This is a genomic window from Microbacterium sp. LWO14-1.2 (assembly GCF_038397715.1).
Taxonomy (GTDB): Bacteria; Actinomycetota; Actinomycetes; order Actinomycetales; family Microbacteriaceae; genus Microbacterium.
Genome location: NZ_CP151633.1, coordinates 2,577,565 through 2,633,832, shown reverse-complemented (window position 1 = coordinate 2,633,832; position 56,268 = coordinate 2,577,565). Strand labels below are relative to the sequence as shown.

Below are 56,268 nucleotides of genomic sequence, written 5' to 3'. Positions count from 1 at the left end.
GCGAGACACGAACTGTCCGACGGGCCCGAGACCCATCACCGCGAGCGTGCCGCCGTCCGGGACGTTCGCATACTCCACGCCCTGCCACGCCGTCGGCAGGATGTCGCTGAGGAACAGGTAGCGGTCGTCCGGCAGATCGGACGCGACCTTGATGTGGTTGTAGTCCGCGAGCGGCACGCGGAGATACTCGGCCTGACCACCGGGCACCTGCCCGTAGAGCTTCGTGTACCCGAACAGCGTCGCGCCGCTGCCGTACTCGCGCACCTGGGTCGTCTCGCACTGCGACTGCAGTCCCTGCCGGCAGAAGAAGCAGTGCCCGCACGAGATCGTGAACGGGATGACCACGCGGTCACCGACCGACAGGTTCGTGACCTCGCTGCCGACCTCGACGACGACTCCCATCGGCTCGTGCCCGAGGATGTCTCCGCGGTCGAGGAACGGTCCCAGGAGCTCGTACAGATGCAGGTCGGACCCGCAGATCGCCGAAGACGTGATGCGCACGATCGCGTCGGTCGGCCGCTCGATGACCGGGTCCGGGACCTCCTCGACCGCCACTCTGCGGGTGCCCTGCCAGGTGAGTGCCTTCATGATGCGTCCTCCTCGTTCGTGGGTTGCGTTGGCGTCGCGTTGTCGTGTCGCGTCGTGTCCTGGTTGCGTCGTCGCGTTTCGGTCGGGACGAACGGCCACCCTCCCTGCGGAAGCATCCGACGGATAGAGGGTTGACAGGGAGTCGGATGCCGGACACGCACTGCGTGGCACGCTGCGTCGGCTCGAGGCGCTCGAATGTCGCGGAGGGCTGGCGGGTGTCGAGCGTGCCCTGTGGGTCTCGCGGTATTCCGGATCGCGGATCTCGAGTATCGGAATACGGCTCTGACCGGGCGTAAATCCGCGGCATCGAGCGGTGCGAATGTCGGAAGCCCGGTGTTGACTGAGGGCATGTCATCCCGGTCCCGCACCCTCCTCGATCAGGTCGTCTCCGACCTCGATCAGGTGCTGGCCGACGACGCACTGGCCGGCTTGACTGAGCCTGAGCGCGTAGAGGTGCTGGCCGTGGCGGGCGCAGCGTTCCGGCGCGTCGAGGCGGTGATCGTCGAGACCGTCGCGACGGGTGATGTCGAGCTTCCGCATTCCGCGGGGTGCCGCAGCGAGAACGAGTTGCTGCGGCGAGCGCTCCTCGTCGACACGACCGCGGCCACGCGTCTCGGCAAGGTCGTCGACCTGGTGCGCCGACAGACGAACCTCCTGTCCGGCGAGCGTCTGCCTGCCCGCTGGCCCGCGATGCGGACCGCGCTGCTCGACGGCGTGGTCGGCATCGCGGGCGTGCTCGCCGCGACGGCGCCGATGGAGCAGGTGCGCGATCGGATCGGTCTCGACGAGCGCCTCGGCGCCGACGAGCTTCTCGCCGATGCGGCCAGAGGCGCACGTGACGATGCGCACGCCGGGAGCACAGATCCGGATGGTTCGGATGGTTCGCAAGCAGCGAGCGGCGCCGACCGGACATCCGGGCGCGGGCCGGCTCCGATGCCGGAAGACCTGCGACTGCTCGCCGAGGCTCTGGCCGCCATCTTCGACCCAGACGGCGAGGAACCCGCAGACGAAGCCGCGAGGCGGCGGGGCATCACGGTCGGACGGCTGCGCAACGGACTCCGGGCCATCTCGGGCGCACTGACGCCCGACGTCGCCGCGCAGTTGGAGCTGATCTTCGACGCTCAGAACAACCCCAAGGGCGACGGGCCGCCTCGACTCGGTGTGCGGTTCTCTCCCGCCGAGGCCGGCGGCTCGGGCGTGGACGGCTCGGACGTCGGCGGTCCGGATGCCGGCGGCTCGGGTGCCAGCGGCGCGGACGTCGGCGGCTCGGGTGTCGGCGGCAGCGATGTCGGTGAGCTCGATCCCCTCAACTCCGACCCTCGGGCGGTGATCGATGACCGCACGGCGATGCAGAAGCGTCACGACGCTCTCGCCGCAGCGCTGGGGATCGCCGCTCGCCACCGTGACATGCCCAGCCTGGGCGGCGCGGCTCCCACCCTCGTCGTCACCGTCGACGCGACGGATCTCGCAACAGGGCGCGGCAGGGCGAGCGCACCGGGCGCAGAGAGTCAGCTGCCCGTCGGGGTCGCCGCACACGTCGGGTGCTCGGGCACGATCCAGCGCGTCACCATGGACGCGGGCCGGATCGTCGGGATCGACAGCACCGATCGCGTGTTCACCGTGCACCAACGAAGAGCGATCATCGCACGCGACAAGGAATGCCTGATCCCCGGATGCCACGTCCCGGCCTCTTGGTGCGAGATACACCACGTCACCGAACACGCCAGAGGCGGACCCACCCACACCGACAACGGCGTCCCCCTCTGCTGGTGGCACCACCGATCACTCGACTACTCCGGGTGGGAGATCCGCATGAACGCGGGCATACCGGAAGTGCGGGGGCCCGCCTGGTGGGACCCCGCGCGTCTCTGGCGCGCTCCGCGGCTCAGCCTTCCCGCGCGCGGGTCGACGCGACGGGACAGCAGTCCGACGCGACCTGACAGACGCCCCGCAGCACTCGCCCGCGCGGGATGACGGGCTCCCCGGATGAAGAACGCAGGTGCCACGTGCACAGCTGTTGTTCCGGTTCCTCGCCTATCCTGGATCCGTGTTGTGAGCGTCGGTGCACCTGCACCGCGCGGCGATCGGGACGACCCGGCCGTCATCTCGATCGGGGACGGCCCCACTCGAAGGAGCGCGACCATGTCGCTCACCCCGCACACATCCCTCCGCAGCCTCATCGGGCGCAGCGACGTCGCACGCATCGTGCTCGGCTGGGGCTCGTTCGCCGCGGTGCTCATCGCGCACCCGCTGTTCACCGCACCCGCACCGGCCGCCGTGCTCGTCGTCGGACTCGTCGCGATCGTCGCCGTCATCCTCGTCTGCGCGTTCGGCGTCGTGAAGCAGGCCGAAGCACTCGCCCACCGCCTCGGCGACCCCTACGGGTCTCTCGTCCTGACGCTGTCGATCGTGCTGATCGAGGTCATCCTCATCTCGGCCGTCATGCTCGGGCCCGGCGAGCATCAGACGATCGCCCGCGACTCCGTCATGGCGGTCGCGATGATCATCATGAACCTCGTCATCGGCCTCGCGCTGCTGGTCGGCGGCATCCGCCACCGCGGGCTGCAGCACAACCGTACGGGAACCTCCGGCTATCTCGCGATGCTCGTGCTGCTCGTCACACTCGCGTTCGGCCTGCCCGCGCTCATCGGCGTCGACGGCTCGTACACGGTTGCGCAGGAGATCCCCGTCGTCGTGCTGACCCTCGGCGTGTACGCGTTCTTCCTCGTGCGCCAGATGGGCGCCCAGGCCGCCGACTTCACCGAGGTGGGTACTGTCGCGGCCGGCGCCCGCTCAGGCACGAGCATCCTCGCGACTCTGCGCGCGCATCGTCTCGAGGTCGCCGTGCGTCTCGCCCTGCTCGTCGTCACCGTGCTCCCGATCGTGCTCCTGTCGCACGACATGGCCGCGCTGCTCGACGACGGCCTCGCTCGTCTGGGAGCCCCGCCGGCCCTCGCCGGGGTGCTCATCGCCGCGATCGTGTTCCTGCCCGAGTCGATCACCGCGATCCGCGCCGCGCTCGCCGGCGAGGCCCAGCGCGTCACCAACCTCTGTCACGGCGCACTCGTCTCGACGGTCGGACTCACGATCCCGGCGGTGCTCGTCATCGGGATGCTGACGGGCCAGACCGTCGTGCTCGCCGAGTCTCCCGCGAACCTGCTCATGCTCGGCGCGACGCTGCTGCTGTCGGTCACCACGTTCTCCGCGAAGCGCGTCACAGCGACTCACGGCGCCACCCACCTCGTGCTGTTCGCCGCCTACCTGATCGTGCTGTTCCGCTGACCGTGCCGCGAGACCCGCGATGCGAGACCCGCGAGACCTGCGCCCCTCGTCAGCCGCCCCGGACGATCAGGCGCCGGCGCGCACGGCCTCCAGCGACGGGTAGTCGGTGTACCCCTCGGCGGTGCGTCCGTAGAAGAGCGCCGGTCGCGGTTCGTTGAGCTCGGCATCCTGCTTCCACCGCTCGACGAGGTCGGGGTTCGCGATCACCGGACGTCCAGCGGCGACAGCATCCGCCCACCCGCCGGCGATGAGACCCTCGGCCTCCTCGCGGGTCGTGGGCACGGCGAAGCCGGAGTTGACGATCAGCGGAGCGCCGAGCGCCCGGCGGATCCGCTGCACGAGCTCGCTCGTCGGCGCGGCGCTGAGCACGTCGACGAAGGCGATCCCCTGCGGCGCGAGGCCCTCGGCGAGTGCGAGGTACGTGGCGAGGACGTCGTCGTCGTCCTCCTCCAGCACGCCCTGGATGTTGTGCTGCGGCGACAGGCGGATGCCGGTGCGGTCGGCGCCGACCGCCTCGGCGACGGCCCGCGTGACCTCGATCGCGAAGCGCGCCCTGTTCTCCGGCGACCCTCCGTACCGGTCCTCGCGGACGTTCGACACCGGCGACAGGAACTCGTGCACGAGGTAGCCGTTGGCCCCGTGCACCTCGACGCCGTCGAGCCCCGCCTCGATCGCGTTGCGCGCCGCCTGCGCGAACTGCTCGACCACCTCGGGGATCTCATCGAGCGTGAGCGCGTGCGCGACGGGCATCGCCGCCTTGCCGACGGGCGTGTGCGTCTCACCGGGCGCGGCGATCGCGCTCGGGCCGACGACCCTCGGCTCACCGGAGATCTCGGGATGACCGACGCGTCCGCCGTGCATGAGCTGCATCACGATGGTGCCGCCGTCGGCGTGCACGGCGTCGGCGATGCGGCGCCATCCGTCGATCTGCGCGGGCGTGACGATGCCCGGCTGGCCCTGATACGACTTGCCCTCCGCGACCGGCCAGGTGCCCTCGGTGATGATGAGGCCCTGCCCGGCGCGCTGACGGTAGTACTCCGCCATCGTCTCGGTCGGAACGCCCTCGTCGTCGGCGCGCGTGCGCGTGAGGGGCGCCATGACGACGCGGTTGGACAGCGGGAGGGCGCCGAAGACGGCAGGCTCGAAAAGGCTCACGGTGAGGGACAAGCCCGCCGTCGCACGACGTATTCCCGTCAGGAGCCCTCGGGCGAGCCGCCGAGATCGCCGAGCAGGGCGACGAAGCGGTCCAGGTCCTCCGACGACCAGCCGCGCAGACGCTCGCTCAGACGGGCCTCGTAGCGGGAGCGGGCGAGGGCGACGCGCTCCTGCGCGAGCGGCGTCGCGACGAGCACACGCGCGCGTCGATCGTCGGGGTCCGCGATGCTCTCGACGAGTCCCAGCTGCTCGAGCTGCCGCACGTGCCTGCTGACGGCGGACTTGTCGGTCTGCAGACGCTCGATGATCGCACCGGCCGACGTCGCCTTGCCCGAGGCGATCGACGTCAGCACCTGGTAGCCGAGGGGCTGGAGGTCGGGATGCACCGTGATCGCCGCTTCGCGCCAGCTCACCCGGATGCGGGCGAACAGCCGACCCAGCTCGTGCTCGACGCGGTGCACCGCATCCTCGAGGGCGGCGGTCTCGCCGGCGGAGGCGGGGGTCTCGTCGGCGGGTTCGTCGGCGGCGCTCATGCCCGCCAGCTTACGGCGGATACCCGCGCACTCACGGCCGACGACGGCGCACGCCGCGCCGTCGTCATCCCGCGTCAGACCTCGGACAGCAGCCGGAAGACCTTGGATGCCGCGCGGATCTCGTCCGCCGTCAGCTCGGCCATGACCGCGTCGAGGCGTCGACTGTGGTCGCGGCGCAGCTCGGCGAGCGCAGCGCTGGCCGTGGGCGTGGCCGTGAGCACGCGCAGCCGGCCGTCGTGCTCGTCGGGGCGGGACTCGATGAGGCCCCGCTCCTCCAGCATCCGCACCTGCCGGCTGATGACGGACTTGTCCATCTCGAACCGTTCGGCGAGCTCGTGCGCACTGGCCGAGCCCGCCCGGTCGATGAAGGTGAGCAGCTTGTACCCGCCGACCTGCAGGTCGGGGGCGATGCGCGCCGCCGACTCCCTCCACAGCGTCCGAGTCCTCGCGAAGATGAGGTTCAGATGCGCCTGGAGGTCGCCGACGGCGCTCTCGACGTCCGGAGAGGTCGTCGCATCGGTGGCGGTCATGTCAGCGCCCGCGCTCCCGGCCTTCGCGCTCGCCCTCGCGTTCGAGCACGGTGACCGTGCCGGTCTTCGGCGAACCCGCCTCGACGTCGGCGATGCGGATGGTGCCGGTGGAGGCCGACGAGCCGACCTCGGCCTGCGAGACCTCGATCGCGGAGTCCTCGGCCTGCTCGCGCAGCTGCTCGGCGGCGTTCTTCGTCGACAGCGGCTTGTTCCTGATGAACGCGATCGCGATCACGGCGATGACGGCGAGCGGGATGGCGATGATGAACGAGTCCGCGATGCCGTGGCCGTAGGCGCTCTCGACGATCGAGCGGACCGTCTCGGGCAGCTGACCGACCTTCGGCACGTCACCGGAGCCGAGGTGCTGCAGGGCGTCGACCTCTTCCTGCGAGGAGGGCACGAAGCCCTCGAGCCCGTCCTTGACGTAGGTGGCGACGCTCGACGACAGCAGCGACCCCATGATGGTCACGCCGATGGTGCCGGCGATCGTGCGGAAGAAGTTCACGTTCGACGACGCCGCGCCCAGCTGCTGCGGGGCCGTGTCGTTCTGCACGATGAGGGTCAGGTTCTGCATGACCATGCCGAGGCCGGCGCCGAGCACGACCATGTAGGTCGCGACCAGGCCGAAGGGCGTGTCGTAGCGGAGCGTCGCCATGAGGCTGACGCCGATCGTGACGAGCACGGAGCCGGTGATCATCCAGCCCTTCCACTTGCCGAAGCGGCTCACGAGCTGACCGATGACGATCGACGCTCCCATCTGTCCGACGATCATCGGGATGGTCATGAGGCCGGACTCGGTGGGCGTGGCGCCGCGGGCGAGCTGGAAGTACTGGGCGAGGAACACCGAGGTGGCGAACATCGAGACGCCGATCGCGATCGACGCGATGACCGACAGCGTGAACGTGCGGTTGCGGAACAGCGACATCGGGACGATCGGTTCCTTGACGAAGAACTCGACGACGATGAAGGCGGCGATCGCGACGCCCGCGGTCACGGCGAGCATGATGCTCGTCGAGGAGTCCCACTCGAACTGGCTGCCGCCCATGGAGACCCAGATCAGCAGCGTCGAGACGCCGACGGCGAGCAGCACGATGCCGAAGTAGTCGATCGACACCTTCGTGTCGCGCTGCGGCTTCGGCAGGTGCAGCGTGAACTGCAGCAGCACGAGCGCGAGGAGCGCGAAGGGCACGCCGACGAAGAAGTTGGAGCGCCAGCCCCACACGTCGGTGAGGAGTCCGCCGAGCAGCGGGCCGCCGATGGTGCCGAGGGCCATGATGCCGCCGACGACGCCCATGTACTTGCCGCGCTCGCGCGGGGAGATGATCAGCGCGACGGCGATCATGACGAGCGACATCAGCCCGCCGACGCCGATGCCCTGGATCACGCGCACCGCGATGAGCATGTTCGTGTCGGTCGAGAATCCGGCGATGACCGTGCCGACCGTGAAGATGACGAGTGCGAGCTGCACGAGCACCTTGCGGTCGACGAGGTCGGCCAGCTTGCCCCAGATCGGGGTGCTGACGGCGGTCGCGAGAAGGCTCGCGGTGATGACCCAGGTGTACTGGGACTGGGTGCCGCCGAGGTCGGCGATGATGACGGGCATCGAGGTCGAGACGACGGTGCCGGACAGCACGGCGACGAACATGCCGACGACGAGTCCGGAGATCGCGGTGAAGACCTCGCGTGCCGAGCGCGTGGTCTCGGATGAGGGTGAGATGGGGGTTGTCACAGTAGAAGAGCTCCTGCGTAGAAAGTTGATAAGAATCAACCATACGCCGTTAGTTGCAAAACTGCAACTATGGACTCAGATCAACCATCTCGGCGAGCTCGGCACGCTCACGGCGTGGTGATGCGGGCCACCGCGACGGCGACCTCCTGCGGGTCCCGCTCCTCCTCGTCGAGCGCACGATGGATCGACAGACCGCCGATGAGCGCATCGAGCACCCGCGCGGTGTCGGGGTCGAAATGCCGTTCGAGCGCCGCGCGACTGCTCAGCATCCACGCGGTGGTGAGCGCGCGATAGCGGGGCGTGCGTGCTGCGAGCGTGAAGAGCTCGTGCGACAGCACGAGCTCGCGACGGTCGCCGTACACGTCTTCGAGGATGATGTCGACGACCGCGGCGCGCGCGGATTCCAGATCGGATGCCGCGGCCATCCGCTCCTCGAACCGGGTGCTGATGGTGTGCGAGAAGCGCGTGAACGCCTCGTGCAGCAGCTCGTCGATCCCGTCGAAGTGGTAGGTCATGGAGCCGAGCGGCACACCGGCGGCCTCGGCGATGCGGCGGTGGGAGGCGCCGGCGACGCCCGACTCGGCGATCACGTCGAGGCAGGCGGCGATGATGCGGTCCCGCCGCTCCGGGTCGTTCTTGCGACCGCTGCGGCTCCCGCCCGTGGGCTCAGGCATCGCCCTCGCCGATCGTCCGCACCACACGTGCCGGGCTGCCGACGGCGACGACGTTCGCCGGGATGTCGCGCGTCACGACGGACCCCGCGCCGATCACGCTGTTGTCGCCGATCGTGACGCCGGGGCACACGATCACTCCCCCACCCAGCCAGACGTTGTCGCCGATCGTGATCGGCTCCGCGGCCTCGAGCTTGTCGCGCCGCAGCTGCGGGTCGATCGGGTGCGTGGGGGTGAGCAGCTGCACGTTCGGACCGATCTGGCAGTCGGCGCCGATCGTGATGCGGGCGACGTCGAGCGCCGTGAGGTTGAAGTTGACGAACGTGCGGGCGCCGATCGAGATGTTCTCGCCGTAGTCGACGTGCAGCGGCGGGCGGATCGCGACGTCCTCGCCGAGATCCCCGATGAGATCGCGGAGCCAGTCGCGGGCGCCCGGGTCTCCCGCGAGCGTCTGCCGCTGATACAGATCGGCGAGGCGAGCGGCGCGGGCGGCGCGCGCGACGAGCTCGGGGTCGTCGCCGAGGTAGAGGTCGCCGGCCAGCATCCGCTCACGGTGGGTGCGCGGGTCGCCCGCGAAGTAGTCCGTCATGGTCCGAGCGTAGCAGTGTGCGTACGTTCGTACTCAAACGGCGGGCTACCTCCGCTCCGTCCTGCCGAGCGGCACGAGCCGACCGAGCACGACCAGGGCGACGGCCCCGAGAGCGGCGATCGCCGCCGGGATCCAGAACAGGTGCGGCATGCCCAGCCACGCAGCCCCCACGCTGCCGACGAACCCGCCGAGCGCGGCGTTGATCGCGTACGCGCTGAGGAAGACGCTGGATGCCGTGCCGACGCGATCCGGCAGCAGCCGCTGCGCGACCGTGATGCCCAGCACCCCGAAGGTCGCGATCACGCCGGCCATGAGCAGCTGTCCGACGATGAGCGGCGCGATGTGCGGCTCGATCCCGGCGGCCGAGGCGTAGGACACATGAGCGCCGACCGCCATCACGGCCCCGACCATGAGCACCCTGGTCACCCCGAAGCGGTCGGCGAGCCGCGCGGCGAGCAGCATGAGCGGCAGCTCGACGAGGGGCTGCAGGCCGATGATCGCTCCGCGCACCGCCGCGTCGACGTGCAGACCGCGGTCCATGTAGAGCGGCAGGTAGGCGAGCTTCACGGTCTCACCGCACATGATCAGCACGTAGATCGCCGTGAAGAAGAGGAGCGGCACCATCGAGCGTCGGCGTGCAGTGCGCACAGCAGGCGCAGAGGCGGGCGCGGACGCCGCGGGCGCGTCGCCCTCCGCCTCGAACGCGTCCTCGCCGAGGGCCTCGTCGGTCTGCGGCATCCGGATCTCCGACTCGCGGCCGCGCGGCGGGGGCACGGCTCGCGCGCCGATGAGCGGGACGATCGAGAGCAGGATGCTGAGACCGGTGAGGAACAGCAGCGGTCGCAGCCCGAGCATCGCGCCGAGCACGGCGCCGAGCACAGGACCCACGACCCACCCGAACGCCATCGCGGTGCGCATGACGGCGACCACGCCGTTGTCGGCCGGGGTGGGCGCGCGGTTGAGCTCGTCGCGCACGGCGGCCTGCAGCTGCGCAGCCCCCGCGCCGGCACCGCTGAGCAGCACCATGTTGATCGCGAACGGCATCCACGCCTGCATCGCGACGGCCATGAGCGCCCAGCCGACGAAGCCCGCCACGGCGGAGATGCGGAACACGAGCAGACGCGAGCCCATGCGGTCGGACAGCGAGCCGACGATGTAGCCCGTGATCGGCGCGATGAGGTTGGTGAGGAAGTAGAGCCCGGCCTGCGAGTCGGTGAGGTGGAGCTCCTCGACGAGGAACAGCGTGATCTGCGGCGCGGTGATCGACATGCCGATGCCGGAGATGACGAGGCTCAGGAAGGCCCCGCGCAGCAGCCGCGAGCGCAGGATGTACCGGGTCGCCGAGGCGGGCGCCGCTGCGCCGCCGCCGGGAGCGTGTTCACACGCCACGCGCACCGTCTCTCGATAAGGAAGGAGAAGTTACAAATAGTACCCACCCACTCACCCACACCGCGGACGGGGACACAACCCCCTTGGCCGGATGCCGTCGGGGCTCCGACCCTGGGGGCATGAGCCATCCAGACGACATCAAGCAGCCGCTCGACCACCTGCCGCCGCTCGACGAGCGCGACAAGGCCGTGGAGACCGAGGAACCCCACTACCCGACGTCCGAGGCGCCCGACGGCCCCTCGCACGCGTCGCCCGACACCGCCGCCGAGCCGGGCAAGCCCAACCGGCACGGCGTCGACAAGCTGCCGCCCACGTCGCGCTGACCCGCTGCGGCACGTGCACTGCGGCACGCGCACTGCGGCATCCGCGCGAGAGCACGGGCGCCGCGACACCGAGGGTCGACGGGGTTCAGCCCTGTCGACCCTTGAAGCGCGGGGTGAGCTTGTTGATCACGAACACGCGGCCGCGGCGGCGCACGACCTGGGCTCCCGGCTGGTTCTTGAGGGACTTGAGCGAAGCGCGGACCTTCATGGTGGACTCCTTATTGAGAATGGTTATCATCTAACCTAGGACAGATCCTCCATCGAACGGAAACGAGCCCCCGTGAGCAGCACCCAGATCACCGTCGTCGCCGGACTCCGGGCGAGCAGTCGTACAGCCGTCGCGCGACGGGTCGCCCGACGGCAGCGCTGCTCACGGCTCCCCGCGGCAGCCCTGTCCGAGTCCCGCGACGCGGCCGCCGTCGAGACCCTCCGTCGCGCGGCGGGCGCCGCCCCGGAGCGCATGGTCGTCGAGCTGCCGGCCGACGCGTCGATCGAGGCCGCGATCGGGATGCTCGACGACGCCGATGAGGTCACCCTCGCCGAACTCGTGTGCGTCGTCGACGCGGCATCCTTCTTCGACGACCTGCTCGCCGACGACTATGTCACGGTCGCGCACAGCATCCCGCCGCTGTACGTCGCATCGTCCTTGCGGATGGTGCAGCACATCGAGCACGCGAGCACCGTGCTCGTCGCCGACTGGGAAGGCCTCGAGACGCGCGACCTGTCGATCCTGCTCGCGACGTTGAGCCATCTCGCACCCGCCGCACGTCTGCGCCTCGACCGGACGGCGGATGCCGCACCGCCCTCGCCCTTCTCGCAGACGCGGAACCAACCCGGCTGGGTGCAGCTGCTCAACTCCGAGCACGAGCCGCACATGAACGACATCCGCGTCAGCGCGTTCCGGTACGAGCAGCTCAGGCCGTTCCACCCCGCGCGCCTCTGGCGGCTGCTGGAGCAGCAGTTCCCGGGCGGCGACTTCGGCGCGGTGCTGCGGTCGGCGGGGTTCTGCCGCCTCGCGACCCGACCCGGCGTCGTGGGCAGCTGGGATCAGGTCGGCCAGATGATCTCGCTCGACCCCCTCTCCCGCGACAGCGACGACGGGGAGCTGCTCGCGCTCGGTCAGGATCTCGCCTTCATCGGCATCGACCTGGATGCCGCGGCGCTCACGGCTGCCCTCGACGCGGCTGTGCTCTCCGACGCCGAGTTCGCCGGCGGGACGCGGGAGTGGGCCCTCCTCCCCGACCCGTTCCCTCGGTGGGTCACGAGCGTGCCCGCCGAGGACTGAGCGATGAGGCGCGCTGCATCCTCGCCTCGACCACGAGCACCGCGGCCACGCCGACCGCGCAGAGCACGAAGCCGCAGATCGTGACGAGCGTCAGGGTCTCACCCAGCAGCACCGCGCCACCCACGGCGGTCGCGGGCGCCATGAGGAACAGCAACGCCTGCAGGGCGGTGATGCCGACGCGACGCAGCAGCCACCAGTACAGCCCGTAGGCGGCGAGCGTCGGGAACAGCGCGGTGAGCACGACCGCCAGCCAGAACGAGCCGGATGCCGGGGGCACGAGCTGCCCGGCCGCGCCGGCGATCACCAGGAAGAGGGCGGCCGTCACCGTCACATGGATGGTGAGCGTGACGAGCACGCCGGTCTGCACGGTCGATCGCCGCTGCAGGAAGGTGCCGACGATCAGGCACACCATCGCCGCGACCGGCAGCAGGTAGGCGGCGGGCGGAGCGTCGGACGAGCCGAACTGCGACTGCACGACGAGCAGCACGCCCACCGCGCCGACGCCGAGCCCCGCCCATTGCGCTGCGCGGACCCGCATGCCGAGCAGCGGGCCGACCAGCACCGCCACGATGAGCGGCTGCACGGCGTCGATGAGCGCGACCGTGCCGGTGGCGATCCTGATCGCGACGGCGGCGTACACGGCCGCGCAATACCCGAACTGCGCGAAGAGGCCGATGAGCGCCTGCACGCGGAGGTCGTGCGCCGTGACGCCCCTCCCCGCGCCCGACACGGCGACGATGACGAGCAGCACGAGAGCGAGCGGTACGAACCGCCAGACCAGCAGGGTCAGCGGCGCGACCTCGACCGTGGCGAAGGCCGGTATCAGGAAGCCCGAGCTCCAGGTGACGACGAACACGATCGCCGCTGCCGCCGTCACCGCTCCGCGAAGTAAACCGATCTGTATACCCATGACCGCGAGTATACAGATCCGTATACTCGTGTCATGGCCTCGCCCGTCCCCGACCTCGCTCCCCTGACACCCGGCGCGCGCCGCGTGCTCGACGCCGCATCGCAGCTGTTCTACGAGCGCGGCATCCACGCCGTGGGCGTCGACACGATCGCCGAGGCCGCCGGCGTGACCAAGAAGACCCTCTACGACCGGTTCGGGTCGAAGGAGGCGCTCGTCGTCTCCTACCTCCAGCACCGCGACGCCCGCTGGCGCGACGATCTCGCCGCCCACCTCGAAGCGGTGCCAGGCCCCGGCATCCCCCGCATCCTCGCCGTGTTCGACCATGCGCTCGCCTGGTCGACCGCCAACAGCCCGAAGGGCTGCAGCGCCGTCAACGCGCGCGCCGAGGTCGGCGGCGACGAGGGGGCTCCGGTGCTCGCCGAGGCCTCGCGCGAGAAGGTCTGGCTGCTGGACCGGTTCGTCGACCTCTGCATCGAGGCGGGGATCGACGACCCGCACCGCACGGCCGAGACGCTGATGCTGCTCTACGAGGGCGCGATCGTCACGCTCGGCATGGGCACGTTCCCCGAGCCGTTCGCGGTCGCTCGGCGCTGCGCGGAGGGGATCCTGGCGGGCAGCTGAGGCGGCCTGCCGACAGGCTCGCGATGCACCTCAGCCCTCGTCGCCGAGTTCCGCGACCTCGTCGTCGCGCTTCGATCCGCCCCTGCCGAGTGCGATCGTCGAGAGCAGGCCGACCGCGAGGAATCCGGCCGCGGTCCACGCGGCGAAGCGGGTGCCGTCCGAGAACGCGGCCTTGGCGTCGTCCGCGATGTCGGCCGTGTCGGGTCGCGCGTCGAGTCCGCTGATGGCAGCCCCGGCGCTGTCGACCACGGTCGAGACGATCTCGTCGCGCTGCCCGGCAGGGAGCCCCCGGTCGTCGAGCGACGCGCCCAGGATGCCGGCCGTGCTCGTGAACAGCACGGTGCCGAGGATCGCGACGCCCAGGGCCGCGCCGAGCTGACGCGACGTGGACTGCGTGCCGGAGGCTGCCCCGCTGTCGGCGACGGGCACCTCGGCCAGCACGACTCCGGTGAGCTGTGCGGTCGCGAGACCGACGCCGAGGCCGTATACGAACAGGAACGGGATGAGGGGCACCCACGACGCGTCGGGCGCGATCACGAGGCCGACACCGGCCACGCCCACGATCTCGGCGAGGAGTCCTGCCCGCACGATCCAGACCGGGGCGATCCGTCCGCTCGTGGCGCCGGCGACGCCGCTCGCGAGGAACGAGCCGAGCGCCAGGGCGAGCAGCAGCAGCCCGGTCTGCAGGGCGTCGAAGCCCAGCACGAACTGCAGCCACAGCGGCAGGGCGAGGATGATGCCGAACTCTCCGAGCGCGACGACGGCAGCGGCGATGTTGCCGTTGCGGAACGACGGGATCGAGAACAGCCGCAGCGCCAGCAGCGTCGACCGACCGGCGCGCTCCCTGTGCACGCCCCACAGGATGAAGGCCACGAGGCCGATCAGCGCGAGCGCGAATGCGAAGGGGATCGGGGAGAGATCGAGCGGCCACGTCCCGTCGCCGATCCGCGGGCGCTCGTCGACGAGCCACCACCCGTACGTGCGCCCCTCGATGAGCCCGAAGACGAGCGACCCCATCGTCACGACCGAGAGCACCGCGCCGACCACGTCGATGCGGTCGGTGCGGTCGCTGCGGGTCTCGGCGACCGTGAGCAGCACGCCCGTCACGATGAGCACCCCGAGCGGGATGTTGATGCCGAAAGCCCAGCGCCAGGAGAACTCGGTGGTCAGCCAGCCGCCGAGCAGCGGGCCGACCGCCGCCATGCCGCCGATGGTCGAGCCCCACACCGCGAACGCGATGCCGCGCTCGCGTCCGCGGAAGGTCGCGTTGATGATCGAGAGCGTCGTGGGCAGGATCATCGCTCCCCCGACGCCCTGCGCGAGTCGGGCGAGGATGAGGATGCCGCCGTCCGGTGCGCTCGCGGCGAGCACCGAGGACGCGGCGAACACGATCACGCCGACCACCATGACCCTCCGTCGGCCGAAGCGGTCGGCGAGGCTGCCGAAGACGAGCAGCAGAGCGGCGAACACGAGCGTGTACGACTCCTGCACCCACTGCACCTCGGTCGACGTGATGCCGAGATCGTCGACGACGGCCGGGATCGCGACGTTCACGATCGTGGAGTCGACGATGATCAGCGAGACGGCGATGCTGATGAAGACCAGCCCGATCCAGCGGAGACGTTCGTATCGATTCACGACTACTAGCTTAGCTAGATAAGTTACGGGCTAGGGGATTTTTGAGAGACTTCTAGCCCGCGGCGGCGCGCAGCGCGGCATCCACCCTCTCGATCACCTCCGGCGGAGCGGACACCGCGATGAGCTCTGGGCGCAGGGCGCGACCGGCAACCCAGCGGATGTAGGCATCGAACTCCGCCGCGATCTCGGGCGAGTACTCCGCGAGGATGCGCGACACGAGACCGCAGGCGCCCGGGGCATCGGCGAGCACGGCGAGGTCGGCGTCGACGCCGCGCTCGGCATCCGGAGGGTCCGTGCGCGCCGGCGCGGGGTCCTGCACCAGCCACTCGTGCACGCCGGGACCCGCCCCGAACCATGGCCGGTCGGGCAGCCGGACCTCGGCCCGCGTACCCACGGGGACCTCCGCCGACAGGCGGATGCCGTCGCCGCGCCGCTCCCAGCGCACGCGCGCGCGGCCGAACGGGGTCTCCTGCACCACCTCCGCATGGTCGAGCGCCGACGGGAACCAGGGGCTGATGCGCATCGTCCGATAGCCGGGCGCAGTGGGTGCGAGCCCACCGATCCGTCGATGCAGCACATCGGCCACCGCCCCGAACGCGCAGTGGTTGAGCGACACCATGCCCGAGGGGTGCAGTGTCCCGTCGGGGCGCACGGCATCCGGTCGCTCCCACACCGTGGTGGCGCCCATCGTCACGGGATACAGCCACGACGGGCACGCGGTCTGGAACAGCAGCCTCTCGGCGGCGAGCTCCTGACCGGCGTCGAGCAGCGCATCGAGCACGAGCGGCGTGCCGAGGAACCCCGTCGCGAGCCGGTAGCCTCCGGCCCGCAGCAGCCGGCCGAGACGGATGCCGAGGGCGGGCCGCAGCGCGGGCGGCGCGAGGTCGAACGCGAGCACCAGCGCGTAGGCGGTCGGCGCATCCGACAGGAGACGGCCGGCCGGCGTGAGGTACGCCGCGCGGAACGCCGTCGCCGCGTGCTCGGCGACACGCTCGGCCTCCGCCGCCCCGGCGGCGTCGCCGACATCGCGCAGGGCCTCCGCGGCGAGCCGTGCCGACCGCACCCGATACGCGCCGGCGACGAGTCCGGCATCCGTCTTCGCCTTGTCCGGTCGGGCCGCGGTCGGGTCGAGCCAGTCCCCGTACTGGAAGCCGCGCTCCCACAGGCCGTCGTCCGTCGCCAGCCGCTCGCACGCCTCGACCCAGTCGCGCATCGCGGGGGCGAGCCGGCGCCGCACATCCGCATCCGCGTATCGCTCGGCGAGCAGTGCGGGCACGGTCGTCACGGCATCCCCCCATCCGGCTGCCGCGACGGCGCTGAACGCGCCGAGGGGGTCGGGCACGACGGTCGGCACGACCCCGTCGTTGCGGCGCTGCTCGAGAGCCAGGTCATCGAGCCAGGCCCCGAAGAACGCGTCGACGTCGAAGAGCGAGGCCGCGGCGGGCGCGAAGACTTGCGCATCCCCCGTCCAGCCCAGTCGCTCGTCGCGCTGCGGGCAGTCGGTGGGCACCGACAGCAGGTTGCCCCGCAGGCTCCACACGACGTTCTCGTGCAGACGGTTCAGCAGCGGATCCGAGGACGTGAACCACCCGGTACGGCGAACGTCGCTGCCGACGACGACCGCCCGGACGTCGCCCGCAGCGAGCGGGCCCGAGAGACCGGAGATCTCGGCGTAGCGGAACCCGTGCACCGCGAACGCCGGCTCGACCTCCCGCGTCCCCGACCCGTCGCCGACGAACCGGTCGGTGGCCGTCGCCGCGCGCAGCGGTCTGGTCGCGAGTGCCCCGTCCTGCAGGATCTCGGCGTGCCGCAGCGTGATGACCGCGCCCTCAGCCGCATCGATCCGCAGCCGCAGCCGGCCGACGAGGTTCTGGCCGAAGTCGACGATCGCGGTGTCGCCGTGCAGGTCCTGCTGCACCGACACCGGCGTGAGGTGCGCGGTCCGCCGCACGGGCTCCGCATCGAGCACCTCCACCGCGACATCCGCCGGAAAGTCCTCGGCGAGGGCGGGCGGCCACGCGGAGTCGTCGAACCCGCTCCGCATCCACCCCGCCTTCTCGCGCCGGGCATCCCAGTCCTCGCCGGCATAGAGCCCGCTCGCGACGAGGGGCGGGTCGGGGTCGACCCGCCAGCCCTCGGCGTCGATCTCGGTCGACCGCCCGTCGGCGTGACGCAGCAGGAGCCGCACCGACACTCCCGGCTGCTCGCCGTAGAAGCGTGCCGCGTTCGGGCCGAATCCGTAGCGCTCGGTGAACCACCCACCCGCGGCCTCCACGGTGATCACGGCCACCTGCTGCTCCCGCCGCAGGAGCGCCGTGACGTCGGTGACGGTCGCGGCGAGGCGGTCACGATACGAGGTCCACCCGGGCTTCAGCACGTGGTCGTCGACCTCGACGCCGTTCACGAACACCCGGTGCACGCCCTGCGCGGTCGTGAGCAGAGCGGCACCCACGACGTCCGTCGGCAGGCGCAGTTCGCGACGCAGGAAGAGCGGCGCCGCAGGTCCGCCGGGGCTCGGATGCCGCAGCAGCGGCGCCGACCAGTCCTCCGTGAGGAAGGCCTCGACGAACGGCAGCGGGTCGCTCCACTCCGACCACTCGCCGTCGTCGCCCTGCACCCTGACCTCGAGCCGATGCGCCGCGCCGTGCCCCGCGGTGAGCGGTGCGAGCGGCCAGGCGCGGAGCACCGGGTCCGGCCCGATCCGGTGCTCCGCGCCGCCGTCGAGGCGCAGCGCCGCCGCCCGCGCCCGCCAGTCCGGAGGCGCGTCGACCGTCCAGGAGACGGGCGGCGTCGGCGAGGAGGCGACCGCCGCGTCCCGGCGGCGGCCGACCCGCACGCCGGTGACGCGGACGGACCTCATGCGATCGGGTCGACCGCGGCTGCGGTCTGCCGACGACGGCGCACGACGAGCAGGCAGCCGCCTGCCGCGAGCGCGAGGCCGAGCACGACGAGCACGATCGGCAGCGCAGCGCCGGTGCTGGCGAGCGGGTCGCCCGTCGCCGCGCCGGTCGCGGCGCCGCTCACGGCTCCACCCGTGCCGGTTCCGTTGCCCGTGCCGGTTCCGCTGCCGTTGCCGGGACCGGCTGTGCCGGGGTCGACGTCGGCGGCGAGCAGGCGCACCGGCAGGAACTCGGCCGAGTCCTTCTCCCCCGCGATGCCGCCACCCCACGACAGGTAGCCGTCGCGACCAGCGCCGTCCGCCTCGTTGACGATGAGCGCGCTGCTGAGCAGAGCAGACGACGGGGCGACACCGGTGAGCCGCACCCACGGCACCGCGGCCTCGTAGACCGTGGTCTGCGCGGCGTCGTCGCGCACCACCGCGACCTGGGAGCCGGCGACGGTGCCGGCGGCATCGCCCGCGGCGAGCCAGCGGTACAGCTGCGGCCCGGCGGGGGTCAGCGCCATTCCCAGCTCGTGCCAGGTCGTCGCCGCGCCGGGCGCCCCCGCCGCGACCGTGAACTGCACGGAGTCGCCCTGCCAGATGTTGGATCCGGCTGCCGGCTGGTCGTGCACGTCGTCGAGCACCTCGACGCTCACGTAGAGGTTGTCCTCGTCCCACGTGTACCAGAACCGGGCGGACTGGTCGGTCGACGCCGCGAACGCGGCGAGCAGCCCCCCGGTCTGCCCCTCCAGCACCACGGGGGTGAGATCGTCGAGGTCGTCCAGCACTCCGTCGACCGTGATCGTGCGGTGCGCGGCGCCGAGCGCCTCGTCCACGGCGAGCGGGGCGACAGCGCCGGATGCCGCGAGCTCGCGGCCCCCGACGAGGGCGGATGCCGACCACGTCGTGCGCGCGGTGATGCCGTCGAGCGCGATGTCGACGACGAGCGCGGCGTGCGCGGCGACCTCCTCCTGCTCGGCCTGCGTCGCGGTGGATCCACCAAGGACCGATGTCAGCCTGTCGACGGTCACGGACTCGTCGGAGGCGTTCCCGAGGGTGAGGCGCAGCACGGATCCCCCGTCGGCGGCGATGGTCTGCGCGCCGGTCAGGGTGACCGGCTCGCTGACCGTGGTGGTGGCCGTGAGCGAGCCGAGCAGCGTGCTGCCGCGGTACAGCTCGCCGACGACGACGTGCTGTCCGAGCGCCGTGGCGGCGGGCAGGGCGAAGTCCACCGCGCCGACCTGGCCGGCGGCCACGGTCTGCGCGACCTGCTGCCCGTCGGGGAACACGAGACGATACGCGCCCTCGGTGCTCGACGCGGCGTTGTCGATGCTCCAGTGCGCGGCGATCGGCTGCCCGAGGTACGCGGGATCCAGCGTGAGGGCGGTGGCCGACGCGGTCACGCCCGTCACCGCGCCCTGCAGGTACACGGGCCCCTGACGCAGGTCGATCACGAGCTCCGAGCCCGCGCCCGCCTGCACGACCCGCGATGAGCCGTACATGTCGGTCACGGTCACGTCACCCTGGAGCGTCACGGTGACAGCCCGCGGCGACGTCGACCACAGCGCCCGCACCGGACCGCCGGGGGTCTCGAATCCGATGTTCCACAGGTCGGCGATCGAGGTGTCGCGGGTCGCCGAGTGCGCACCGGCCAGCACGTCGGCCGCCGTCGAGTAGCTCACGAAGGCGGGCTTCGGCGTGTACGCGCCCAGCGGGTCGTTCGCGGCGTGCAGCAGACCGAAGTTCTCCTCGGTCTCCGCCGCGTCGACGCCGTCGTTCACGAGGTCGTAGACGTAGTAGCGCTCGACGTCGTGCAGCGCGGTGATGACCGCCGACTTCGCGATGTTCGCCGCCTGCGTCTGCTCGTTGACAGCGCGGGCGTTGGTGCCGGTCGGCCATCCGTGCTCGGTGACCCAGAGCGGGATCGACTGGCCGTCGTTGTACTCGCGCACGAGCGCGTCGATGCGGGTCAGCGTCTCGTCGAGGGCCTCGGCTCCCACCGGGTAGCTGTAGGGGTGCAGCACGATGCCGTCGAGGTAGTCCAGCGCGCCGAGGCGGAAGGTGTCCTCGAGCCAGTCGGTGTTGAGGATCGCGACGGCCGGTCCGATGACGGGCAGGTCGGGGTCGACCGCCTTGACCGCCGGCGACGCCGACTTGAGCAGGTTCACGTAGTGCTCGGGGGCGACGTTCGTGTTGCCGCCGAGACCGAGGTCCCACTCGTTCCAGATCTCGATGCCCGAGGCCATGTCGCCGAACTCCGTCGCCATCTCGGCGGCGTAGGCGGAGTACGCCGCGACGGCTTCCGCGCTCACGGGTCCGTTGCCCCCGTCGTAGAGGGGGTTCCCGTAACCGGCGAGCAGCAGGGGACGGACGCCGCTGCTGCGGGCCTGGTCGAGGAACTCCGCGCGGGCGACCGACCAGTCGTAGACGCCGGGGGTCTTCTCGACATCGCTCCAGTAGGGCTCGTCGCGGAACTGCGCCACTCCTCCGACGGCCAGCGCCGGCATCGAGGCGAAGTCGCGGTGCTGTCCGTAGTGGGTCACCGCTCCGAATCGACCGTCGGCGGTCTCGGCGACGTCGGTGTCGGCGAGCACCGCGATCGTCGTCTGCGCGCCGCCGATGCGGGTGCCGTCGGCGAGGGCGTCGACCGTGAGGCCGTACCAGCCGCGGCCGAGCGCTCCGAGGTCGAGCGCGCCGTCGGCGGGCTCCTGCCCAGAGGCCACCACGCGCCCGTCGGCCGCCGTGGTGCGCCAGGCGACCGTGTCGGCCGTCGTCTCGTAGGGCAGCGTCACGGCATCCCCGACCGTGAAGAGGTTGCCGAAGGCGCCCGCCGACAGCGCGAACCCGGGGGTCACGTCGGCGGCGCTGATCGTGATGTCGTCGATGAGAGCGCGGGCGGTGGTCGAGGTGGTGTCGGGGCGCGCCCAGGAGTTCACGACGAACCCGATCTGCTGCGCCGGCCCGTGCCATTCGCCGTCGGCCGCGCCGCCCCAGGCGCCATGGCTGGGGTCGTCGGTGGGCGAGGCGAGCGTGATCTCCTGCCAGCCGTCCACGTCGGGCACCGGCAGGAAGGTCTGGTGCGTCTGCCCGGTGGCGTCGACGAGCTGCACGCCGATCGTGTGCAGGTTCTCGGCGTCGATCCAGAACGAGGCCGAGTCGAGGTCGACGCCGCCGAGCGACCGGGCGGCCATCTCCCAGCTGTCGGTGCCACGCACCGCGGTGTCGAGCAGAACCTCGACCGACGACGAGCCGGTGTGCCCGCGGTCCGCCGCGCGAGGCGTGCTCGGCGACACGGTCGTGCCGTCGAAGGCGGTGGCCGACCAGCCGGCCAGGTCCTCCACGCCGATCGTCGTGTCGGCGGCGACGGCCGCCGCGGGAAGCGCGAGGGCGCCCACCGCGATGAGCGCTCCGCCCAGGGTCAGCGATCGGCGGCGCGTGGTGCGCGACGACCGGGGTGTGCGTGATCTCACTCTGTCTCCTCTTCGAGCCAAGGTCGATGAAATGGGGAAATCGGTTGCCCCACGGCATCCTTGCGACAGTTGCGGAGTCTTGTCAAGCATCGAGACGCCCGTCATCGCGGCTTCCGTCGGTCGTTAAGATTGGCTTTGACGAACCGGCGCCTCACCTGGTAGACATCGGTAGAGCAATCGCTTTTCCCGCACAGCAGCACCACCCGAACGAAGGAGTTCCCATGACGAAGCGCATCCGCGCTGCCGCGGCTCTCGTCGCCATCGGCGGCCTGGCCGCCGGTCTCGCCGCCTGCTCGTCCGACCCGTCGCCCGACTCGGGCTCGGACGGTCAGATCACGATCCAGGTCGGCGACCGCCCCTCGGCGGACCGCCCGGAGGACCGCGAGTACTTCGACGAGCGCGTCGCCGCCTTCGAGGAGGCCAACCCCGACATCGATGTCGAGGCCGTCGAGACCGCGTACGACGCCAGCACGTTCCAGGCCCTCGCGGCCGGCGGCTCGCTCCCCGACGTCCTCAGCGTCCCCCTCACCGAGCCGCAGGGCCTCATCAAGCGCGGGCAGGCCGCCGACATCACCGACGCCCTCCGCTCGGAGGATCTGCTCGACTCGCTGAACCCGACGATCCTCGATCTCGCGTCGGACGACGACGGCAAGGTCTACGCCGTCCCCACCAACGCGTACTCGTTCGGACTCGTGTACAACCGCTCGCTCTTCACGGCGGCCGGACTCGACCCCGACGCACCGCCCACGACGTGGGACGAAGTGCGCGAGGCCGCGAAGCAGATCACCGAGAAGACCGGGGCTGCCGGATTCTCCGCCCTCACCACCGCGAACACCGGCGGATGGCAGTTCAGCGGCATCACGTACTCGTTCGGCGGCACGATCGAGAACGAGGACGGCAGCGAGGCCACGTTCGACGACACCCCGTCGACCGACGCCCTCGAACTGCTGCACGCCATGCGCTTCGAGGACGGCACCCTGCCCGCGAACACCCTGTACGACATGGACACCCAGGGGCAGGACTTCGCCGCGGGCAAGATCGGCATGATGATCGCCGCGACCGACCGCTACTACGGCGTCGTGCAGAACCTGAAGCTGCCGGCCGAGGACTTCGGCATCGGCGGGATGCCGCAGGACGGCGGCGTCAACGGCACCCTGTCCGGCGGCAGCGTGCAGATCGTGAAGCCGGACGCCTCGGAGGAGGAGAAGGCCGCCGCGGTGAAGTGGATCAAGTTCTTCTACCTCGAGCGCTACTTCGACCAGGACGTCGCCGTCGCCGATGCGAAGGCGTCGAACGAGGCCGGCTCCGTGACCGGTCTGCCCGGACTCGCGGTCGTCAACACCGACGCGTACGACACGTACTTCGAGTGGATCGCCGACTACATCAACGTGCCGTCGAGCAACTTCACGCCGTACCTCGAAGCGTCGACCGAGATCCCGATCGTCCCTGAGCCGGTGAACAACGCGCAGGAGGTCTACGGCGCCCTCGACGGCGTGATCCAGGCCGTGCTCACCGACGAGAACGCCGACATCTCGGCGCTGCTCGAGAAGGCGCAGACCGACGTCCAGGGTCGCCTCGGCCGCTGACCGTCAGGTCGCCACACCCCACCGCGATCGGGGCGGGACACCGCTCCCGCCCCGATCCCTCCCGTCCGGAGAACAGATGTTCCAGAACCGCTCCCACGGTCGCACCGGCTCCGCGCCGACCGCGACCACCCGTCGCTGGCGCCGCCTGCGCCCCGGACTCGTCGCCCTCGGCATCGCGGCCCCCGCGATCCTCGTCTACCTGTACTTCTCGTGGGGCCCCATCGTCTCGTCTCTCGTGATGAGCGTGCAGACCGTCACGCCCGGTCAGGACGCGCAGTGGGTCGGCATCGAGAACTTCGCGTACGTGCTCTCCGACCCGCAGCTCCCCCAGGCCGCGCTGAACACCGTGTACTACACGCTCCTCGCGATCGTGTTCGGCTTCCCCGTGCCCCTCGCCCTCGCCGTTCTCATCGCCGAGCTCCGCGGGCACCGCTGGTACTTCAGCGCCCTCGCCTACCTGCCCGTCATGGTGCCGCCGGTCGTCGCCATCCTGCTGTGGAAGTTCTTCTACGACCCGTCGTCCGACGGCGTCTTCAACACGATCCTCGGCGCGATCGGCATCGGCCCCGTGCCGTGGCTCACCTCCCCGGCGTTCGCGATGCCGTCGATCGTGCTCGAGACCACCTGGGCGGGTGCCGGCACGGCCGTCATCATCTACATCGCCGCGCTCACCAGCATCCCCACCGAGCTCTACGAGGCGGCCGAGCTCGACGGCGCCGGCATCTGGAGCCGCGTCTGGCACGTCGCCCTGCCGCAGATGCGCGGCATCATCGGCACGATGCTGCTGCTGCAGGTCATCGGCACCATGCAGATCTTCACCGAGCCGTTCCTCTTCACCGGCGGCGGCCCGCTCGGCGCGACCAAGACGCTGCTCATGACGATCTACGACTACGCCTTCGTGCGGGTCGACTACGGCGCGGCGACCGCCCTGAGCGTCCTGCTCGCCGCCGTGCTGTGCGTCTTCGCCTTCCTCTACACCCGCCTGACCCGTCGCTGGAGCGCCTGATGAGCATCCTCGCCCGCCCTCGTCGCGCCGTGGACACCGCACCGGCGCCCCGCACCAACATCTCCGACTCCGACCGCCGCCGCCCCGTCGTGCGCGTGACCCTCGCGATCGTGCAGACGCTCGTGCTCGTCGCCCTCCTCGTCGCCGGTCTCGGCCCCCTGGTCTGGCTGGCGCTGGCCGCGGTCTCCCCCACCCAGGACCTCATCCGCGAGCCGTTCGCGTTCTTCACGAGCGGCGTCGTGCAGTGGGAGAACATCGGCATCGCGTGGGAGCGCGGCCGCATCGGGCACTACCTGCTCAACACCGCCGTGCTCGCCCTCGGTGCGACCGTGGCCACGCTGGTGGTGTCGACCACCGCCGCCTTCGTCATCACGGTGCTGCGCCCGAAGTGGGGCAAGCTGCTCTCGGCCGCGATCCTCGCGACGCTGTTCGTGCCGGGCATCGTCGCCCTCGTTCCGCTGTACCTCACGGTGCGCGAGCTCCCCGTGCTGGGGATCTCGCTCCTGAACACCCCGTGGGCGATCTGGCTGCCCGCCGCCGCCACGGCGTTCAACGTGCTGATCATCGCGAGGTTCCTCGAGTCGATCCCCGCCGACCTGTACGACGCGGCGCGCATCGACGGCGCCGGCGCCCTCCGCATCCTGTGGAGCATCGTGCTCCCGCTGTCGAAGCCGATCCTCGGCGTGGTCGCGCTGCTGTCGGTCGTGGCCTCGTGGAAGGACTACCTCTGGCCGCTGCTCGTGCTGCCCGACCCCGACCTGCAGCCGGTGTCGGTGGCGCTGCCCCGCCTCGCGGCGCAGACCGAGTTGAGCGTGCAGATGGCCGCGCTCTTCCTGTCGCTCATCATCCCCGTGGTGCTGTTCCTCGTGTTCCAGCGGCAGTTCCTGCGCGGCGCGAGCATGGCCGGAGGGGTGAAGGGATGACCCGCGTCCTCGTCACCGGCGCCGACGGCGAGATCGGTCGGGCCGCGAGCGCGGAGCTCCTCCGCGCCGGCTACGACATCACCGCCCTCTCCCTCTCGTACGGTTCCGACCACCCGGCCGACCGCGTGCTCGTCGGCGACACGACCTCGGTCGACGACGTCGCCGCCGCGCTCGACGGAGCGGATGCCGTGGCGCACTTCGCCGCGATCCCGCACCCGTCCCTCGGCACCCCGTACGAGGTGTTCCGGGTGAACACCGACTCCACCTTCAACGTGCTCGAGCAGGCGGGCAGCCGCGGCATCCGTCGCGCGGTGATCGCGAGCAGCATCAACGCGCTCGGCTACCCGAACAACCCGCACCGCGCGTTCCCGCCGTCCTTCCCGCTGCGGGAGGACACCCCGACCGACGTCGGCGACGCCTACTCGCTGTCGAAGGGGGTCGACGAGCAGACCGCCCGCTACGCGCACCGCCGCCACGGCATCGACGTGGTCGCGCTGCGGTTCCCGCTCGTCAAGTGGCCCGAGGTGCTGCGACGGGCGGCGGCCGAGGTCGCCGAGGACCCCGCGTCGATGGCTCGCGAGGGCTGGGCGTACCTGACGATGGCGGATGCCGCGAGGGCCGTGCGCGTCGCGATCGAGGCGACGAGCAGCGGCGTCCTCGTCGCGGGGCTCAGCGCCGACGACACGCTGCTCGGCGAGCCGACGAGCGCGCTGCTCGCCCGGTACGCCCCCGGCATCCCCGCCGATTCCCCCGTGGACGGGTCCTCGCCCCTCGTGGATGCGAGCGTCGCGGCGACCGTGCTCGGCTTCCGGCCGGCGGAGTCGATCCACGACGGCACGGCGACGGCCCCGCTGTCCGCTCCGTCTCTCACCCCGACGAGGAACATCCCGTGACCGACGCCCCTCCCCCTCCCCCGACGTTCGCCCAGCCCTGGGCGGCACGCGACGACGTGCGCATCACCGACGTTCAGGCCGTCGTCACGGCACCCGAGGGCATCCCGCTCGTGGTCGTGAAGGTGCTCACCAGCGACGACGGGCTCTACGGGCTCGGCTGCGCCACGTTCACGCAGCGTTGGCAGGCCGTGGTCGCGTATCTCGACCACATCCGTCCGCTGCTGGTGGGCCGGTACCCGGGCGACATCGAGGATCTGACGCGGCTCATCCGCTTCTCCGCGTACTGGCGCGAGGGCCCGGTGGGCAACAACGCGCTCTCCGGTGTCGACATGGCGCTGTGGGACATCGCCGGCAAACGAGCGGGCATGCCCGTCTACGAGCTGTTGGGCGGCCGGGTCCGTGCGGCGGCCGAGGTGTACCTGCACGCGGAGGGACCGGATGCCGAGGCCACGGCCGCGCACGCGGAGCAGCTGCGTGCCGCGGGGCTGCGTCACATCCGCGTGCAGACCGGGCAGCAGGGCATCGGCCACTACGGGGCGCCGCCCGCGCCCGGGCTCTACGACTGGGCCCGCAATCCGCAGGGCTGGCGGGTGTCCGAGTATCTGCGCCGCACCCCCGAGCTCTTCGCCCGCATGCGCGAGCTGCTCGGCGACGATGTCGAGCTGCTGCACGACGTGCACTCGCGCCTCTCGCCGCGCCAGGCCATCGCGCTGCTGCGCGACCTCGAGCCGTACCGCCCGTTCTTCATCGAGGACGTGATCGCCCCCGAGCACTGGGATCGCCTCCCCGAGGTCGCGGCCGTCTCGTCGGTGCCCCTGGCCGTCGGCGAACTGGCCACGTCGTTCACCGAGGCCGCCCGTCTCGTCCGGACCCACGCCGTCGACTACCTGCGCGCGCACATCTCCGACGTGGGCGGACTCAGCGCCGCCCGCCGGCTGGCCGTGCTCGCCGACATCGAGGGGGTGCGCACCGCGTGGCACTCGCCGGGCGACGCATCGCCCTTCGCCGTCGCGGCGGCGGTCGCGCTCGATGTCTCCTCCCCCGCCTTCGGCGTGCAGGAGGGCCACGTGTACAACGAGGCAAGCCACGAGGTCTTCCCCGGCATGCTCGACATCGAGAACGGCTGGCTCACCCCGAGCGACGCGCCGGGCTGGGGCGTCGACCTCGACGAGCGCGCCGCGGCGCGCTTCCCTGCCGGCATCTCCGGCCACGACGGCTGGGCGGCGGGCGTCCGCTCCACCGACGGCGCCCTGATCGCCCCCTGACCCCGTCCCTGTCCACTCCTCCCGAAAGCACTCGCATGCCCACGTGGTCCCTCGCGCCCTCCCGGCGCTCCCTGCTCCGCGACGGAGCGCCCGCCTTCCTGCTCGCCGACACGACCTGGGCCGCGTTCAGCGGGCCGACCGACGAGGAGTGGACCGACTACCTCGTGCGGCGGCGGCGGCAGGGCTTCACGGGTCTGCTCATCAGCGTGCTGCCGATCGAGCACGACCGCTCCGAGGGCGGGCTGTCGCCGTACGTCGTCCGCGACGGGCGCCTCGACCTCGACGGTGGCGACGCCGAGTACTGGCCGAGGGCGGAGCGGATGCTGCAGGAGGCCGTCGAGCACGGCTTCACGCCGATGCTCGTGCTGCTGTGGAACAACTTCGTGCCGGCGACCTGGGGCGCGGGACTCACTCCCGAGCTGGTGCTCGACGAGCAGCAGACCCTCGACCACGTGCGCGGGGCCGTCGAGCGCTTCGCTCGGTTCGCGCCGATCTGGATCGTCTCGGGCGACGACGACCTCGACTCCGAGGTCGCGCTCGCCCGGTATTCGCTGGCCGCCGCGGAGGTGCGCCGGCTCGCCCCCGACGCACTCGTCACCTGGCACAGCACGCCGACGGCACGGATGCCGGAGGCCGTCGCCGACGGGGAGCTGCTCGATCTGCACGGGCTCCAGCCGGGGCACAACCAGGAGTGGGACACCCTGCCCCGCGATCTCGTGCGCCACTACGCGGCGTTCTCGGTGCCGCGGCCGATCATCAACCTCGAGCCCTGCTACGAGGGACTGGGCCGCTTCGCCGGTCGCGCGCGGCATTCGCGGGAGGACGTGCGGCGGGCCAGCTGGACCGGTGTCGTGGCCGGGGCGGCCGCGGGGCTCGGGTACGGCGCGCACGGCGTGTGGAGCTGGCACCGCCGCGGCAGCGCGTTCACGGCCGAGAACGTGCACGGCATGCCGTTCCCGTTCTCGGTGGCCATGGAGTTCCCCGGCGCCGACGACGTCGGCTTCCTGCGTCGGGTCGTCGAGGGCGAGGTCCTGTTCGACCTCGACGAGGCCGCCGACCTGCTCGTGGACGAGCCGTCGGGAGCCGTGGTCGGGCGCGCAGGCGACCGGGTCGCGGTCTACGCGCCCGAGTCGTTCGCTCTCACGCTGCGGCTCGACCCCGCCGCTGTCGTCGCGGTGCGCGTGTACGACCTCGACGCCCGGCGGATCGACGCGGCACAGTGCACGCCGGTCGAGCACGACGGCGCCCCCGGCATCCGTCTCGAGCAGACCGAGTTCGCCGGCGATGCGCTGTTCGTGATCGACCTCGGCCGGTCGACCCCGTGACGACGGACGACGTGGTCGTCGCCTCGCACGGCATCCGCGTCGCCGTGACGAGGGCCGGCGGGGCGATCTCGTCGATCCGGGCGCACGGCGTCGAGCTGCTCGCGCGCACCCCCTGGGCGGACGAAGGGCTCGGCGGAGAGGGCGATGCGTGGCGGATGCCGTCGAGCAGCGCCGAATGGCATCGACGCTATCCCGGCGGCTGGCACCTGCTGACCCCGGCCGCGGGCGACCCGTCACCCGAGGCCGCCGTGGAGCAGCCGTTCCACGGCGAGGCGGCCTGGCGCTCCTGGCACGTGCGCGCGGAGGGCGACGCGGCGATCGTCGCGGAGGTGCTGCTGCGCACCGCGCCGCTGCGGGTGACCCGCACGGTGACCGTCTCGGAGGGACGCGTGACCGTCGACACGGTGCTGCGCAACGAGAGCGACGGCGATCAGCACGTCGTCTGGGTCGAGCACCCGGCGCTCGCGGGGGCGCTGTTCGACGACGCCGAGGTCACGCTCGGGGCCGACGGCGGCGACGGCGCCGAGCGTGTCGCGGTGCGGATCGTCGCTGCGCCCGGGTCGCGGTTCGACGACCTCGACGCCGCCTCCGGACGCGTCCTGATCGCGTCGGCGTCGGCCGGGCTCGACCTGACGCTGACATGGGATGCCGCGCTGCTCCCCCGCCTGTTCGTCTGGCAGGAACGGCACGGCTCCGCGGGGTTCCCGTGGTGGGGCGCGGTCGACGCGGTGGGCCTGGAGCCGGCATCCGACGCCTACGGAACGGCTACCCTCGGGTCGGGGTCGGTGACGGTGGCCGCCCGCGGCGAGCGCCGCAGCCGCTTGGCGTGGGAGATCCGGCCGCGCGAGTGAGCGTCGCGGCACCGGATCGCTACAATCGTTCTGCGATGTCAAGCAAAGCGATTTCCCTCAAGGACGTGGCCGCCATCGCGGGGGTCTCCGTCTCGACCGCGTCGAAGGTGCTGCGCGGCGGGGGCAAGGCATCGGACGCCACTCGCGAGCGCATCCTCGAAGCCGCTGCGCGCCTGGACTACGAGCCGAACGCGCTGGGTCAGTTCCTCGCTCAGGGGCGCAGCGCCACGATCGGCGTGCTCACCCTCAACGCACCGGGCGCGTTCACGATGCCGGTGCTCACCGCCGCGACGACGGCGCTGGGCGCACGCGACCTGTCGGTGCTCGTGTCGGACTCCCGGCTCGACCGTGCGGTCGTCGCGGCAACGGTGCGCAAGTTCCGCGCGCGCAAGGTCGACGGCCTGCTGGTCGTCGGCGACGGCAGCGGCACCGCGATGCGCTCGGTCACGGCCGGGTTCACCGTGCCGGTCGTGTACGCGTACGGGTTCTCGGACGAGCCGGACGACGTGTCGTTCGTGCACAACGGCCAGGTCGCCGGAGAGCTCGCGGGTCGGCACCTGCTCGGTCTCGGCCGTCGCCGCATCGCGCACATCGGCGCCTCGCTCGACGACCACTCCGCGAGGGAGCGCGCCGAGGGTCTGACCTCGGTGCTCGCCGCCGAGGGTCTCGAGCTCGTCGGCGGAGCCGGGTTCCACGGGGACTGGTCGCGGTCCTGGGGGCGGCGCGCCGCCGAGGACCTCGTCGCGTCCGGGCTCGAGTTCGACGCCGTGTTCTGCGGCAACGACACGATCGCCATGGCCGCATCCGAGGTCTTCCGGCAAGCGGGGCTCCGCATCCCCGCCGATGTCGCGATCGTCGGGTTCGACAACCTCGCCGGCCTCATGGACCAGCACGACCGCACGCTCACCACGATCGACCCGCTGCTCAGCACCGTGGGAGAGCGCGCGGCCGAATACCTCGCCGACGCCATCGAGGGCGGCGCCTACGAACCAGGAGTGCACCGCGTCGACGGCATCCTCATCGAGGGCGAGTCGTCGGTGGGCCCTCGATCCTGACCTTCACGACGTCGGACGCCCTCACTCCAGTTCGTCGAGCACCAGTTCGCCGCGCGCGTTGAGCCGCGCCATCATCTGCTCGATGCGTCGCGGGTCGACCTTGGGCGCGGGGCTCTGATCGAACTCCATCACCATCGGGATGCTCGGGTGGATCCACGCCGACATCGCGCCGACGCGCTGCGAACCGCCGGGCCAGGTCATCATGAAGCTCTCCTGCCGCCGCAGCTTGGTCGCGATCACGATCTTCACGTGCACCAGCACATCGTCGTCGATGTCGATCGCCGGACGCGAGCTGTTGTATTCGAGCTTTCCCATGATCGAACAGTACCGCCGAGAAGGAGGATCAGCGTGCCGCTTCCCTCGCCCGCATCCGCGCGGACGGAGGGCGGGCGCTCTGCGCGCGGGTACGGTGAGCAGGTGACCGCATCCGAGCACCGCCCGCAGCCCGCCGCACCGCGCGTCGCCGTGGTCGGACCCGGCGCGATCGGCACGACGATCGCCGCGGCGCTGCACGCGAGCGGTCGGACCCCCGCGCTGTACGGTCGCACGGCGCGCGAGTCCCTGGAGCTCCTGGTCGGCGACGCGCGCATCAGCGTGCCCGGCCCCGTGCGCACCCGGCTCGAGGAGGTCGACACCGAGGTCGACGGACGGGTCGACGTCGTCTTCCTTTCGGTGAAGGCCACGCAGATCGGCGCGGCGGCTCCGTGGCTCCGAGCGCTCTGCGGTCGCGACACCGTGGTCTGCGTCCTGCAGAACGGCGTCGAGCAGGTGGCGATGGTGTCGCCGCACGTGGCGGAGGGCGTCACCGTGCTGCCGTCGGTGGTGTGGTTCCCCGCGCAGGCCCAGCACGACGGATCGGTGCGACTGCGCGGCGACGCCCGGCTCACCGTACCCGCAGGAAGCGATGCCGACCGGATAGCCGCCGTCCTCGACGGAACGCTCTGCACGGTCGAGGTCTCGGCGGACTTCCCGGCGATGGCGTGGCGCAAGCTGCTGCAGAACGCGGCGGCCGGCCTCATGGCGCTCACGGGGCGCCGCGCGGGCGTCTTCCAACGCGACGACCTGGCCGACCTGACACGGGCGTATCTGCAGGAGTGCGCGGAGGTCGCCCTCGCCGAGGGCGTCGCGCTCGATGCCGGAGTCGCCGACGGCATCCTCGCGGGCTTCCGCTCGGCGCCCGCCGACCTGAGCACCTCGATCCTCACCGACCGCGAGGCCGGACGCCCCCTGGAGTGGGACGTCCGCAACGGCGTCGTGTCGCGGCTGGCCGCACGCCACGGCATCCGCACCCCGGTCTCCGACCTCGTCGCGACGCTTCTTGCGGCGACCAGCGACGGCCCGGGATGAGGATGAGCGCTCAGCGCTCGAAGACCACCTCGCCGCCGACGACCGTGGTCGTCACCTGCTGCTCGGCGATCCGCTCGGGGTCGATGTCGTAGAGGTCGTCGCTCAGCGCGATGAAGTCCGCCAGCATCCCGGCCTTCAGCGTACCCGTGGCGTGCTCCTGCCCCACCGCGTACGCCGATCCGAACGTGTAGGCGCGCACGGCCTGGTCGACCGTCACGCGCTCGCGCCCGCCGAGCACGACGCCGCCGCTCGTCCTCCGCAGCACCATGTCGCGCAGCGACACCAGCGGGTTCGCGTCGGAGATCGGCGAGTCGGTCGACCCGTTGATCACGATCCCGGCATCCGCGAGGGACTTCACGCGGTAGATGTCGTCACGACGATCCGCGGCGACCGCGGCGGCCATGCCGTCGCCGAAGTCCGAGACGAACACGCCCTGCGGCACCGGGATCACACCCAGGCGCGCCGCGCGCGCGATGTCGTCGTCGCTCGCGAGCGCGAAGTGCTCGATGCGGTGGCGCACGTCGGGTCGAGGCGCGATGCTCTGCGCGTGCTCGATCGCGTCGAGCACATGAGTGATCGCACGGTCGCCGATCGCGTGCGTGGCCACGGTCCATCCGGCGAGGTGGGCGCCGACGATGTAGTCGCGCAGCGCATCGGGCTCGTGCAGCAGCACGCCGAAGTTCTCGGCCTCGCCGTGGAAGCACGCGTGCATCGCCGCCGAACGGCCGATGAACGAGCCGTCGGCGACGATCTTCACCGGCCCCACGCGCAGCCTGTCGTCGCCCAACCCGGTGCGGATGCCGAGGTCGAGACCCAGCACGTCCTTGTCGGGGAGGTCGGTGAACGGATGCAGCACGGTGATGTAGGGCATGAGGGTCGTGCGCACGCGCAGCGTCCGCTGCTCGACGGCCGTCTGATAGGCGTGGTAGTCGAGCGGGCTGTTGCCGACCATCCGGATCTCGCCGATGCCCGGCTCGGTCACCGACGTGAGCCCGTAGCTCAGCGCCTGGTCGCTCGCGAGACCGAGGTTGCGCTGCACCTCGTCGAGTCCCATCGGCCGCACGAGCGCGAGGATCGGGGCCATCGCCGACTCCTGCAGCAGCCCCTCCGGCCGCCCATCGCGGTCGCGCGGGATCCCGCCGCCCGGGATGTCGGGGAAGCCCTCGCGCGCGGTGTATCCCGCGAGCTCGAACGCGCGCGTGTTCGCGACCATCATGTGGCCCGACACGTGTTCGAGGATCACGGGCCGCCCGCCCGCCACCCGGTCGAGCCCCTCGGCGGTCGGGTGCGCCTCCAGGAAGTTCTGGTCGTACCCCGATCCGCGCACCCAGGCGTCGGGGGCCGACCCGGCGGCGTGCGCGCGCACGGCCTCGTAGAGCTCGTCGAGCGAGTTCACGGCGCCGGGACGCAGGTTCAGCGACGCGAGACGGAACCCGGTGAGCGAGAGGTGGTGGTGCGCGTCGTGGAACCCCGGCAGCACCGGTTGCCCGTCGAGGTCGACGACCTGCGCCGCATCGACTCCCTCGAGCTCATCGTCGAAGCCGACGATCCGGCCGTTGAGCGCCCCGATGCTGCGGGCCGTCGGCCGTTCGGGGTCGAGGGTGCGGATGCGGGCGTTGGTGAAGATCGTGTCGACGCGCATGGTCTCTCTCGCGGTTCTGGTCGAGTCGGCGGGCGGCAGGTCGGCGGACAGCCGGGATAGCCGGGGTCGGGGGTGGCTGGTCAGCGGACGGCGGCGACGCTCTCGGCGTGCGCCGAGCGGACGATGCGCCGCTGCAGCCCCCACACGCCGGCGATCGTGACGAGGATCATCACGGCGTAGAAGACGGCCACCGCCCACACGCTGCCGCCGGAGGAGTTGAGGATCCACTGCGCGACGAGCGGCGTGGATCCTCCGAACACCGTGGCGCACAGCTGGTACGCGAGCGAGACGCCCGAGTAGCGGATGCGGGCGGGGAAGGCGGAGGCCAGCAGTGTGGCGAGGAGGGCGTAGTAGGCCGTGCTGCCGATGATCGTGGCGTAGAGGGTGACCGTGATCCACAGCGGCGACGCGGCCTGGATGGCGAGGAAGTACGGCACCGTCAGCACGACGCTCAGCACGAGCCCCGCGAGCATGACCCTGGCGATGCCGAAGCGCTCGGCGATCTTCGCGGCGATGGGCTGCCAGATGAACTGGAGCACCGCCATGCCGAGCAGGATGTTGAGCATGAGCTGACGGTCGATTCCGAGCGAGCCGGTGGTCCAGGCGAGGAGGAACGTGTTCGAGAAGTACGCGTTCGAGATGCCCATCACCGAGGCGAGCACTCCGAGTCCGATGAGCAGCGGCGCGGTGCGGATCGCGACGAGCACCGGGGCGCTCACGACCTCCTGCGACTGCTTGGCCGCCTCGAAGTCGGGCGACTCCTCGACCTTCACGCGGATGACGAGTCCGACGATGACGAGGATCGCCGACACGAGGAACGGGATGCGCCAGCCCCAGGAGATGAACTGCTCGTCGGGGAGCAGTCCCACCAGCAGGAACATCACGGTCGCGAGGATCGAGCCGGCCGGCGAACCCTGCTGCACCCAGGCACCGGCGAGGCCCTTCTTCTCGGCGCGCGCGTTCTCGGTCGACAGCAGCACGGCGCCGCCCCACTCCCCTCCGACCGCGAAGCCCTGCAGCCCGCGGAGCACGACGAGGAGGATCGGGGCGAGGATGCCGATCTGCGCGTACGTCGGGAGCAGGCCGATCAGCGTGGTCGCCGTTCCCATGAGGATCAGCGTGAGCACGAGCACGTTCTTGCGACCGAACTTGTCGCCGAAGTGGCCGAACACGAGTCCGCCGATCGGACGCATCAGGAAGCCGACCCAGAAGGTCGCGAACGAGGCGAGCAGCGCGGCGCCCGGCGCCACGTCGGGGTAGAACACGCGGCCGAAGACGAGGGCGGCGGCGGTGCCGAAGATGTAGAAGTCGTACCACTCGATCGCCGTGCCGACGAAGGCACCCACCATCGAACGACGTTGCCGGGCAGGACTGATCTCAGTGTGCGAAGTAGCCATCGGGGGGGCTCTCTGGTCGGAGGGAGTCGGGATCTGCTCATCCTCACCGGCCGGAGCCATGCTCGTCCAATGAGAAAAACGGTTCTCGACATACGATTCTCGTATGTACGGAGAACGGGAGCTCGAGGCGTTCGTCGCCGTCCTCGACTGCGGATCGGTGAGTCTCGCAGCAGAACGCCTGATCAGGACCCAACCGACGGTGTCGCGGCAGATCGCCTCGCTCGAACGCCAGGTCGGCGCCGCACTCTTCCGGCGGATGCCGCAGGGCATGGTCACGACGTACGCCGGCGAGCGCCTGGAGCCGATGGCCCGCGACCTCGTCCGGCGCGGCCGTCGCGCGCGGGAAGTCATGAGCGGCATCGTGCAGAACGAGCGCTCGTTCGTCGCGGCCGCTCCCGAGATGACGAGCGTGCTCGTGCTCGCGCCGTTCATCGCCCGAGGCGGACCGATCTCCGACGTGGTCGTCGCGACGCCCGCCGAGACCTACGACCGGCTGCGGTCGGGCGCCGACCTCGCCGTGACGACCAGCCCGCCGGACTCGCGACTCCGCAGCCGCCGCATCCTGGACCTCCCCCTCTACTGCCAGCTCCCCTCCGACCATCCGCTCGCCGCCGGCGACGCAGTCGAGCTGCGCGACCTGCTCGCCGGCCCCTTCCTCACGTCGGGGGTCGGCTCCGCCGCCTGGACGCAGATCCAGCGAGCAGCCGAGGGCGAGGCGTGGTCGCTGGAGATGGCGAGCTTCGGCGCGGACGCGCCGATCGTGCAGGCCCGTTCGGCCGCCGGACACGGTCCGTGCGTGGTGGTCGAACCGCCGCGCTTCGGCTTGCTCTCCAAGCCCCTGCTCCACCGGGGCACGCCCATGCAGTGCGCGTTGTACGCGAGTTGGGAGCGCGCACACTATGCCCGCGACGACATCCGAGCGGTGATCGACGAGCTCGCCGCCTTCGTCGCCGACCACGTGTCGGGACTGCACGAGAAGGCAGCTCTCCGCGCCCTCTGACGCCGTCCCGACAGCCTTCCGGAGCGTCCGGAGCACCGTCCGGGGCGGTACTGATTTACGCGCGGTCCTCGCATTCCCGGGGGTCGGGGTGCATGAAAAAAACTTCCTGCTCGTTTCCGTGGAGACACGCCGTGGGTCCGGAAAAGCCCGCCAATCCGCGCCATCCATGCCTCCGAACGGGCAGTATGACGCTCTCCCCCTCCGCGCCATTCCTTCGGCTGTCCCGACTCGCCACCGCTGTGCGGCGAGCCGTGCCGCAGCTCGCGGCGTTCGGGGGCGTCGGTCTCGTCGCCTTCGTGGTCGACGTCGGCGGGTACAACCTCCTCCGCTCCACCGTGATGTCGGAGCAGGTGATCTGGGCCAAGGTCATCTCCGTCTCGGTCGCCACCGGTGTCGCCTGGCTCGGTCACCGGTACCTCACCTTCCGCCGCACCCGACGCCCTGCGGTCGCGAAGGAACTGCTGCTGTTCCTGCTGGCCAACGGAGGCGGTCTGCTGATCGCCGCCGGCTGCCTGTTCGTCTCGCACTATCTCCTCGGCTTCACGAGCCAGCTCGCCGACAACATCGCCGGGAACGTGGTCGGCCTGATCCTGGGCACCGTGTTCCGCTACCTCACCTACCGATTCCTGGTCTTCCGGACGCCTCAGGAGGCGACATCATGACACTCCTCGCGCACGCCCTCTCCCGACCCTCCGAAAGCGATCCCGCTCCCGGGCCCCTGCTCACCCCCGCACCCGATCAGGCCCCCGCCCCCGGCGTGCCCAACCGAGAGGTGCTCGACCCCGGGCTCGTCGAGACGGCGCAGAGTGCGTCCGGCTTCGACTGGGCGGCCTTCGCCGGGCACGTCGGCCTCGTCGCCGTCGCGCTCGCGCTGACGGCGGTCGCCGTGACGACCCTCTGGTGGATGCTGTACGCCTGGCGCTCGAAGAGCACGTACGACAGCACGGCCTTCTCGAGGGAGCCCCGCCCCGCGCAGCACACCTTCACCCTTCTCGTGCCGGGCAGGCACGAGGAGGAGGTCATGGGACAGACTCTCGACGCCCTGGCCGCGCAGACGCACCCCGACGTGCAGATCATCGCGATCGTCGGCGACGACGACCCGGGAACCACGGCCGTCGTGCGCGCGGCGGCGGCCCGGCACCCCGACCGCATCGAGGTCGTGGTCGACGACAGCGTGCCCAAGAACAAGCCCAAGGCGTTGAACCGCGCCCTCGCATACGCGGGCGGCTCCATCGTCGGCGTGTTCGACGCCGAGGACGAAGTGCACCCCGAGCTGCTCCGCCACATCGACTCGCGGTTCACCGAGACCGACGCGACGGTCGTGCAGGGCGGCGTGCAGCTGATGAACTTCCGCTCCTCGTGGTGGTCGCTGCGCAACGTCCTCGAGTACTACTTCTGGTTCCGCTCCCGCCTGCACTTCCACGCCGGGGCGAGGTTCATCCCACTCGGCGGCAACACGGTGTTCGTCAAGCGCGACGCCCTCGAGCGCAACGGCGGGTGGGACGCCGAATGCCTCGCCGAGGACTGCGAGCTCGGCGTCCGGCTCTCGAGCCAGGGTGAGAAGGTCGTCGTGGCGTACAGCCCCGAGTACGTGACCAGGGAGGAGACCCCTGGCACGCTGCCGTCGTTCTACAAGCAGCGCACGCGCTGGAACCAGGGCTTCCTACAGGTGCTGCGCAAGGGCGAGTGGCGAGCACTGCCGACCCGCGGTCAGCGCCTGTTCGCGCGCTACATGCTCGCGATGCCCTTCCTGCAGGCCGCGACAGGACTGCTCATCCCGCTGTCGCTGTTCCTGATCCTCGTCGTGAAGGTCCCGACCGTGGTCGCGCTGCTCACCTTCATCCCGCTCGCGCCGACGCTCGTGACGGTCGCGGTCGAGATCGCGGGTCTCGGCGAGTTCGGACGCCTCTACGGAGAGAAGGTGCGGGTCCGCGACTACGTGCGCCTCGTGCTGGGCACCATCCCGTTCCAGGTGCTGCTCGCGGGGGCCGCGATCCGCGCCGTGTTCCGCGAGCTCCGCGGCGAGCGCGGCTGGGAGAAGACAGCGCACAGCGGTGCGCACCGCGAGCCCGCCCCCGCCGCATCCGCTCCGATCCGCGAGGAGGTCGCCGCATGAGCACGACACTCGAGAAGACCGCCGAGGTGGAGCGGGCGACCGCCGGCTCCGCAGCGGTCGACGGCATCCGCCCCTCCGAGAAGACGCCGAGGGGGCCAGGACGGATGTCGCTGTGGTTCCGCACGCACGCGCGCGACCTCCTCTGGCTCCTCCCGGTGCTGCTCGTCAGCGCGGTGGTCAACTTCCTCAACGTCGGCGGCTCCCCGCAGCGCATCGACGACGAGGGCACGTACACCGCGCAGGCGTGGGCGGTCACGCACCTCGGCGAGCTCGCCCACTACACGTACTGGTACGACCACCCTCCGCTGGGCTGGCTGCAGATCGCCGGCTACACGCAGCTGACCGGCGCGTTCGAGCGCTGGGACGTCGCGGTCCTCGCCGGGCGCGAGGCCGTGCTCGTCGCGGCGCTCATCTCGGTCGTGCTGCTCTGGGCTCTCGCCCGGCGACTCGGCATGTCGCGGGTCGCCGCGGCGGCGACGGGCCTCGTGTTCGCCCTGTCCCCTCTCGCGCTGCAGTTCCACCGCACGGTGTACCTCGACAACGTCGCCGTGCCCTGGCTGCTGCTCGCGTTCTTCCTGGCGACGAACCGGCGCGGCCAGCTCGCCGCGTTCGCCGGCTCCGCCTTCGCGTTCGGCATCGCGGTGCTGACGAAGGAGACCTTCCTGCTCGCCCTCCCGGTCCTCGCCTGGGTGATGCTTCGCAGCGCTCGTCGGGAGACCCGCCGGTACACCCTGTCGGTGGCCGCCAGCATCCTGGTCCTGATCGGCGGCAGCTATCTGCTGCTCGCCGCCGTCAAGGGCGAGCTCTTCAGCGGCGCAGACCGGGTCAGCCTCATGGAGGGCATCACCTTCCAGCTCGCGTCCCGCGAAGGCAGCGGGTCGGTCGCCGATCCGGACTCGCTCATCAACCGCACGCTCGGCATGTGGTGGCAGCTGGATCCGGTGTTCATCGTCCTGAGCCTCGTGGCCGCGGTGTATGCCCTGCTGCTGCCGCGCCTCCGGCCGTACGCGGTGCTCGTGCTCGCCATGACCGCGTTCATGTTCCGTCCTGGCGGGTACCTCCCCGTGCCGTACGTCATCATGCTGATCCCGTTCGGGGCCCTCCTCATCGCCGGTGCCGCGGACAGCGCGGTGGCCCGCATCCGGCGGCGGTCGGCCTCACGACGCGCGCTCGCCACCGGGTTCGTCGCCGTCGCCGCCGTGGGGGCGATCGTGGCGGTGCCGCTGTGGGGGACGCAGCTGCGGGGCTTCGTGCTCGCCGACCTCGACGCACCCCTCCGCGGTGCCGAGCAATGGCTCGAGGAGAACGCCACCACCGATCAGCGCATCATCGTCGACGACGCCATGTGGGTCGACCTGGTGCGGGCCGGCTGGGATCGGGAGAACGTGATCTGGTACTACAAGCTCGACACCGACCCGGCGGTCCAGGCGGACTCGCCGAACGGGTGGCGCGACGCCGACTACGTCGTCACGACCGACTCCATGCGCACGTTCCCCGGTGCGTTCCCGCAGGTGCAGCAGGCGATCGACAACTCCGTCGTCGTGGCCTCGTTCGGCTCGGGACCGCAGGCCGTCGAGGTGCGTCGGGTGACGATCGACGGCGCAGAACAGGCGGCGATCTCGCAGCAGGATGCCGTCGCGCAGCGCGCACGGCTCGGCGCCGAGCTCGCGACCAACCCCGAGATCACCCTGGACGACGCGGACCGCGACCGGCTCGTCGCCGGGCAGGTCGACGAGCGCATCATCGCTGTGCTCGCCGCCGTCGCCGGAGCGGGCTCCGTCACGGTCGCCGGTTTCCCCGTGGTGACCGGGGAGGGCGACGAGTCCTTCCGGCAGCTCGCGATCTCGTCGATCGGCGGCTCGCCCGTCGCCGACGACGGCCGGGTCACGGCGGAGGGGCGCGCGTTCCTCGATTCGCTCACCGGCGCGTACGAACCGGCCGACGTCGCCGTCTCGGGCGACACCGTCGTCCTGCGGTACCCGGTCTCCCTGCGGCCCCTGCTGCCCTGAGACGCCTCACGAACCGACCGACACAACGCACGACCCCATCGAGAAGGAGCACATCATGACGAATTCACGATTCCCGCACCTCACGGCAGGCCTGGCCTGGGGAGCGGCAGCGCTGCTCGTCAGCGTCGCCGTCCCGCTGCCCGCCGCAGCGCAGACCTCTCCCGCCGACGCCCGCCCCGCCGTCGCCCCCTCCGCCGTCGACGCCACGGCCGGATGGCTGCGTCTCGGCCACCTCTCCCCCGACACGAAGTCCGTCGACGTGCGCGTCTCGGCCGTGCGCGGCGGATCGACGCTCTTCGAGCTCGACGGCGTCGGCTACGGCGACGTCTCGACCTACCAGGAGCTCCCGGCCGGGTCGTACACGGTCAGCATGGTGCCTGCCGGTTCGTCGGGGTCGGACGTGCCCGTGATCTCGGAGACGGTGACGGTCGACGCCGGCACCGCGACGACCGTCGCGGCCTACGGACCGACCGACGACCTGCAGGTGCGGGCGTTCGACGACGACCTGTCGCAGCCTGCGGCCGGTTCGGCCCGCATCCGCCTCATCCAGGCGTCGACGATCACGCCGGAGGTCGACGTCACGACCGCGCAGGGCGACCCGATCGCGAAGGATGCGAAGGCCGGATCGGCCACCGGATACGCCGAGATCCCCGCCGGCGACTGGACCCTCGACCTCACCGGCAAGGGCGTGCAGGACAGCGCGGACGTGTCGGTCGCCGCGGGCAGCGTCACGACGCTGTTCGTGCTCGACACCTCCAGCGGCGGACTCACGATCCTGCCGATCCTCGACAGCGCCTCCGTGGGAGACGTGCCGGACGGCGGCGTCGACACGGGCGGCGGCTACCTCGCCCACGCCGAGGCCGACGGAACGGCTCCGGCGAAGCAGGTGCGGGAGGCGCTCTGATGCGCCGCCCCGCTCTGATCGCGATCGCCGCGGGCGCCGTGGTGGTGACGGCGGGGACCGCGGCGGTCGCCGTCGGCCTGAACACCGCCGACACCGGCCCGCCCGACTCGTCGCCCGCCGCCACCTCGTCGCCCCTGCCTCCGGAGGAGACGCAGGCGCCTGATCTCGTCGCCGCCGACCTCGCGACCTCGTTCCTCGACGAGTGGGTCGAGGACGGACGCGTCGTCCGGCGCGACGAAGGCGGCGACACAGTCAGCGAAGGCCAGGCGTACGGACTCTTCGCGGCCCTGATCGCCGACGACGAGCAGCGCTTCGACGAGGTCTGGGACTGGACGCGCGCCGAGCTGCTGCGCCCCGACGGGCTCATGGCCTGGCGGTGGGACGACGGGAAGGTCGTCGACGACGAACCGGCGACCGATGCCGACCTCGACGCCGCCCGCGCTCTCGTGCTGGCGGGAGACCGCTTCGGGCGCGAGGACCTGCGCGCGGAGGGCGTGGAGCTCGCGACCGTGATCGCCGACCGCCTCACGGTGCAGACCGCGCAGGGACGCATCCTGCTGCCCGGGTTGTGGGCGGCCGACCGCGAACCGTACGCCTACAACCCCAGCTATGCGTCGCCCGTGGCGTTCCAGGTCCTCGGTGCGGCGACGGGCGATCCGCGCTGGGCCGAACTGCAGGCGGGCAGCGCTCAGGTCACCGGCACGATCCTCGATGCCACTGATCTGCCGCCCGATTGGGCCCAGGTGCACGCCGACGGACTCGTCGAGCCCATGCCGGGGCCGCGCGGCGGAGGCGATCCCGTGCAGTACGGGTTCGACGCGCCGCGGCTCCTGCTGCGGTACGCGGAATCCTGCGATCCCGCCGACGTGGCTCTCGCCGCTCGTCCCCTCGCCACCCTCGATCGGGAGGACGAGCTGGCGTCGCGCCTGGATCTCGGGGGCGGCTCCCTGTCGTCCGACGAGTCGGCCTTCGCCTACACCGCGCGCGCAGCATCCGCCTCCGCGAGCGGCGACGCCGAGGCCGCCTCCTCCGACCTCGAGCGCGCCGCGCAGTTCAGCGTGCGGTATCCGACCTACTACGGAGCGTCCTGGGTCATGCTGTCGACCGCGATGCTCACCGACGACGCCCTCGGCGGCTGCGGGACGGGAGCGGTCTGATGCGCGGGGCCGGTGGGATGCGCACCCTCGCGGCGATCGGCGTGCTCGCCGTATCGCTGGGCCTCGCGGCGTGCGGCGCTACCGGCCCGGCATCCCCCGCCCCGTCGGCCACCGCCCAGAGCGGGTTCTCCGCCGGCGGGCTGCAGGATCCTGCCGCGCCCACGCCCCCGGCACAGGACGCCGTGCCGACGCGCGTCTCGATCCCCGCGCTCGGCGTGGATTCGACGCTCGAGGACCTGACGCTCGACGGCACCGGTCGCCTCACCGCCCCCGTCGACTACGACCTCGCCGGGTGGTACTCGGGCGGCGTCGTCCCCGGTGCGGTGGGACCGGCGATCATCGCCGGTCATGTCGACTCTCCGTCGGCGCCTGCCGTCTTCGCGGGTCTCGGCTCGCTCGCCGTCGGCGACGAGATCGTCGTCACCCTGTCGGACGGATCGGAGCGCGTGTTCGCGGTGAGCGACAGCATCCAGTCCGCCAAGGCCGAATTCCCGACCTCCTCCGTGTACAGCAACGTGCCGACCCCGGAACTGCGGCTCATCACCTGCGGGGGCGTCTTCGACCCCTCGACGGGGCACTATCTCGACAACCTCATCGTCTTCGCCGAACTGCAGAGCTGACCCTTCGAAAGGACCGCCATGAACGAGACGCTCGTCATCATCCCCACCTACAACGAGATAGAGAACATCGAGTCGATCGTCGACCGGGTGCTCGCAGCGGCCGACGCCGACATCCTGATCGTCGACGACGCGTCGCCCGACGGGACCGGCGAGCTCGCCGACGCCCTGGCCGAGCGGCACTCCGGGGTCTCCGTGCTGCACCGCACCGAGAAGGACGGGCTCGGCGGCGCCTACCTCGCGGGGTTCGCCTGGGGATTGGAGCGCGACTACTGGGCGCTGGTCGAGATGGATGCCGACGGCTCGCACCGCCCAGAGGAGCTGCCCCGACTGCTGGAGCAGCTCATCGACCACGACCTCGTGCTCGGCTCCCGCTGGGTGCCGGGCGGGAAGGTCGTCAACTGGTCGCGGCACCGTGAGATCCTCAGCCGCGGTGGCAACCTGTACGCGCGCCTCGCCCTGGGGATCGACGTCCGCGACTCGACGGGCGGCTACCGCGTGTTCAGCGCGGCCGCCCTGCGCCGGATCGACCTCTTCGACGTCGCATCCCAGGGCTACTGCTTCCAGGTCGACCTGCTGTGGCGTGCGCTCGAGCGGGGACTCCGCGTCGTCGAGGTGCCGATCACGTTCGTCGAGCGCGTGCACGGCGAGTCGAAGATGAGCGGCGCGATCGTCACCGAGTCGCTCAGCCTCGTCACCTGGTGGGGTCTGCGTCGTCGACTGGCCGGGATCGCGCTCTTCCTCCGCCACGGTCAGCGCCTGCGCTCGGTGCGGGCGCTGTCGCACCGGATGCTTCCCCCCGTCCAGCCGTGAGCAGGCGGCGGGTCCGACCAGCGGCCGGGCCCGCCACCGCTGCCGTCAGATCCGCTCGACCGGCGCCTGGAGCTCGGTGAGCCAGTCGGGGCCGGGCTCGTGCCCGTCGGCCTCCAGGTAGACCTCGCGGGTGGGGCCGACCACGCGGTAGCCGTCGGCGACGATCTGCTGCATGAGCGTCGACCACGACTCCTCGATGCCGCTCATGTCGCCGCGGTGCTGCAGGGTCGCGGCGATCGGCACGTCGGGGAGCTCGACGACGTCGTACCCGTCGCCCGCGACGGGCTCGGCCTCGGCGGGGTACGAGACGTGCACGCCGAAACTCTCCTCGCCCTCCGCGTCGTACCAGAAGATGCCCGGCTCCAGGAGGGGACGGCCCGCGGCTTCGAGCGCCCGGTCGAGTCCTCCGATGAGCGGACCGATGAGCGGGCTGACGTTCTCCGGTCCCATTCCCGGAGCGGTGCCGTGCGCGGCGTAGACCGTGACGGCGGGGACGTGCTTGTAAGCGACCTGCGACATGATGTCTCCTTCGAGGTGACGGAGTCGTCGCTCGATCCGGGCGAGGCGCAGTCGGTCCGCGGCGATCGACCCCTCGAGGTCGTGCCGACGCTCGACGAGGACGGTGCGCAGCGCGGCATCCTGATCCTCGGCGGTCGTCAGCTCCGCGATGCGATCCAGTCCGACCCCGAGCTCCCGCAGCTCCACGATCGTCAGCAGCAGGGGCAGCTGGTCGATCGAGTAGGAGCGGTAGCCGGTGCGGGCGTCGACCCGCGTCGGTGCCAGGAGGCCGATCGCGTCGTAGTGCCGCAGCATGCGCACGCTCACCCGTCCCAGGGCGGCGAATTCTCCGATGGTGTACATGATGTCGACCACACTCGACCATGACACAGTGTGAGGGTCAAACACATCCGGTCGCGGGACCGAACGGTGCGGTCACAGCACCGCCGTCGCCTCGCGCAGCGCCCGCTCGATGAGCGCGGCGGCCGGTGCGACCGGGCCGGGGCGCCGCACGAGGAAGACCGTGTTGATGGGCGGGTCGTCGCTCGGGCGCAGCTCGATCAGGCGCCCGTCGGCGAGCTCCTCCGCGATCAGGTAGGTGGGCAGCACGGTGACGCCCGCACCGGCGACGGCCGCCGCGGCGAGCGCGCGCAGGTCGGGGGCGACGAGGGCGGCCTTCCGCTCCAGCCGGATGCCGAACGAGTGACGCCAGAACCGTCGGAGGATCGGCAGGTCGTGGCCGTAGGCGAGGAGAGGGTGCTCGTCGAGGTCGCTCGCGCGCAGCTCGGCGGAGGGACGGATGCCGCGCTGCGGTGACGCGACGAGGGCGAACTCCTCGTCGAACAGCGGCATAGCGGGCAGTGTCCGCCCACGAGGGCGCACGGCGGAGACGACGACATCCAGCTCGCCGTTCCTGAGCCGGTCGAGCAGGTCGTCGGCGAGTCCCGTCGTCACGGCGAGCAGCATCCCGTCGGCGACGAGAGGACCGACAGCGGGAAGGCCGACCGCGGCGAGGAACTCCGACGCCCCGCCGAGGCGGACCGGCGCCGCCGGTGCGTCCGGGCGGGCCCCGACCGCCTCGGCCAGCGCGTCGAGCGGACCGGCGATGCGGCCGGCGAGCTCGTCCGCCCCCGGTGTCGGACGGATGCCGCGGGCGTGCCGTTCGAACAGGGGCGCCCCGACGATCCCCTCGAGCGCCTGCAGGTGCACCGTGACCGAGGACTGGGCGACGCCGAGAGCCCGTGCCGCCGCGGAGACCGAGCCGTGCCGGTACGCCGCGAGGAAGGTGCGCCAGAGCTGCACGTCTCGCAGCCCATCGAAATTCCGATCGGACATATCACGAACCTATCGGAAGGGCGCGGCTCATATCGGGGTTGCAGACAGCATCCGGCGTCTGGCCGGCCGTCCGAACCAAGGAGAATCATGTCCACTGTCCTCTTCGTCGTGACCGGTGCGCGCACCTGGACCCTCGCCGACGGCACCGAGCACCCCACCGGATACTGGGCGGAGGAACTCCTCGCGCCCTACGACCTCCTCACCGAGGCCGGCCACGACGTCGCCTTCGCGACACCCGGCGGCGTCGTCCCGGTCGCCGACCCCGGCAGCCTGCGCGACGGGGATGCCGAGGCCATCGCCGCCATCGACGCTCTGCGCGCGCCCCTCGTGCTCGCCGACATCGACGCGTCCGCGTACGACGCCGTCTACTACCCGGGCGGGCACGGCCCGATGCAGGACCTCGCGGTCGACGCGGACTCCGCCGCCGTGATCGCCGAGACGGTCGCGGCCGGCCGTCCGCTCGTCGCCGTCTGCCACGGTCTCGCCGCCCTCCTCCCGGTGACGACCGCGACCGCCGAGCCGCTCGTCTCCGGGCGGCGGATCACCGCGTTCACCGACGAGGAGGAGCGCATCGGCGGACTCGCCGACAGGGCCCCGTTCCTCCTGGAGTCGTCGCTGCGCACGCTCGGCGCCGACGTGGTCGTCGCGGACCCCTGGAGCGAGCACACGGTCGTCGACGGCACCCTCATCACCGGCCAGAACCCGCAGTCCTCGGCATCCACCGCCCGCGCGCTCATCGCCGCGCTCTCCGAGGGCGAGGACGCACGCGCCTGAGGCGACCGCTCGCCCTTCTCGACGGCGACCCCTGCGGTGAGAGACTGAGGGCATGCGACAGGGATCGGGCGGCAGGGGCGGCGCGCGGCGTGGCGTCCCGCGCAGCGCCCGCCCGCCCCGGAACAGGCCGGAACCGCCGCACGTGCCCGTGGAGGAGATGCGCGAACGGATGTCGTCGTACATCTACGGCAACATCACCGTGCTCGCCGCCGCCCTCGCCGTGAGCCCGCATCAGATCGACGACGGCGCAGCGGTGTGGGCGGTGCTCGCGACGGGGGTGCTGACGTTCCTCGCGCACGTGCTCGCCCACCTCGTCGCGCAGGGGTTCGGCGAGACCGACGAGGAGGACGCCCCGTCGGCGCGGGGCGCCGCCGCCCGTGCCGTCGTCAGCCGGGCTCGCCCGATCGCCACCTCGGCGCTCATCCCCGCGCTCGTGTACGGCGCCGCGTGGGCCGGGTGGATCGCTCCGGTCTGGGCTCAGGCGGCAGCCGTGGGGATCCTCGCCGTGCGCCTCGCCTTCGTCGGGGTGTTCATGCAGCGGTACAGCGGCAGGAAGCTGACGATGTCGGGGCTCTGGGGTGGCGTCGTCCTCGCGGCGGTCGCCATCGGCATCGGCGTCGCGAAGCTCGTGCTCACCCACTGACCGCAGCATCTCACGACCCGTCGCGGGCGTCGGTCAGCAATGGCCGCGTAGGTCTCGCGTGCACCCTCGCGGACGAGCGTGGGGCGACCGGAGAGCCGGTGCCGTCTAGGCGTCCGAGGACTCGATCTCGGCGGGGCTCAGCACCTCGTCGACCAGCGCGATGCCGCCGCTCGTGTTCGCCGAGTGGACGAGCTGCTCGATCCACTTCATGCTGATCTGCGGAGCCTCTGGCTCGTCGAAGACGAATCGCAGCGGGATCGAGGGGTGGATCCAGATCGTCGAGCGGCCGCCCGGTTCGCCTTCGGCGTGCTTCCATGAGAGCGTGAAGGACTCGTTGCGGCGGAGCTTCGTCGCGATGACGATCTTGAGATGCGCGAGGGCGCGATCCTCGATGTGGATCGGCACATCGCTCGGTCCGTAGATGAGTGTCGCCATGCTCTCAGCCTACTTACTAACTAAGTTACTTACCTATCGGCGCGGCGGTCTGCCCACCACCGCGCCCGGAAGGAGCAGCCCGTGCGTCAGAACCCGCCCGCGAGCAGACTGGCCGTCGCGATCGCCGTCGTACTGACGGCTTTCTTCCTCTGGGCGGCGCTCGTGCGTCCGCTGATCGCCGGCGAGTCCCCCGCCGCGACCCTGCTGGTGTTCGCTGCGGGTGCGGTGCTCGCCGGCCTGATCATCTGGATCGTCCTCGGCCGCATCCAGCGGCTGCAACGCGCCCAGCGGCGGGCCCTCGCGGAGTCTGAGCCGCAGGCGCGCGTGTTCGGGTCGTACGCGCTGAGCGGCGTCGCCGCGCTCCTCGCACGCACGATTCCCGCGCTGGGTCTCGGGGCCGCGCCTCGCGGACTGTCGACGTCGAGCCCGACGGGCGTGATCGACCCCTCCGGGTTCCGCCTGGTCCGCGGCGGCGCACGACTGCTCACCGCGTACACCGTGCCGCACGACCGGATCGCAGCCGTCACGCTCGGCGGTATCCAGGAGGGAGCTTTCCTCTACCCGACGCTGGTCCTCATCGTCTCGGACGGCGCGGGACAGGCCGCGATCCCCGTGCCGGTGACGCGGGACGGATCACCCCTGCGCCGCGAGACGCCCGACGGCATGGACCGTCTCATCGCCGATGCCGCTCGCATCTGGGGCGTTCCGGTCATCGGCGACGCCGTCACGTGATCGGTGCCGACTCGGCAACGGCCCCGCGCTCAGATCGAGTTGCGGAGCGTCATATGGAGCAGCGGATAGGGCCGACCGGCTTCGTCCGTCACGCTGCGGCTGGTGACGTCGAACCCACGATGCGCATAGAAACCTGCTGCTGAGTCGTTCTGCTCGTTGACGTCGACCTTGGTGGCGCCGAGCTCGGTGATCGCGTGGTTCAGGAGTGCAGTGCCGATCCCGCTGCCGCGTTGGGCAGCATCGACGAACAGCATCTCCAGATTGCCGTCGAGGACACCGGAGAATCCCACCGGTCGCCCGTCGATCTCTGCGACCGAGAGGGTCACCGCCGGGAAGTAGTCGGAAGCGAGGCGGTTCTCGATCTCGTCGCGGTGAACGTCCGCGAGGAAGGCGCGAGTCGCGTCCACAGCGCTACGCCAGATCCCGACGAGGCGTGGATATTCTTCCGCACCGACCGTGGGCCGAATCGTCGGAGTGGCCATAGCAATCCTTTCCATCAGCTACCGATCGTAAAGCCTTGGCACTCTATCGGGTTCTGCGAACCAGTCGGCGGAGAGCTCATGAGCCTTTGTCGCCTGAAGCGTTACCTGGGCAGCGATCGCATTCCCCTTGACCCGCGCCCACGCGACCACAGCGCGGCAGTCGGAAGTGAGATGCCGGATCGTTGGAACGAAGTGCTGGCTTGATCCGGGCGTCAGCTGCCCGATACGACGACCATCGACGCGAACTTCGACGATATCCTTCGGCGCCTTCGCGGTACCGCCGGAGATGACACCGAGAGTTACCAAGACGAGTCCTTCGCCCTGGGCGTTCGTGTAGTTCGCGAGTACATCCTGATGGTGCTCCTCGCCGGTCACCTGTAGTCCGTGGCCCCACGGAAGGATGCTGTGCTCCTCCACGGGAGGATCGTTGAGTGGCACGAGAAGGTGCGGCTCATTGAGCGCCAGCGTCACGCGCGCCACGTACTTGAGCTTCTTCGAATCCCAGGACTCACGTGCCGACACCCAGACTCTCGTGCCCGTCGCCGCGACGAACCCGGCATCCCAGACCTGACGGATCACCGGCTGATATCGCGCAGCATCCTCTTTCTCGAGATAGCCAACGTGCTGGCCGTTGATCTGCACCATCACCGCGTTGCGATCATGAGGGTTGCTCGGCTCAGGGACGAGCGCTGCGACGAGATCCGTGAGCTCGATCTCCTCATCGAGCTTCGGCTTGCGTCCTATCGCCTTGTGAATGCTGTCGACGCGAGCGAACTCGCCCGCGACCTCGGTGTTCGCATAGCCGTTGGAACCCACGAGCAAATAGCCAGTACGCGTGCCGCGCTGCAGGGACGACGTTCTCTCTGTCGCTGCGTGGCTGCTCAACGGCACTCGGCGCTGCGGATACAGCGGATCGAGGGACTGCACGCCGTCATCAGCGACCCAGTCGGTCCACTGCGCGCCGTCCCAGTACCGGTACTGATGGCGCGCCGCGGGATCTGCGTGCCATGCAGCCGGGATTCCTCGATCCTGCTCCGACATGCGCTCCCCTTTCGGAGCGCGACGAGTCGCACCCCTCTCGATGTCGACCGGTCGCGCTGGACCACGTCGTCTGACGACACGCTACCGTGAGCTGGCACCGACATGACGAAGGCCCTACATCCCAGTCTTTTCAACGGGATGTAGGGCCTTCGTGGTGGCGGTGACGGTGGGATTTGAACCCATATTGATCAACGCCAGACTAAGCACTCACCGTCAGATTCAGCGGAAACACGGGGCATTTGGGCACATCTGCACACATCAGTTCACAGCGCATCGCATGCGTTCCGTTACTGCTGCGTTACCGCTGGAGCGCGGCAGCACGCTGACGGTGTAGTGCCGAAGCCACATCATCCAGATCGTCGTCGAGCAGGTCGGCGTATGTGTCGAGGGTCATAGCCGCACTCGCATGCCCGAGCATCCTCTGTATGGCCTTCACGTTCGCGCCAGCACTGATCGCCAATGACGCTGCCGTGTGTCGCAGATCATGGGGCGTGACTCGAGGCATGACGGCACGAACGTTCTCGCCGCGCGCCCGCGCCTCAGCGGCATCCGCCGCATCTTCGCGGCGAGCCCGCTTGCAGGCACCTGCGAACCATCCGGACTGCGCATTGCCCTGCCGAAGATAGCCGCCGGTCGCGGCGGGGAAGACCAAGTCATCCGGTCGCTTATGCGAGGTCGCTCGCGCCATCGCGTCATCTAGGAAGGCCGGATACACGACGGTTCGCCTCTCGTGGGTCTTCGGCGTACCGACGACGACGTGTCCATTGACAGTCACCGCATTGGAAGTGATATTCAGTCTGCGACGCGACAGATCGATGTCCGCGACCTTGAGCCCGGTGGCTTCTCCCCAACGGAGCCCCGTATAGGCCAAGAAGCGCACCAGGTCCGGGTAGAGCGAAGCGTCCGCAAGCCGCTCAACTTGCTGATGGGTGAGATAAGCCCTCGCCTTCGGGACCTTTCGAGGCGTCTTCACGTCCCGTGCCGGGTTCGATTGGAGTCGCCGGTCCCGCACTGCACCGTCGAGAATCGCGGCGAGCACGCCGTGACATCGCTTGACGGTTGTCGCCGACCGTTTCCGGCTCATCTCCGCCACCCACGCGGAGACCTCCGTGTGGCGGATTGTGCCGACTTGGCGACCTCCCCAGACCGGCTCGACGTGGACTCTCCACGCGCTCTCATCGCTGTGCAACGTCGACGGCTTGACCGCCGCTCCGTGCGCCACGAGCCACGCTGCACCAAGCGTGCCGACCGTGACGCGTGATTCTCCCGGCGCGATGTATGCCCCCTGAAGCTTCGCCGATTCCACCGTGGTAAGGTATGCCTCCGCGTCGCGCTTCCTCATGAAGCCGCCCTTCCGAGCAGTCTTCCCGTCCGGCTTGCGGTACCGCGCCTCCCACCGCCTGCCTTCTTTGGTCTCGTACGAGTAGGCGCTGCCCATCGGTCCTCCGCCAGTCTTGCTCTCAGTGTGGGATGCGAGCTTATGGCACACCACTGACATCTGTAGCGACACTGCACCCACGACGCCGACTGCAGCTTTCTGCTCGCAAACGAATGAAAACGTGTGCTACGGTGTCGACCTACACGATTCTGCAGCCCGAAAGTAAAAGGCTAGTTTCCGAATCCCTTTCAGGTTGAGCCCCACTCGGGCGGCAGCCCTCCTGGAAGCTTCGGGGATGCGATAGAGACGGTGCATCCGCACCAACCGCTTCACCACCATTGGCCGGTTCACGACGACCAGATGGAGCGGATCTCTTGGAGAGAAAACCACCTCCAAGGGATCCGTATGCCTACTCCGACCTCGCTCCCCGCTCCGTCAGTCCTCTCGACGCTCATCACGCCGGCGGCGCTCGCAGAGGCACTCGGCACCACTGAGCGCACTCTGAGCGAATGGCGTATTCGCGGCACGGGTCCCGCGTTCATCCGTGCGGGCGGCAGGGCCGTCCGCTACAGACCCGAAAGCGTGGACGAATGGCTGATCGCGCAAGAGCGCCGCAGCACTGCTGAAGAGCTCAGCGCCTGACCGTGGATCCCAGCGCCCCTTGGACTCACGTCGACCCGCCCGTCAGATCTGCTGCACCCCGCGCCCCGCCGCGCGCGACTGAGGTTCAAACGCCCAGTCGCCAGTTGCCAAGATGCACCAAAGGATGCCGCATGAGAATGACCACTTCACAGCTTCGAGCGAAGCAGATCGCCGACCTGCAAGCCCAGCAGGCCGCGTACGAGAGGAAGGTTGAAGAAGCCTTGAAATCCGCGGGCTATGCGCGTTGCGCAGTCGTTGAGGACTTATACGAGCTGATGGGGATTGAAGCTTCCCAGCGCAAGCGAAAGAACCGCAACGGAGAGATCATCCAGGTCCTTTCCGACAGGGATGAATCGGATCGCACGGCGCGTCTTATCGAAGCGGTGTCCTCCTTGCTCAACTCGAGCGAGCCCCTCAGCGCTCCGCTTTTCCCGCCTGCCACCTCGGCCTGAACACCGGTTGGCGGTGCGGAGGCCTCGACTTCGCACCGCCAACCTATCCCGCACTCTTGGGGTGTCGTCGTCTAGCCAGCTACCGAGCGGCAAGACAGGTCGAGACTCGAACAGCAGCATTCGCCAATTGAAGACCCTGCAGGTACAACGTGTGGATGCCACACTCCTTGGCTAAGTGCTTGAGTTAGCTCGCTAAGCGTGAGGTAAGGCGCCCCGGTTCCTCGATAGCGGTCGCGAATGGACAACTCGTTCTCGACCACCCACTCGTGCAGGCGGCCAAGCTTGGACACATCCCTTGGACGCAAGCCGATCACGCAGTCGCTAAGCACTACGCGTCCGACGTCGATCTGGAGCGGCGCCTGCCACCGGCCCACCCGCGAAAGACATACGAGGGGCGCGTCGTCACCTAGGTGCGCTGGAGCAGAGTCGCAACGCTCCTTCTCAAATTGACGCATGGATGTCGTGTGCAGCAGCGGCAGTAGGTCCGAGGCGCTCGCAACCCGGCTGCGATTTTGGTGGACGGGAACTCGACCGCGCACCACTTCAACGCAGCTACACCCGTCGATAGCTTCCGTGGTCGCTCGTACCTCGTGCGCGATGCGCGGCGGCGGCGCGACGGCGTCTTCAGCTGCTCGTCGCGTCAACTGAATGATCGTTGTCGCGACACGAGCGCCAGGAAACGAAGATGTGCCTGGCGATCCCAACCGATCTACGGAGAAGTCCTGTCGGATAGCATCCCAAAGCTCACGGTTACGCTCCGCCTCAACCGCACCGTTCGGCAGTATCGCGACGAATCCCGCTGCGGGATTGAAGGACTTGAGCGCCGTTATCAGAAACTCGACCGCAGGTGCGACCGCCCCCTCAAATGATCGGTATGAAGCAGACGTACCACCGTTGCCACGGTATGAGAATGGAGGATTCAACAGCACCGCAGCGAGGCCAGCCCGCGCCGCCCGCGCGGCCGCGGATGCGGTTCGGGAACGACTGTCGAGGAAGTCGGCGTTGCTCACGACCCATGCCGGGTTCTCTCTGCGCAGCCGACGAGTTGTTTGCGAGTCGACATCGATCGCGGCGAGCCTGACGGAACTGCCGAATCGTTTCTCAGCAGCTTGTAGAAGCGCTCCCTCTCCCGCCGCCGGATCCAGCACCAGGCCATTCAGGTCCAGGGGCAGTGACGAGACCATCTGCTCGGCTAACCACGTGGGGGTGTAGTAGGCGTCCCGTTTTCTAGGCATCCGCACGCCATCGCCGGTGGTGTGCCATGAACCCTGAGACGTCATACACATACATTGATCGCGAGCCAACAGTCCGGTTCGCGGTACGCACCGGATGATCGTAGATCAATTCAACAGCGTCCATGTGGTCGATCGCATACAAGACCGCCCCCAGCGCGTGCGGTTTCGTACCGATAGGAGCCACCCGCAGATAACGACTACCTGCGGAGTGGTGGATTCGCTCAAGCGCTTGATAAGCCTCGAAGGGACAATGTGCGGCAGCGAACTCCACTCTGTCCTCCATCCTGTCCCGATCTAGCGTTTCCTTGTTCGCGATGTAGGACTGCATCGAGTACTCGAGTCGGAACGCAGGGATGCCAACCACGGGGGACGTCACTCGAGAATCCACCTCCTCCTGATCGAAGATGTGCTGCAGGCGAGCGCCTTCAAACCCGAGGAGCGGCGCGAACGTCCCCCGGTCGTCTGCTCTGCGACCGATTCGCGCAAACCCTGGCAAGGGTTCGATTCCGCGATTCGAGCTCAGGTCGTAGAGCGAACCCGGCTCTTGATCGTGCTTTCGATAGTCCTGCGGCTCCGCATACAGCGCGACCAGTGCACGTCCGGCGCGCAGCAACGTCCTCACGAGTGGCGCCCACACACGATGCTCCAAACTCGTCAAATCGATAGCGACCACCCCGGTCATACGAGCGACGAGCGATTCAAGATCGGCAGTCTCGTGCAGATTGAACGAATCAGTCCACGGAACGACATGCAGTATCGCTTCATCGACCAGCGTCACACAGTGGAGATCGACGCCAATCGTCGACAACTGCGATGCTGCCGTCCGAGCTCGATCCTCATCGATCGTCTCCCCGTAGATCAGATGTCTGATGGCGAACCGCCCCAGCTCGTGACTCGCAACCTTGAACGTGTACGACACCTCGTCGAGATGGAGCATGTCATACACCTAGCCCGGCGAAGAGATCCAATTGGTCCGGGGGAGCGCCTCCGTCATCATTGCTCGAGGACAAGATGCGCTTGAACGCCGCGGTCGCGGTCTCACGCTGCGTCAACGCGATTAGGTCATCCGCAGGAATTGTGAGTCGACGCTTACTTCGATGGCTATAGACGAACGCGGGAGCCAGCACAGGGTGGAGTTGATAGTCAAGCTCCGGCGGCCGCCCTCGTTCCGCAGCCTCTTTATTGCCGACGAAATCTACGAGAACACCCTGACCAACCGCCTCAGCCAGTAGCGCGTCAACACTTGCCTCGGGGACGGTCGCGCCAGAATAGCGAACTCGGAACTGCACGACTTCCGGCGTAGTCAAGGCACTTGAACGAGCGAGCGACCCAAACAGTCCTCCGAGCCCGACCGTGAGTCGAGTCAGTGCAACCCCTCTCGTCGACCAGCCCTGAAGATCGCGAACGGTGATCTCCCCGACACGCTTTGCCGCGAGCGTCTGACTCAAGGGTGACACGGGCTCTTCGAGCCCTGCACCTTCCTCAACGTGGCGGCGCAACGCCTCTTGGACAAGCCTAAGAAGATAACGAATGTTCCCATCTGCGAGTTGGCGGTAGGTGCGCCATCCCGTGTAGTACTTACGTTCCCCAACACTGCGCTGTCGAACGGTGAACAACACCGCGTGATTGTAGTTGCCGACACGCGTCTTCCACTTAGACGGCCATCGGAGAGCGAACCGTACGACGTCAATCACCTGTTCGCTGTGAAGCTCCGCCCATCGAACGATCAACGCAGCCTCAACGAGGTTCCGATCGGCCGCGAAGGCCACTTCTTCTTCCGACCCACCGTCAGACCGGACCTCGTGAAGCAGAGTCTCCTTGAGTGCCTCTGCGCCCAGAAGCTCCGCTTCCGCATCCAGCGTTAGCCCCGGCAGCAGCTGGTCGAGCGGCAAATGCGCCAGCCCCTCGGAACTGAGGCGGCGGGTGATTACGGATTCGGCAAACTTCTTGAATCCAGCGTCCTTCAGCCGAGTCACGATGTCGATTGTGGCGAAGTCAGCGGTGTCCTGAAGCGGCTGGCCCTCGATCATGGTCGCTCGCTCGATCGCGACCTTATTACGGACCCCAATCTTGAAAGTGAAGGGCGCTCCTCCAACCTGCTTCACGAGCGTATTGAGAAGCCGCTGTTGGTCTGCCGAGAGGTTTTCGTACTCATCCACGCAGAAGACGAACGGCTTGGAGAGAGAAACCTGGAGGCCGCCGAGTGCCGCAAAGAGGTACTCGATCGGCTTGCCGAGGATGGACGTTGGCAACGTGGCGAGTTCAGACACACGCCCGTTGACCTTCGATTCAATCTCGACAATGGCCATGTCGATGTTGGCCTGTAGCGACTGAAGGCTAGCGGCGTTCTTCAGTCCGCAAGACCCCGAGAACATCGACATGTGATGAGTGTCGATGTCGACAGCCTGCCCATTGGATGCCAGCCACACGGCGTACTCAACGACGAGCGAGCTCAAACGAAGATTCAAGTAGTGAGCAAAGACGCGTTCCCATGTCGTCGAGTCGATCCCCTTGCCACGAAAAACCGACACGACCGTAGGCTCAGCCTTCCAGTAGCCACCAATTGATTCCCAATCGCGCGGGTCAACGCTTCCCGAGAGTTGATGTTGCCCGCGGAAGCCGAGAGCGCGCAAGGTCGTCGTCTTCCCCGTGCCTCGACCTCCGACGAGGAATGTAGGCGTGATGCCGGCGAGCTGATGCACGTAGACAGGCAGAGCAAGTCGACCATACAGTTCGTCGTCGTCTGAGTATTCCGCGCGTACAGAGCCCAACGCCCGGTTCAACTTCTCCAGAACGTTGCTATCAGTCATCGCTGATCAAAGGCTTCCATGTTGGCGAGGGGCGGGCTGGTTGAAGGATGGGCAGAGTGTTATTCGGGGCCTTGTCCTGAAAACTCACGGCAAGACCTTGCGCTTTGTAACCCAACGGGCCATCTGCGTCGAGGCCGGTCGAGGGAGCGTGGCGCGTCGCGACCTCAATGAGATGCTCACGAAGGCTGTCTGGGACAAGTCTCGTATCAGGAGAGTTTGCGGAGTAATCCTCGCCAAGGAGGTACGCGGGATGCACGACCGCTTCTGTTCGAGCCTCTATCTGAGCCTTGGCGAGTTCGGTCGCGACGATC

Annotated in this window: 52 protein-coding genes (2 of these 52 cut by a window edge); 27 read left to right on the top strand and 25 right to left on the bottom strand. The window is 70.0% G+C overall.

Features of this window, described 5'->3' with window-relative positions:
• Positions 1–588, bottom strand: the beginning of a protein-coding gene (locus MRBLWO14_RS12595) for an alcohol dehydrogenase catalytic domain-containing protein (protein WP_341933504.1). Its footprint begins 597 nt before the window's first position; the window shows 588 of its 1,185 coding nt (coding positions 1–588); the start codon lies at positions 586–588; its stop codon lies beyond the left edge, outside the window.
• Positions 589–936: 348 nt separating this feature from the next.
• Here MRBLWO14_RS12595 and MRBLWO14_RS12590 point away from each other — a divergent pair, with 348 nt between their 5' ends.
• Complete coding sequence (locus MRBLWO14_RS12590; protein ID WP_341933503.1) at positions 937–2,562, top strand: DUF222 domain-containing protein; 1,626 nt, start codon at positions 937–939, stop codon at positions 2,560–2,562.
• Positions 2,563–2,730: 168 nt separating this feature from the next.
• Positions 2,731–3,870: a calcium:proton antiporter gene (locus MRBLWO14_RS12585; protein WP_341933502.1), complete on the top strand. Its 1,140-nt coding sequence runs from the start codon at positions 2,731–2,733 to the stop codon at positions 3,868–3,870.
• 66 nt (positions 3,871–3,936) lie between these two features.
• Here the strand turns inward: MRBLWO14_RS12585 and MRBLWO14_RS12580 are convergent, their stop codons facing one another.
• The 7 genes from MRBLWO14_RS12580 to MRBLWO14_RS12550 form a co-directional block, all read right to left on the bottom strand.
• Positions 3,937–5,025, bottom strand: a complete 1,089-nt coding sequence (locus MRBLWO14_RS12580; RefSeq protein WP_341933501.1) for an alkene reductase — start codon at positions 5,023–5,025, stop codon at positions 3,937–3,939.
• Between the two features lie 38 nt (positions 5,026–5,063).
• Positions 5,064–5,558 (bottom strand): MarR family transcriptional regulator, encoded by a 495-nt coding sequence (locus MRBLWO14_RS12575; RefSeq protein ID WP_341933500.1) that lies wholly within the window; start codon positions 5,556–5,558, stop codon positions 5,064–5,066.
• A gap of 74 nt (positions 5,559–5,632) precedes the next feature.
• Positions 5,633–6,088 carry a MarR family transcriptional regulator gene (locus tag MRBLWO14_RS12570; RefSeq protein WP_341933499.1) on the bottom strand — a complete coding sequence of 152 codons (456 nt, stop codon included), beginning with the start codon at positions 6,086–6,088 and terminating at the stop codon, positions 5,633–5,635.
• A 1-nt stretch (position 6,089) separates the two neighbouring features.
• Positions 6,090–7,817: a DHA2 family efflux MFS transporter permease subunit gene (locus MRBLWO14_RS12565; RefSeq protein WP_341933498.1), complete on the bottom strand. Its 1,728-nt coding sequence runs from the start codon at positions 7,815–7,817 to the stop codon at positions 6,090–6,092.
• A gap of 107 nt (positions 7,818–7,924) precedes the next feature.
• A complete protein-coding gene (locus tag MRBLWO14_RS12560) occupies positions 7,925–8,491 on the bottom strand; it encodes a TetR family transcriptional regulator (protein WP_341933497.1) in 567 nt (188 codons plus the stop codon).
• Positions 8,484–9,077, bottom strand: coding sequence for a sugar O-acetyltransferase (locus MRBLWO14_RS12555; RefSeq protein ID WP_341933496.1), 594 nt, complete (start codon positions 9,075–9,077; stop codon positions 8,484–8,486). Before MRBLWO14_RS12555 ends, MRBLWO14_RS12560 begins: the two co-directional genes overlap by 8 nt.
• A gap of 45 nt (positions 9,078–9,122) precedes the next feature.
• Positions 9,123–10,466: an MFS transporter gene (locus MRBLWO14_RS12550; RefSeq protein ID WP_341933495.1), complete on the bottom strand. Its 1,344-nt coding sequence runs from the start codon at positions 10,464–10,466 to the stop codon at positions 9,123–9,125.
• Positions 10,467–10,585: 119 nt separating this feature from the next.
• Between MRBLWO14_RS12550 and MRBLWO14_RS12545 the strand changes: the two genes are divergently transcribed.
• Positions 10,586–10,789 carry a hypothetical protein gene (locus MRBLWO14_RS12545; protein WP_341933494.1) on the top strand — a complete coding sequence of 68 codons (204 nt, stop codon included), beginning with the start codon at positions 10,586–10,588 and terminating at the stop codon, positions 10,787–10,789.
• Between the two features lie 85 nt (positions 10,790–10,874).
• Here MRBLWO14_RS12545 and ykgO read toward each other — a convergent pair whose 3' ends face one another.
• A complete protein-coding gene (gene ykgO, locus MRBLWO14_RS12540) occupies positions 10,875–10,997 on the bottom strand; it encodes a type B 50S ribosomal protein L36 (protein WP_341933493.1) in 123 nt (40 codons plus the stop codon).
• A 72-nt stretch (positions 10,998–11,069) separates the two neighbouring features.
• Here ykgO and MRBLWO14_RS12535 point away from each other — a divergent pair, with 72 nt between their 5' ends.
• Positions 11,070–12,074 (top strand): GTP-binding protein, encoded by a 1,005-nt coding sequence (locus MRBLWO14_RS12535; RefSeq protein WP_341933492.1) that lies wholly within the window; start codon positions 11,070–11,072, stop codon positions 12,072–12,074.
• On the opposite strand, the gene MRBLWO14_RS12530 is transcribed toward MRBLWO14_RS12535, so the two are convergent.
• Positions 12,049–12,984, bottom strand: a complete 936-nt coding sequence (locus MRBLWO14_RS12530; protein ID WP_341933491.1) for a DMT family transporter — start codon at positions 12,982–12,984, stop codon at positions 12,049–12,051. The genes MRBLWO14_RS12535 and MRBLWO14_RS12530 overlap by 26 nt on opposite strands.
• 33 nt (positions 12,985–13,017) lie before the next feature.
• On the opposite strand from MRBLWO14_RS12530, the gene MRBLWO14_RS12525 reads away from it, so the two are divergent.
• On the top strand, positions 13,018–13,605 hold the full coding sequence (locus tag MRBLWO14_RS12525; RefSeq protein WP_341933490.1) for a TetR/AcrR family transcriptional regulator: 588 nt from the start codon (positions 13,018–13,020) through the stop codon (positions 13,603–13,605).
• A 30-nt stretch (positions 13,606–13,635) separates the two neighbouring features.
• Here MRBLWO14_RS12525 and MRBLWO14_RS12520 read toward each other — a convergent pair whose 3' ends face one another.
• From MRBLWO14_RS12520 to MRBLWO14_RS12510, 3 genes are read right to left on the bottom strand one after another with little or no spacing between them, the layout of a single operon-like run.
• Entirely contained in the window at positions 13,636–15,243 is a 1,608-nt protein-coding gene (locus tag MRBLWO14_RS12520; RefSeq protein ID WP_341933489.1) for a DHA2 family efflux MFS transporter permease subunit, read from the bottom strand.
• Positions 15,244–15,295: 52 nt separating this feature from the next.
• On the bottom strand, positions 15,296–18,103 hold the full coding sequence (locus tag MRBLWO14_RS12515) for a family 78 glycoside hydrolase catalytic domain (RefSeq protein ID WP_341933488.1): 2,808 nt from the start codon (positions 18,101–18,103) through the stop codon (positions 15,296–15,298).
• A complete protein-coding gene (locus tag MRBLWO14_RS12510) occupies positions 18,100–21,594 on the bottom strand; it encodes a sugar-binding protein (protein ID WP_341933487.1) in 3,495 nt (1,164 codons plus the stop codon). Before MRBLWO14_RS12510 ends, MRBLWO14_RS12515 begins: the two co-directional genes overlap by 4 nt.
• Before the next feature lie 221 nt (positions 21,595–21,815).
• Between MRBLWO14_RS12510 and MRBLWO14_RS12505 the strand changes: the two genes are divergently transcribed.
• From MRBLWO14_RS12505 to MRBLWO14_RS12470, 8 genes are all read left to right on the top strand, one after another.
• A complete protein-coding gene (locus MRBLWO14_RS12505) occupies positions 21,816–23,180 on the top strand; it encodes an extracellular solute-binding protein (RefSeq protein ID WP_341933486.1) in 1,365 nt (454 codons plus the stop codon).
• Positions 23,181–23,256: 76 nt separating this feature from the next.
• Positions 23,257–24,186, top strand: coding sequence for a sugar ABC transporter permease (locus tag MRBLWO14_RS12500; protein ID WP_341933485.1), 930 nt, complete (start codon positions 23,257–23,259; stop codon positions 24,184–24,186).
• Complete coding sequence (locus MRBLWO14_RS12495; protein ID WP_341933484.1) at positions 24,186–25,109, top strand: carbohydrate ABC transporter permease; 924 nt, start codon at positions 24,186–24,188, stop codon at positions 25,107–25,109. Before MRBLWO14_RS12500 ends, MRBLWO14_RS12495 begins: the two co-directional genes overlap by 1 nt.
• Positions 25,106–26,002, top strand: a complete 897-nt coding sequence (locus MRBLWO14_RS12490) for an NAD(P)-dependent oxidoreductase (RefSeq protein WP_341933483.1) — start codon at positions 25,106–25,108, stop codon at positions 26,000–26,002. Before MRBLWO14_RS12495 ends, MRBLWO14_RS12490 begins: the two co-directional genes overlap by 4 nt.
• Positions 25,999–27,267: an enolase C-terminal domain-like protein gene (locus MRBLWO14_RS12485; protein ID WP_341933482.1), complete on the top strand. Its 1,269-nt coding sequence runs from the start codon at positions 25,999–26,001 to the stop codon at positions 27,265–27,267. The genes MRBLWO14_RS12490 and MRBLWO14_RS12485 overlap by 4 nt, the downstream gene beginning before the upstream one ends.
• A gap of 35 nt (positions 27,268–27,302) precedes the next feature.
• Positions 27,303–28,592, top strand: coding sequence for a DUF4038 domain-containing protein (locus MRBLWO14_RS12480; protein ID WP_341933481.1), 1,290 nt, complete (start codon positions 27,303–27,305; stop codon positions 28,590–28,592).
• The gene (locus MRBLWO14_RS12475) at positions 28,589–29,443 is read left to right on the top strand and encodes a hypothetical protein (RefSeq protein WP_341933480.1); all 855 of its coding nucleotides are present in this window, start codon (positions 28,589–28,591) and stop codon (positions 29,441–29,443) included. The genes MRBLWO14_RS12480 and MRBLWO14_RS12475 overlap by 4 nt, the downstream gene beginning before the upstream one ends.
• 35 nt (positions 29,444–29,478) lie before the next feature.
• Positions 29,479–30,498 carry a LacI family DNA-binding transcriptional regulator gene (locus MRBLWO14_RS12470; RefSeq protein WP_341933479.1) on the top strand — a complete coding sequence of 340 codons (1,020 nt, stop codon included), beginning with the start codon at positions 29,479–29,481 and terminating at the stop codon, positions 30,496–30,498.
• Between the two features lie 21 nt (positions 30,499–30,519).
• On the opposite strand, the gene MRBLWO14_RS12465 is transcribed toward MRBLWO14_RS12470, so the two are convergent.
• Positions 30,520–30,813 carry a hypothetical protein gene (locus MRBLWO14_RS12465; RefSeq protein WP_341933478.1) on the bottom strand — a complete coding sequence of 98 codons (294 nt, stop codon included), beginning with the start codon at positions 30,811–30,813 and terminating at the stop codon, positions 30,520–30,522.
• Between the two features lie 102 nt (positions 30,814–30,915).
• Here MRBLWO14_RS12465 and MRBLWO14_RS12460 point away from each other — a divergent pair, with 102 nt between their 5' ends.
• Positions 30,916–31,845 (top strand): oxidoreductase, encoded by a 930-nt coding sequence (locus MRBLWO14_RS12460; RefSeq protein WP_341933477.1) that lies wholly within the window; start codon positions 30,916–30,918, stop codon positions 31,843–31,845.
• 10 nt (positions 31,846–31,855) lie between these two features.
• Here MRBLWO14_RS12460 and MRBLWO14_RS12455 read toward each other — a convergent pair whose 3' ends face one another.
• Positions 31,856–33,487, bottom strand: coding sequence for an amidohydrolase (locus MRBLWO14_RS12455; protein WP_341933476.1), 1,632 nt, complete (start codon positions 33,485–33,487; stop codon positions 31,856–31,858).
• Positions 33,488–33,567: 80 nt separating this feature from the next.
• On the bottom strand, positions 33,568–34,836 hold the full coding sequence (locus tag MRBLWO14_RS12450) for an MFS transporter (protein ID WP_341933475.1): 1,269 nt from the start codon (positions 34,834–34,836) through the stop codon (positions 33,568–33,570).
• A gap of 151 nt (positions 34,837–34,987) precedes the next feature.
• Here MRBLWO14_RS12450 and MRBLWO14_RS12445 point away from each other — a divergent pair, with 151 nt between their 5' ends.
• The 8 genes from MRBLWO14_RS12445 to MRBLWO14_RS12410 all read left to right on the top strand — a co-directional run bounded on the left by MRBLWO14_RS12445 (position 34,988) and on the right by MRBLWO14_RS12410 (position 43,500).
• Positions 34,988–35,884 (top strand): LysR family transcriptional regulator, encoded by an 897-nt coding sequence (locus MRBLWO14_RS12445; protein ID WP_341933474.1) that lies wholly within the window; start codon positions 34,988–34,990, stop codon positions 35,882–35,884.
• 185 nt (positions 35,885–36,069) lie between these two features.
• Positions 36,070–36,546 carry a GtrA family protein gene (locus tag MRBLWO14_RS12440; protein ID WP_341933473.1) on the top strand — a complete coding sequence of 159 codons (477 nt, stop codon included), beginning with the start codon at positions 36,070–36,072 and terminating at the stop codon, positions 36,544–36,546.
• On the top strand, positions 36,543–38,000 hold the full coding sequence (locus MRBLWO14_RS12435) for a glycosyltransferase (RefSeq protein ID WP_341933472.1): 1,458 nt from the start codon (positions 36,543–36,545) through the stop codon (positions 37,998–38,000). The genes MRBLWO14_RS12440 and MRBLWO14_RS12435 overlap by 4 nt, the downstream gene beginning before the upstream one ends.
• Positions 37,997–40,009 (top strand): glycosyltransferase family 39 protein, encoded by a 2,013-nt coding sequence (locus tag MRBLWO14_RS12430; protein ID WP_341933471.1) that lies wholly within the window; start codon positions 37,997–37,999, stop codon positions 40,007–40,009. Before MRBLWO14_RS12435 ends, MRBLWO14_RS12430 begins: the two co-directional genes overlap by 4 nt.
• 55 nt (positions 40,010–40,064) lie before the next feature.
• The gene (locus MRBLWO14_RS12425; protein ID WP_341933470.1) at positions 40,065–40,913 is read left to right on the top strand and encodes a DUF4397 domain-containing protein; all 849 of its coding nucleotides are present in this window, start codon (positions 40,065–40,067) and stop codon (positions 40,911–40,913) included.
• Positions 40,913–42,070, top strand: a complete 1,158-nt coding sequence (locus MRBLWO14_RS12420; protein WP_341933469.1) for a glycosyl hydrolase family 8 — start codon at positions 40,913–40,915, stop codon at positions 42,068–42,070. Before MRBLWO14_RS12425 ends, MRBLWO14_RS12420 begins: the two co-directional genes overlap by 1 nt.
• Positions 42,070–42,690 (top strand): class F sortase, encoded by a 621-nt coding sequence (locus MRBLWO14_RS12415; RefSeq protein WP_341933468.1) that lies wholly within the window; start codon positions 42,070–42,072, stop codon positions 42,688–42,690. The genes MRBLWO14_RS12420 and MRBLWO14_RS12415 overlap by 1 nt, the downstream gene beginning before the upstream one ends.
• 18 nt (positions 42,691–42,708) lie before the next feature.
• Complete coding sequence (locus MRBLWO14_RS12410; protein ID WP_341933467.1) at positions 42,709–43,500, top strand: polyprenol monophosphomannose synthase; 792 nt, start codon at positions 42,709–42,711, stop codon at positions 43,498–43,500.
• A 45-nt stretch (positions 43,501–43,545) separates the two neighbouring features.
• On the opposite strand, the gene MRBLWO14_RS12405 is transcribed toward MRBLWO14_RS12410, so the two are convergent.
• Positions 43,546–44,388, bottom strand: coding sequence for a MerR family transcriptional regulator (locus tag MRBLWO14_RS12405; RefSeq protein ID WP_341933466.1), 843 nt, complete (start codon positions 44,386–44,388; stop codon positions 43,546–43,548).
• A gap of 45 nt (positions 44,389–44,433) precedes the next feature.
• On the bottom strand, positions 44,434–45,333 hold the full coding sequence (locus tag MRBLWO14_RS12400) for a LysR family transcriptional regulator (RefSeq protein ID WP_341933465.1): 900 nt from the start codon (positions 45,331–45,333) through the stop codon (positions 44,434–44,436).
• Between the two features lie 87 nt (positions 45,334–45,420).
• On the opposite strand from MRBLWO14_RS12400, the gene MRBLWO14_RS12395 reads away from it, so the two are divergent.
• The gene (locus MRBLWO14_RS12395; RefSeq protein WP_341933464.1) at positions 45,421–46,107 is read left to right on the top strand and encodes a type 1 glutamine amidotransferase domain-containing protein; all 687 of its coding nucleotides are present in this window, start codon (positions 45,421–45,423) and stop codon (positions 46,105–46,107) included.
• A gap of 52 nt (positions 46,108–46,159) precedes the next feature.
• Positions 46,160–46,750, top strand: a complete 591-nt coding sequence (locus tag MRBLWO14_RS12390) for a hypothetical protein (protein ID WP_341933463.1) — start codon at positions 46,160–46,162, stop codon at positions 46,748–46,750.
• 105 nt (positions 46,751–46,855) lie between these two features.
• Here MRBLWO14_RS12390 and MRBLWO14_RS12385 read toward each other — a convergent pair whose 3' ends face one another.
• Positions 46,856–47,185, bottom strand: a complete 330-nt coding sequence (locus MRBLWO14_RS12385; RefSeq protein WP_341933462.1) for a hypothetical protein — start codon at positions 47,183–47,185, stop codon at positions 46,856–46,858.
• Between the two features lie 81 nt (positions 47,186–47,266).
• Between MRBLWO14_RS12385 and MRBLWO14_RS12380 the strand changes: the two genes are divergently transcribed.
• Positions 47,267–47,917: a hypothetical protein gene (locus MRBLWO14_RS12380; protein ID WP_341933461.1), complete on the top strand. Its 651-nt coding sequence runs from the start codon at positions 47,267–47,269 to the stop codon at positions 47,915–47,917.
• 29 nt (positions 47,918–47,946) lie between these two features.
• Here MRBLWO14_RS12380 and MRBLWO14_RS12375 read toward each other — a convergent pair whose 3' ends face one another.
• The 3 genes from MRBLWO14_RS12375 to MRBLWO14_RS12365 form a co-directional block, all read right to left on the bottom strand.
• Entirely contained in the window at positions 47,947–48,399 is a 453-nt protein-coding gene (locus MRBLWO14_RS12375) for an acetyltransferase (RefSeq protein ID WP_341933460.1), read from the bottom strand.
• Positions 48,400–48,417: 18 nt separating this feature from the next.
• Positions 48,418–49,440: an HIRAN domain-containing protein gene (locus MRBLWO14_RS12370; RefSeq protein ID WP_341933459.1), complete on the bottom strand. Its 1,023-nt coding sequence runs from the start codon at positions 49,438–49,440 to the stop codon at positions 48,418–48,420.
• A gap of 298 nt (positions 49,441–49,738) precedes the next feature.
• Positions 49,739–50,878 (bottom strand): site-specific integrase, encoded by a 1,140-nt coding sequence (locus tag MRBLWO14_RS12365; RefSeq protein ID WP_341933458.1) that lies wholly within the window; start codon positions 50,876–50,878, stop codon positions 49,739–49,741.
• Positions 50,879–51,223: 345 nt separating this feature from the next.
• Here MRBLWO14_RS12365 and MRBLWO14_RS12360 point away from each other — a divergent pair, with 345 nt between their 5' ends.
• Together MRBLWO14_RS12360 and MRBLWO14_RS12355 are read left to right on the top strand one after the other, a co-directional pair.
• Positions 51,224–51,460 carry a helix-turn-helix domain-containing protein gene (locus tag MRBLWO14_RS12360; protein WP_341933457.1) on the top strand — a complete coding sequence of 79 codons (237 nt, stop codon included), beginning with the start codon at positions 51,224–51,226 and terminating at the stop codon, positions 51,458–51,460.
• Positions 51,461–51,597: 137 nt separating this feature from the next.
• The gene (locus MRBLWO14_RS12355; RefSeq protein WP_341933456.1) at positions 51,598–51,912 is read left to right on the top strand and encodes a hypothetical protein; all 315 of its coding nucleotides are present in this window, start codon (positions 51,598–51,600) and stop codon (positions 51,910–51,912) included.
• Between the two features lie 1,227 nt (positions 51,913–53,139).
• Here MRBLWO14_RS12355 and MRBLWO14_RS12350 read toward each other — a convergent pair.
• The 3 genes in view from MRBLWO14_RS12350 to MRBLWO14_RS12340 are tightly spaced (at most 1 nt apart) and all read right to left on the bottom strand, a layout consistent with a single transcriptional unit that may run on beyond the window.
• Complete coding sequence (locus MRBLWO14_RS12350; protein WP_341933455.1) at positions 53,140–54,084, bottom strand: hypothetical protein; 945 nt, start codon at positions 54,082–54,084, stop codon at positions 53,140–53,142.
• A gap of 1 nt (position 54,085) precedes the next feature.
• The gene (locus MRBLWO14_RS12345; protein WP_341933454.1) at positions 54,086–55,957 is read right to left on the bottom strand and encodes a hypothetical protein; all 1,872 of its coding nucleotides are present in this window, start codon (positions 55,955–55,957) and stop codon (positions 54,086–54,088) included.
• Positions 55,950–56,268: the 3' portion of a hypothetical protein gene (locus tag MRBLWO14_RS12340; RefSeq protein ID WP_341933453.1), read on the bottom strand. 566 nt of this gene lie beyond the right edge of the window; 319 of the gene's 885 nt are visible here — the last part of the coding sequence; the start codon falls outside the window, past its right edge; it ends in the stop codon at positions 55,950–55,952. Before MRBLWO14_RS12340 ends, MRBLWO14_RS12345 begins: the two co-directional genes overlap by 8 nt.

Coding starts and splice junctions, on each gene's coding strand:
- MRBLWO14_RS12590 (WP_341933503.1), top strand. CDS start 937: ATGTCATCCCGGTCCCGCACCCTCCTCGATCAGGTCGTCTCCGACCTC.
- MRBLWO14_RS12585 (WP_341933502.1), top strand. CDS start 2,731: ATGTCGCTCACCCCGCACACATCCCTCCGCAGCCTCATCGGGCGCAGC.
- MRBLWO14_RS12575 (WP_341933500.1), bottom strand. CDS start 5,558: ATGAGCGCCGCCGACGAACCCGCCGACGAGACCCCCGCCTCCGCCGGC.
- MRBLWO14_RS12570 (WP_341933499.1), bottom strand. CDS start 6,088: ATGACCGCCACCGATGCGACGACCTCTCCGGACGTCGAGAGCGCCGTC.
- MRBLWO14_RS12560 (WP_341933497.1), bottom strand. CDS start 8,491: ATGCCTGAGCCCACGGGCGGGAGCCGCAGCGGTCGCAAGAACGACCCG.
- MRBLWO14_RS12555 (WP_341933496.1), bottom strand. CDS start 9,077: ATGACGGACTACTTCGCGGGCGACCCGCGCACCCACCGTGAGCGGATG.
- MRBLWO14_RS12545 (WP_341933494.1), top strand. CDS start 10,586: ATGAGCCATCCAGACGACATCAAGCAGCCGCTCGACCACCTGCCGCCG.
- ykgO (WP_341933493.1), bottom strand. CDS start 10,997: ATGAAGGTCCGCGCTTCGCTCAAGTCCCTCAAGAACCAGCCGGGAGCC.
- MRBLWO14_RS12530 (WP_341933491.1), bottom strand. CDS start 12,984: ATGGGTATACAGATCGGTTTACTTCGCGGAGCGGTGACGGCGGCAGCG.
- MRBLWO14_RS12525 (WP_341933490.1), top strand. CDS start 13,018: ATGGCCTCGCCCGTCCCCGACCTCGCTCCCCTGACACCCGGCGCGCGC.
- MRBLWO14_RS12515 (WP_341933488.1), bottom strand. CDS start 18,103: ATGAGGTCCGTCCGCGTCACCGGCGTGCGGGTCGGCCGCCGCCGGGAC.
- MRBLWO14_RS12505 (WP_341933486.1), top strand. CDS start 21,816: ATGACGAAGCGCATCCGCGCTGCCGCGGCTCTCGTCGCCATCGGCGGC.
- MRBLWO14_RS12500 (WP_341933485.1), top strand. CDS start 23,257: ATGTTCCAGAACCGCTCCCACGGTCGCACCGGCTCCGCGCCGACCGCG.
- MRBLWO14_RS12495 (WP_341933484.1), top strand. CDS start 24,186: ATGAGCATCCTCGCCCGCCCTCGTCGCGCCGTGGACACCGCACCGGCG.
- MRBLWO14_RS12490 (WP_341933483.1), top strand. CDS start 25,106: ATGACCCGCGTCCTCGTCACCGGCGCCGACGGCGAGATCGGTCGGGCC.
- MRBLWO14_RS12480 (WP_341933481.1), top strand. CDS start 27,303: ATGCCCACGTGGTCCCTCGCGCCCTCCCGGCGCTCCCTGCTCCGCGAC.
- MRBLWO14_RS12470 (WP_341933479.1), top strand. CDS start 29,479: ATGTCAAGCAAAGCGATTTCCCTCAAGGACGTGGCCGCCATCGCGGGG.
- MRBLWO14_RS12465 (WP_341933478.1), bottom strand. CDS start 30,813: ATGGGAAAGCTCGAATACAACAGCTCGCGTCCGGCGATCGACATCGAC.
- MRBLWO14_RS12455 (WP_341933476.1), bottom strand. CDS start 33,487: ATGCGCGTCGACACGATCTTCACCAACGCCCGCATCCGCACCCTCGAC.
- MRBLWO14_RS12450 (WP_341933475.1), bottom strand. CDS start 34,836: ATGGTGGGTGCCTTCGTCGGCACGGCGATCGAGTGGTACGACTTCTAC.
- MRBLWO14_RS12445 (WP_341933474.1), top strand. CDS start 34,988: ATGTACGGAGAACGGGAGCTCGAGGCGTTCGTCGCCGTCCTCGACTGC.
- MRBLWO14_RS12440 (WP_341933473.1), top strand. CDS start 36,070: ATGACGCTCTCCCCCTCCGCGCCATTCCTTCGGCTGTCCCGACTCGCC.
- MRBLWO14_RS12435 (WP_341933472.1), top strand. CDS start 36,543: ATGACACTCCTCGCGCACGCCCTCTCCCGACCCTCCGAAAGCGATCCC.
- MRBLWO14_RS12430 (WP_341933471.1), top strand. CDS start 37,997: ATGAGCACGACACTCGAGAAGACCGCCGAGGTGGAGCGGGCGACCGCC.
- MRBLWO14_RS12425 (WP_341933470.1), top strand. CDS start 40,065: ATGACGAATTCACGATTCCCGCACCTCACGGCAGGCCTGGCCTGGGGA.
- MRBLWO14_RS12420 (WP_341933469.1), top strand. CDS start 40,913: ATGCGCCGCCCCGCTCTGATCGCGATCGCCGCGGGCGCCGTGGTGGTG.
- MRBLWO14_RS12415 (WP_341933468.1), top strand. CDS start 42,070: ATGCGCGGGGCCGGTGGGATGCGCACCCTCGCGGCGATCGGCGTGCTC.
- MRBLWO14_RS12410 (WP_341933467.1), top strand. CDS start 42,709: ATGAACGAGACGCTCGTCATCATCCCCACCTACAACGAGATAGAGAAC.
- MRBLWO14_RS12400 (WP_341933465.1), bottom strand. CDS start 45,333: ATGTCCGATCGGAATTTCGATGGGCTGCGAGACGTGCAGCTCTGGCGC.
- MRBLWO14_RS12395 (WP_341933464.1), top strand. CDS start 45,421: ATGTCCACTGTCCTCTTCGTCGTGACCGGTGCGCGCACCTGGACCCTC.
- MRBLWO14_RS12390 (WP_341933463.1), top strand. CDS start 46,160: ATGCGACAGGGATCGGGCGGCAGGGGCGGCGCGCGGCGTGGCGTCCCG.
- MRBLWO14_RS12385 (WP_341933462.1), bottom strand. CDS start 47,185: ATGGCGACACTCATCTACGGACCGAGCGATGTGCCGATCCACATCGAG.
- MRBLWO14_RS12375 (WP_341933460.1), bottom strand. CDS start 48,399: ATGGCCACTCCGACGATTCGGCCCACGGTCGGTGCGGAAGAATATCCA.
- MRBLWO14_RS12370 (WP_341933459.1), bottom strand. CDS start 49,440: ATGTCGGAGCAGGATCGAGGAATCCCGGCTGCATGGCACGCAGATCCC.
- MRBLWO14_RS12365 (WP_341933458.1), bottom strand. CDS start 50,878: ATGGGCAGCGCCTACTCGTACGAGACCAAAGAAGGCAGGCGGTGGGAG.
- MRBLWO14_RS12360 (WP_341933457.1), top strand. CDS start 51,224: ATGCCTACTCCGACCTCGCTCCCCGCTCCGTCAGTCCTCTCGACGCTC.
- MRBLWO14_RS12355 (WP_341933456.1), top strand. CDS start 51,598: ATGACCACTTCACAGCTTCGAGCGAAGCAGATCGCCGACCTGCAAGCC.
- MRBLWO14_RS12350 (WP_341933455.1), bottom strand. CDS start 54,084: ATGCTCCATCTCGACGAGGTGTCGTACACGTTCAAGGTTGCGAGTCAC.
- MRBLWO14_RS12345 (WP_341933454.1), bottom strand. CDS start 55,957: ATGACTGATAGCAACGTTCTGGAGAAGTTGAACCGGGCGTTGGGCTCT.